41 protein-coding genes and 1 riboswitch are annotated in these 57671 nt (G+C 74.0%); of the genes, 20 read left to right on the top strand and 21 right to left on the bottom strand.

The features are described from left to right. The first annotated feature begins 58 nt into the window (after positions 1-58). Positions 59-3169: a M14 family zinc carboxypeptidase gene (locus ABZ452_RS25855; RefSeq protein WP_357947887.1), complete on the top strand. Its 3111-nt coding sequence runs from the start codon at positions 59-61 to the stop codon at positions 3167-3169. A gap of 91 nt (positions 3170-3260) precedes the next feature. Continuing rightward, the gene (locus ABZ452_RS25850; RefSeq protein ID WP_357947884.1) at positions 3261-4184 is read left to right on the top strand and encodes an NAD(+)/NADH kinase; all 924 of its coding nucleotides are present in this window, start codon (positions 3261-3263) and stop codon (positions 4182-4184) included. Positions 4185-4193: 9 nt separating this feature from the next. Here ABZ452_RS25850 and pgm read toward each other — a convergent pair whose 3' ends face one another. Beyond that, the gene (gene pgm, locus ABZ452_RS25845) at positions 4194-5837 is read right to left on the bottom strand and encodes a phosphoglucomutase (alpha-D-glucose-1,6-bisphosphate-dependent) (RefSeq protein ID WP_357947881.1); all 1644 of its coding nucleotides are present in this window, start codon (positions 5835-5837) and stop codon (positions 4194-4196) included. 30 nt (positions 5838-5867) lie between these two features. After that, positions 5868-7100, bottom strand: a complete 1233-nt coding sequence (gene glgC / locus ABZ452_RS25840) for a glucose-1-phosphate adenylyltransferase (protein WP_262283665.1) — start codon at positions 7098-7100, stop codon at positions 5868-5870. 95 nt (positions 7101-7195) lie between these two features. Here glgC and glgA point away from each other — a divergent pair, with 95 nt between their 5' ends. The 4 genes from glgA to ABZ452_RS25820 all read left to right on the top strand — a co-directional run bounded on the left by glgA (position 7196) and on the right by ABZ452_RS25820 (position 14611). After that, on the top strand, positions 7196-8404 hold the full coding sequence (gene glgA / locus ABZ452_RS25835; RefSeq protein WP_357947878.1) for a glycogen synthase: 1209 nt from the start codon (positions 7196-7198) through the stop codon (positions 8402-8404). A gap of 38 nt (positions 8405-8442) precedes the next feature. Then, on the top strand, positions 8443-10542 hold the full coding sequence (locus tag ABZ452_RS25830) for a maltotransferase domain-containing protein (protein WP_357947875.1): 2100 nt from the start codon (positions 8443-8445) through the stop codon (positions 10540-10542). Next, positions 10530-12632 (top strand): 1,4-alpha-glucan branching protein GlgB, encoded by a 2103-nt coding sequence (gene glgB, locus ABZ452_RS25825; protein WP_357947872.1) that lies wholly within the window; start codon positions 10530-10532, stop codon positions 12630-12632. The genes ABZ452_RS25830 and glgB overlap by 13 nt, the downstream gene beginning before the upstream one ends. A gap of 254 nt (positions 12633-12886) precedes the next feature. After that, positions 12887-14611 carry a hypothetical protein gene (locus ABZ452_RS25820; protein WP_357947869.1) on the top strand — a complete coding sequence of 575 codons (1725 nt, stop codon included), beginning with the start codon at positions 12887-12889 and terminating at the stop codon, positions 14609-14611. 232 nt (positions 14612-14843) lie between these two features. Here ABZ452_RS25820 and ABZ452_RS25815 read toward each other — a convergent pair whose 3' ends face one another. Further along, on the bottom strand, positions 14844-15884 hold the full coding sequence (locus ABZ452_RS25815; protein WP_357947866.1) for a phosphatase domain-containing protein: 1041 nt from the start codon (positions 15882-15884) through the stop codon (positions 14844-14846). Between the two features lie 119 nt (positions 15885-16003). On the opposite strand from ABZ452_RS25815, the gene ABZ452_RS25810 reads away from it, so the two are divergent. The 4 genes from ABZ452_RS25810 to ABZ452_RS25795 all read left to right on the top strand — a co-directional run bounded on the left by ABZ452_RS25810 (position 16004) and on the right by ABZ452_RS25795 (position 20284). After that, positions 16004-17614 (top strand): hypothetical protein, encoded by a 1611-nt coding sequence (locus tag ABZ452_RS25810; protein ID WP_357947863.1) that lies wholly within the window; start codon positions 16004-16006, stop codon positions 17612-17614. Between the two features lie 22 nt (positions 17615-17636). Beyond that, complete coding sequence (gene yaaA / locus ABZ452_RS25805; RefSeq protein ID WP_357947860.1) at positions 17637-18434, top strand: peroxide stress protein YaaA; 798 nt, start codon at positions 17637-17639, stop codon at positions 18432-18434. Between the two features lie 107 nt (positions 18435-18541). Further along, complete coding sequence (locus ABZ452_RS25800) at positions 18542-19207, top strand: hypothetical protein (RefSeq protein WP_357947858.1); 666 nt, start codon at positions 18542-18544, stop codon at positions 19205-19207. A 123-nt stretch (positions 19208-19330) separates the two neighbouring features. Beyond that, complete coding sequence (locus ABZ452_RS25795; protein WP_357947855.1) at positions 19331-20284, top strand: TAXI family TRAP transporter solute-binding subunit; 954 nt, start codon at positions 19331-19333, stop codon at positions 20282-20284. Between the two features lie 7 nt (positions 20285-20291). Here ABZ452_RS25795 and ABZ452_RS25790 read toward each other — a convergent pair whose 3' ends face one another. Next, positions 20292-21746 carry a HAMP domain-containing sensor histidine kinase gene (locus tag ABZ452_RS25790; protein ID WP_357947852.1) on the bottom strand — a complete coding sequence of 485 codons (1455 nt, stop codon included), beginning with the start codon at positions 21744-21746 and terminating at the stop codon, positions 20292-20294. A 10-nt stretch (positions 21747-21756) separates the two neighbouring features. Continuing rightward, a complete protein-coding gene (locus ABZ452_RS25785) occupies positions 21757-22425 on the bottom strand; it encodes a response regulator transcription factor (RefSeq protein WP_357947850.1) in 669 nt (222 codons plus the stop codon). 79 nt (positions 22426-22504) lie between these two features. On the opposite strand from ABZ452_RS25785, the gene ABZ452_RS25780 reads away from it, so the two are divergent. Both ABZ452_RS25780 and ABZ452_RS25775 read left to right on the top strand, forming a co-directional pair. Beyond that, positions 22505-22843, top strand: a complete 339-nt coding sequence (locus ABZ452_RS25780) for a DUF952 domain-containing protein (protein ID WP_357947847.1) — start codon at positions 22505-22507, stop codon at positions 22841-22843. Between the two features lie 151 nt (positions 22844-22994). Continuing rightward, positions 22995-23537, top strand: coding sequence for an acyltransferase (locus ABZ452_RS25775; protein ID WP_357947844.1), 543 nt, complete (start codon positions 22995-22997; stop codon positions 23535-23537). A 55-nt stretch (positions 23538-23592) separates the two neighbouring features. On the opposite strand, the gene ABZ452_RS25770 is transcribed toward ABZ452_RS25775, so the two are convergent. The 4 genes from ABZ452_RS25770 to ABZ452_RS25755 form a co-directional block, all read right to left on the bottom strand. Continuing rightward, positions 23593-25341 (bottom strand): CDP-glycerol glycerophosphotransferase family protein, encoded by a 1749-nt coding sequence (locus ABZ452_RS25770; protein ID WP_357947841.1) that lies wholly within the window; start codon positions 25339-25341, stop codon positions 23593-23595. A gap of 159 nt (positions 25342-25500) precedes the next feature. After that, positions 25501-26784, bottom strand: coding sequence for a nucleotide sugar dehydrogenase (locus tag ABZ452_RS25765; protein ID WP_357947838.1), 1284 nt, complete (start codon positions 26782-26784; stop codon positions 25501-25503). Beyond that, positions 26781-28361, bottom strand: coding sequence for a glycosyltransferase (locus ABZ452_RS25760; protein ID WP_357947836.1), 1581 nt, complete (start codon positions 28359-28361; stop codon positions 26781-26783). The genes ABZ452_RS25765 and ABZ452_RS25760 overlap by 4 nt, the downstream gene beginning before the upstream one ends. Continuing rightward, positions 28358-29902, bottom strand: coding sequence for a glycosyltransferase family 4 protein (locus ABZ452_RS25755; RefSeq protein ID WP_357948155.1), 1545 nt, complete (start codon positions 29900-29902; stop codon positions 28358-28360). The genes ABZ452_RS25760 and ABZ452_RS25755 overlap by 4 nt, the downstream gene beginning before the upstream one ends. A gap of 302 nt (positions 29903-30204) precedes the next feature. On the opposite strand from ABZ452_RS25755, the gene ABZ452_RS25750 reads away from it, so the two are divergent. Then, the gene (locus ABZ452_RS25750) at positions 30205-31374 is read left to right on the top strand and encodes a hypothetical protein (RefSeq protein ID WP_357947833.1); all 1170 of its coding nucleotides are present in this window, start codon (positions 30205-30207) and stop codon (positions 31372-31374) included. Positions 31375-31408: 34 nt separating this feature from the next. Here ABZ452_RS25750 and ABZ452_RS25745 read toward each other — a convergent pair whose 3' ends face one another. The 4 genes from ABZ452_RS25745 to ABZ452_RS25730 form a co-directional block, all read right to left on the bottom strand. Then, on the bottom strand, positions 31409-33289 hold the full coding sequence (locus ABZ452_RS25745; RefSeq protein WP_357947831.1) for a hypothetical protein: 1881 nt from the start codon (positions 33287-33289) through the stop codon (positions 31409-31411). Positions 33290-33379: 90 nt separating this feature from the next. Further along, positions 33380-34636: a nucleotide sugar dehydrogenase gene (locus ABZ452_RS25740; RefSeq protein WP_357947828.1), complete on the bottom strand. Its 1257-nt coding sequence runs from the start codon at positions 34634-34636 to the stop codon at positions 33380-33382. A gap of 148 nt (positions 34637-34784) precedes the next feature. Beyond that, the gene (locus ABZ452_RS25735; protein ID WP_357947825.1) at positions 34785-36377 is read right to left on the bottom strand and encodes a glycosyltransferase family 4 protein; all 1593 of its coding nucleotides are present in this window, start codon (positions 36375-36377) and stop codon (positions 34785-34787) included. 98 nt (positions 36378-36475) lie between these two features. Continuing rightward, positions 36476-38161, bottom strand: a complete 1686-nt coding sequence (locus ABZ452_RS25730) for a glycosyltransferase (RefSeq protein WP_357947823.1) — start codon at positions 38159-38161, stop codon at positions 36476-36478. Between the two features lie 406 nt (positions 38162-38567). Between ABZ452_RS25730 and wecB the strand changes: the two genes are divergently transcribed. The 3 genes from wecB to ABZ452_RS25715 are packed head-to-tail and all read left to right on the top strand — an operon-like array spanning position 38568 to position 43246. Next, the gene (gene wecB / locus ABZ452_RS25725; protein WP_357947821.1) at positions 38568-39665 is read left to right on the top strand and encodes a UDP-N-acetylglucosamine 2-epimerase (non-hydrolyzing); all 1098 of its coding nucleotides are present in this window, start codon (positions 38568-38570) and stop codon (positions 39663-39665) included. A gap of 12 nt (positions 39666-39677) precedes the next feature. After that, on the top strand, positions 39678-41102 hold the full coding sequence (locus ABZ452_RS25720) for a glycosyltransferase (RefSeq protein ID WP_357947818.1): 1425 nt from the start codon (positions 39678-39680) through the stop codon (positions 41100-41102). Continuing rightward, positions 41099-43246, top strand: coding sequence for a glycosyltransferase (locus ABZ452_RS25715; protein ID WP_357947816.1), 2148 nt, complete (start codon positions 41099-41101; stop codon positions 43244-43246). Before ABZ452_RS25720 ends, ABZ452_RS25715 begins: the two co-directional genes overlap by 4 nt. A gap of 103 nt (positions 43247-43349) precedes the next feature. Here the strand turns inward: ABZ452_RS25715 and ABZ452_RS25710 are convergent, their stop codons facing one another. The 4 genes from ABZ452_RS25710 to ABZ452_RS25695 all read right to left on the bottom strand — a co-directional run bounded on the left by ABZ452_RS25710 (position 43350) and on the right by ABZ452_RS25695 (position 48003). Beyond that, positions 43350-44939 (bottom strand): glycosyltransferase family 4 protein, encoded by a 1590-nt coding sequence (locus ABZ452_RS25710; protein ID WP_357947814.1) that lies wholly within the window; start codon positions 44937-44939, stop codon positions 43350-43352. 123 nt (positions 44940-45062) lie between these two features. Continuing rightward, positions 45063-46106 carry a Gfo/Idh/MocA family oxidoreductase gene (locus ABZ452_RS25705; RefSeq protein WP_357947812.1) on the bottom strand — a complete coding sequence of 348 codons (1044 nt, stop codon included), beginning with the start codon at positions 46104-46106 and terminating at the stop codon, positions 45063-45065. Further along, complete coding sequence (locus ABZ452_RS25700; protein ID WP_357947809.1) at positions 46103-47212, bottom strand: DegT/DnrJ/EryC1/StrS family aminotransferase; 1110 nt, start codon at positions 47210-47212, stop codon at positions 46103-46105. The genes ABZ452_RS25705 and ABZ452_RS25700 overlap by 4 nt, the downstream gene beginning before the upstream one ends. Positions 47213-47370: 158 nt before the next feature. After that, positions 47371-48003 carry a TetR/AcrR family transcriptional regulator gene (locus ABZ452_RS25695; RefSeq protein ID WP_357947807.1) on the bottom strand — a complete coding sequence of 211 codons (633 nt, stop codon included), beginning with the start codon at positions 48001-48003 and terminating at the stop codon, positions 47371-47373. Positions 48004-48165: 162 nt separating this feature from the next. Between ABZ452_RS25695 and ABZ452_RS25690 the strand changes: the two genes are divergently transcribed. The 4 genes from ABZ452_RS25690 to ABZ452_RS25675 all read left to right on the top strand — a co-directional run bounded on the left by ABZ452_RS25690 (position 48166) and on the right by ABZ452_RS25675 (position 53233). Beyond that, entirely contained in the window at positions 48166-49071 is a 906-nt protein-coding gene (locus tag ABZ452_RS25690; protein ID WP_357947804.1) for an ABC transporter permease, read from the top strand. Further along, positions 49064-49864: an ABC transporter ATP-binding protein gene (locus ABZ452_RS25685; RefSeq protein WP_357947802.1), complete on the top strand. Its 801-nt coding sequence runs from the start codon at positions 49064-49066 to the stop codon at positions 49862-49864. Before ABZ452_RS25690 ends, ABZ452_RS25685 begins: the two co-directional genes overlap by 8 nt. A gap of 137 nt (positions 49865-50001) precedes the next feature. Then, a complete protein-coding gene (locus tag ABZ452_RS25680) occupies positions 50002-51513 on the top strand; it encodes a bifunctional cytidylyltransferase/SDR family oxidoreductase (protein WP_357947799.1) in 1512 nt (503 codons plus the stop codon). Between the two features lie 22 nt (positions 51514-51535). Further along, positions 51536-53233 carry a CDP-glycerol glycerophosphotransferase family protein gene (locus ABZ452_RS25675; protein ID WP_357947796.1) on the top strand — a complete coding sequence of 566 codons (1698 nt, stop codon included), beginning with the start codon at positions 51536-51538 and terminating at the stop codon, positions 53231-53233. Positions 53234-53241: 8 nt separating this feature from the next. Here ABZ452_RS25675 and ABZ452_RS25670 read toward each other — a convergent pair whose 3' ends face one another. From ABZ452_RS25670 to ABZ452_RS25655, 4 genes are all read right to left on the bottom strand, one after another. After that, positions 53242-53994, bottom strand: coding sequence for an alpha/beta fold hydrolase (locus ABZ452_RS25670; RefSeq protein WP_357947793.1), 753 nt, complete (start codon positions 53992-53994; stop codon positions 53242-53244). Positions 53995-54097: 103 nt separating this feature from the next. Beyond that, positions 54098-54940, bottom strand: a complete 843-nt coding sequence (locus tag ABZ452_RS25665; RefSeq protein WP_357947790.1) for a C39 family peptidase — start codon at positions 54938-54940, stop codon at positions 54098-54100. Positions 54941-55139: 199 nt separating this feature from the next. After that, positions 55140-55282: riboswitch (cyclic di-AMP (ydaO/yuaA leader) on the bottom strand. A gap of 978 nt (positions 55283-56260) precedes the next feature. Then, complete coding sequence (locus tag ABZ452_RS25660) at positions 56261-57037, bottom strand: hypothetical protein (protein ID WP_357947788.1); 777 nt, start codon at positions 57035-57037, stop codon at positions 56261-56263. A 161-nt stretch (positions 57038-57198) separates the two neighbouring features. After that, on the bottom strand, positions 57199-57531 hold the full coding sequence (locus ABZ452_RS25655) for a hypothetical protein (protein WP_357947785.1): 333 nt from the start codon (positions 57529-57531) through the stop codon (positions 57199-57201). Between the last annotated feature and the right edge of the window lie 140 nt (positions 57532-57671).

Raw genomic sequence — 57671 nt, 5'->3', positions numbered from 1 at the left:
CATGGATGCCGCTCCCGGCCAGGCTCGCGCCTGATGTCCTTCCACCGAAGGAGGCGCGATGAGACCGACACGGCTGGCGATCGCAGGCGTGTTCACCCTGGTCGGCGCGATGGCGCTGACCGCTCCGGCCAGTGCGCGGCCACCGTCCGACCCGGGCGGCCGTGACGGGCTGGAGGTCTACGTCGGCACGGTCGACGCCGGACAGCTGGAGAAGCTGCGGGCGGTCGGTGTCGACCTGGACGAGGACCACCGGTCCGCCGATCCGGCCGGTGCCACCACGATTGAGACCGTGCTCACCCGGCGGACGGCGGCCCGCCTGGCCAGCCAGGGCGTGCCGCTGACCGTCAAGAAGGTCCGCGGCAAGCCGGCCTCCCAGGCGCTGCGCGAGCAGGCCGCGGCCGGCTGGACGGCGTTCCGGTCGTACAGCGAGCCGGGCGGCATCCGGGACGAGCTGACCGCGACCGCGGCCCGGTACCCCGGGCTGGCGAAGGTGGAGACCGTCGGGCGCACGGTGCAGGGCCAGCCGATCCTCGCCGTGAAGGTCACCCGTGGCGCGCGCACGCTGCCGGACGGGAAGCGGCCGGCGGTGCTCTACGCGAGCACCCAGCACGCGCGCGAGTGGATCACGCCGGAGATGACCCGCCGGCTGCTGCACCACGTGCTGGACAACTACGGCGTCGACGCGGAGATCACCCGGCTGCTGAACACCACCGAGCTGTGGTTCCTGCCGGTGGCCAACCCGGACGGCTACGACCACACGTTCACCCCGGGCAACCGGCTGTGGCGCAAGAACCTGCGCGACAACGACGGCGACGGCCGGATCACCGGCGCGGACGGCGTCGACCTCAACCGCAACTTCGCCTACAAGTGGGGGTACGACGACGAGGGCTCGTCGCCGGAGCCGCCCAGCGACACCTACCGGGGCGCCAGCCCCAACTCGGAGCCGGAGACCAGGGCGTTGGACGGGTTGTTCCGCCGGGTCGGCTTCGAGTTCTTCGTCAACTACCACTCGGCCGCCCAGCTGCTGCTCTACGGCGTCGGCTGGCAGGTGAGCACCCCCACTCCGGACGACGTGATCTACGAGGCGATGGCCGGCGACGACGCCCACCCGGCGGTGCCCGGCTACGACCCGGACATCTCCGCCGAGCTGTACACGACCAACGGCGACACCGACGCGCACGCGCAGGTCCGCTACGGCGCGCTCGGCTTCACCCCGGAGATGTCGACCTGCCAGACGGCCGCCGCGTCCGACCCGGACGACCAGTGGCGCCCGGAGGACTGCGTCAGCGGTTTCGTCTTCCCCGACGACGAGAAGCTGATCTCGGCGGAGGTGGCGAAGAACCTGCCGTTCGCCCTGGCCGTGGCGAGGTCCGCGGCCGATCCGGACGACCCGGCCTCGGTGGTCGGCCGGAGCACCCCCGACTTCGTGGTGGACGCGTTCGACACCTCGTACGGGCGGACCCAGCAGGTCGCCTCGATCACCCGGCGGGCCCTGAAGGACGTGCGGATGCACTTCACCGTCAACGGCGGCCGGCCGAAGACGACCAAGGTCCGCGAGTGGCGCGGCGGCGAGCGGTACGGCGACACGAACGACCGCTACTACGCCGAGCTGCGCGGCACGGTCACCGGCACGAGGCCGGGCGACCGGGTGGAGGTCTGGTTCACCGGGGTGAAGCCGCGCAAGGGCCCGGTCGCCAGCGCGCACTTCACCTACCGCGTGCACCCGGACGTCGGCGGTGACGTGCTGGTCCTCGCGATGGAGGACGTGACGGGGATCAGCCCGGCGCAGGACGCCACCACCGCGAAATTTGCGGCCGGCATCGCCGCCGCGGTGCAGAAGGCCGGGCACCGGGCCGACGTGTACGACTTCGACGCGATGGGCCGCAAGGCGCCCCACCCGCTGGGCGTGCTGTCGCACTACCGGGCGGTCATCTGGGAGACCGGGGACGACGTGATCCTCCGCTCCCCCGGGCAGGCCGCCGGCACCACGGCCGAGGCGGCGCTCACCACCGAGCTGGCCGTCCGGGACTACTTGAACGAGGGCGGCAAGGTCCTGGTCAGCGGCAAGTACGCGCTGTTCGCGCAGGGCTCCGACGGCGGGTACGTCTACCGGCCGGGCGCTCCGCCGGAGTGCGTGGACCCCGACGACGTGGCCTGCCTGCCGGTGCTCAACGACTTCCAGCAGTACTGGCTGGGGGCGTACAACTACCTCGGTGACGGGGGCACCGACCCGGCCGGCGACCCGTACCCGGTGCGCGGCGCGGCCGGGGCGTTCAGCGGTTTCGCGGGGAGCCTCAACGCGCCCGGGTCGGCCGGCAACCAGGACCACACGGCCTCGTTCCTCAGCACGTCGAGCTTCCTGCCGCCGGACCGGTTCCCGCAGTTCGCCAGCTCGGCGGCCGTGGACTGGGACCGGCCGGGCGCCGCGCCGTACGACCCGCGCACCGGGGACTGGTACGTGTACAGCGGCCGGGCCGACGAGGCGTACAAGCGGCTGACCCGGACCGTCGACCTGACCGCGGCCACCACCGCGGAGCTGCGCTTCGCCACCTCGTACGACATCGAGGAGAACTGGGACTTCATGATCGTCGAGGCGCACGAGGTGGGCAGCGACGAGTGGACCACGCTGCCGGACGCCAACGGCCACACCCGCCAGGTCACCGGGGAGAGCTGCGCCTCGGGTTGGGTCGACGAGCTGCACCCGTTCCTCGCCCACTACCAGGGCGCGGACTGCTCCCCGGCGGGCACCACCGGCAGCTGGCACGCGGCCACCGGATCGTCCGGCGGTTGGCAGGAGTTCGCCGTGGACCTGTCCGGGTACGCCGGCCGGAAGGTCGAGATCGCCATCTCGTCCGTGTCGGACTGGGGCACCCAGGGCCTCGGTGTCTTCGTGGACGACGCCCGGGTGACCGTGAACGGGTCGGTGGTCTCGGAGACCTCGTTCGAGACGCCCGACCTGGGCGGCTGGACGGTGGCCGGTCCGCCGGCCGGCTCGGGACCCGCGGCGAACGACTGGACGCGGAGTGAGCAGGCGTTCGAGGAGGGCTCGGCGGTCGTCACGGCCGACAGCGTCTACCTCGGCTTCGGGTTGGAGGGGCTGGCCCCGGCGGCCCGGGACGACCTGGTCGCCCGGTCGCTGACCCACCTCACCGGCCGGCCGCGGCGCTGAGCCGGGGGCGGGCACGCCGGCGCTGGTCACCGCGTCGGCGTGCCTGCCCGTACGCCCCGCCCACCGCCCCCGGATGTGGTGAGCTGTACGGGTGGCGGGGCTGGGTCTGGTGCTGCACCCCACCCGGGACGTCTCCGAGGTGGTCGGGATCATCGAGCGGTGGGCGTCGCGCCACCGCAAGACGCTGCTGGTCCGGGCCGAGGACGAGCACCGGGTGCCGTCCTGCGTCGAGCCGGTCCCCGCCGACGAACTGGCCGTCCGCGCCGACGCCCTCATCAGCATCGGCGGTGACGGCACCATGCTGGGCGCGCTGCGCATGGCGGTGCGCGACCCGAAGCCGGTGCTCGGCGTGCACCTGGGGCGGCTCGGTTTCCTCGTGGAGGTCGAGCCCCCGGACCTGCCGGAGGCCCTGAGCCGGCTCGCGGCGAAGGACTTCACCGTCGAGTCGCACGCCTGCCTCGCCTGCGACGTGTGCGGCGACGACGTGGTGGCCTTCAACGACATCGCGCTGGTCCGCCAGCCCGGCTCCGGATTCGTCACCGCGACCCTGGCCGTCGACGGCCAGCGGTACGGCTACTACCGCTGCGACGCGCTGGTGGTCAGCACGCCGACCGGCTCGACCGCGTACAGCTACGCGGCGGGCGGGCCGCTGATCTCGCCGGCGGCGGACGCCGTGGTGGTGACCCCGTCGGCGCCCATGGCGGGCATCTCCCGGGCTGTGGTGCTCGCCCCGGAGGAGAGCATCCGCCTGGACCTCCGGGCGGACACGGCGGCGGTCGCTGTCGAGATGGACGGGCTGGTCATCAAGGAGGCGGCGACCGAGGGCGCGGTGCAGATCCGCTACCGCCGGAACGCGGGCCTGGTGGTCCGCTTCGACCCGCGGCGCTACCAGGAGCGCAACCAGTTGAAGCTGAGCCTGCTCGACCTGCCGTTCCTGCCCGACCAGCTCCGCGAGCTGCTGCCCGAGGAGCTGCGGCGGGACCGCGACCAGCGGGAGCTGGAACCGCCCTGCTGACCGGCCGGGTCAGGCCTGCTTGAGCACCTCGGAGACGAGCGCCCGCGCCTCCTCCTGGATCCGGGTGAGGTGCTCCGTGCCCTGGAACGACTCGGCGTAGATCTTGTAGACGTCCTCGGTGCCGGACGGCCGGGCGGCGAACCAGCCCGACGCCGTGGTCACCTTGAGCCCGCCGATCGGCGCCCCGTTGCCCGGCGCGGTGGTCAGGGTCGCGGTGATCGGCTCGCCGGCCAGCTCGGTCGCGGTCACCTGCTCGGGCGACAGCTTGGCCAGCACCGCCTTCTGCTCGCGGCTGGCCGGGGCGTCGATCCGGGCGTACGAGGGCGCGCCGAAGCGGTCGGCCAGCTCGGCCCAGTGCTCGCTCGGCGTCTTCCCGGTGGTGGCGACGATCTCCGAGGCGAGCAGGCAGAGCAGGATGCCGTCCTTGTCGGTGGTCCAGGTGCTGCCGTCGCGGCGCAGGAAGGACGCGCCGGCGCTCTCCTCGCCGCCGAAGCCGACCGCCCCGTCGAGCAGGCCGGGCACGAACCACTTGAAGCCGACCGGCACCTCCAGCAGCGGCCGGCTCAGATCGGCGGCGACCCGGTCGATCATCGAGGAGGAGACCAGGGTCTTGCCGACGGCCGCCGCCGGCCCCCACTGCTCCCGGGTGCGGAACAGGTGGCCGATGGCCACGGCCAGGTAGTGGTTGGGGTTCATGAGGCCGCCGTCGGGCGTGACGATGCCGTGCCGGTCGGCGTCGGCGTCGTTGCCCGTGGAGATCTGGAACCGGTCGCGGGCCGCGATGAGCGAGGCCATGGCGTTCGGCGAGGAGCAGTCCATCCGGATCTTGCCGTCGCCGTCGAGGGTCATGAACCGCCAGGTCGGGTCGACCGTCGGGTTGATCACCGTGAGGTCGAGCCGGTGCCGCTCGGCGATCTCGCCCCAGTACGCCACGCTCGCCCCGCCCATCGGGTCGGCGCCGATGCGCACCCCCGCGTCCCGGATCGCGGCGATGTCCAGCGCGGCGGGCAGGTCGTCGACGTAGCGGGCGAGGAAGTCGTACTCCCCGGTGGTGTCGGCGGCGCGCGCCCGCCCGTACGGGATGCGCTTCACCTCCTTGAGCCCGGCGGCGAGGATGGTGTTCGCGCGGTCCTGGATCCACTTCGTGACGTCGCTGTCGGCGGGCCCGCCGTGAGTGGGGTTGTACTTGAAGCCGCCGTCGTCCGGCGGGTTGTGCGACGGGGTGATCACGATGCCGTCGGCGAGCCCGGCGGTGCGGCCCCGGTTGTGGGTGAGGACGGCGTGCGACAGCGCCGGGGTGGGAGTGTAGCCGTCGCGGCTGTCCACCAGCACGGTGACGTCGTTGGCGGCGAGCACCTCCAGCGCGCTGGCCTCGGCCGGAGCGGAGAGCGCGTGGGTGTCGCGGGCCAGGAAGAGCGGGCCGTCCAGGCCCTGCTCCCGCCGGTAGTCGCAGAGCGCCTGGGTGACGGCGAGGATGTGGTCCTCGTTGAAGGCGTTGCGCAGGCTCGACCCGCGGTGCCCGGACGTGCCGAAGGAGACCTGCTGCGCCGGGTCGCTCGGATCCGGGTGCCCGGCGTAGTAGGCGGTGACCAGCCGGGGCACGTCGACCAGGTCGGCGGGCTCGGCGGGCTGGCCGGCACGTGGGTGGGCCACGGTGGAACCTCCTGAGCTGGTGCGGGTGGATCAGGCCTCGACGCGCTGGCCCTTGCCGATGACGACGATGCCGTTGTCGGAGACGGTGTACCGCTGGCGGTCCTTCTCCAGGTCGACGCCGATCTCGGCGCCCTCCGGAACGTAGACGTTCTTGTCCAGGATGGCCCGCCGGACCACCGCGTGCCGGCCGATCTCGACACCCTCCATGAGCACCGCGCCGTCGACGTGCGCCCAGGAGTGCACCTTCACCTTCGGCGAGACGATCGAGTTCTCCACCAGCGAGCCCGAGATCACCGACCCGGGCGACACCATCGAACTGACCGCGCGGCCGACCCGCTCGCCCCAGGCGTGCACGAACTTGGCCGGCGGGTACGGCGGCTGGTTGCTGTAGATCGGCCAGTCGAAGTTGTAGAGGTTGAACACCGGGTGCACGTTGATGAGGTCCATGTGCGCGTCGTAGAAGGAGTCGAGGGTCCCCACGTCCCGCCAGTAGCCGCGGTCCCGGTCGGTGCTGCCCGGCACCTCGTTGTCCTTGAAGTCGTAGACGTTGGCCTCGCCGCGCTCGACCAGCATCGGGATGATGCTGCCGCCCATGTCGTGCTTGCTGGTCTTGTCCTCGGCGTCGCGCTCGACCGCCTCGCAGAGCGCCTTCGTGCTGAAGACGTAGTTGCCCATCGAGGCGTAGATCTGGTCGGGCGCGTCGGGCAGCCCCACCGCGTCGGTGGGCTTCTCGCGGAACGCCCGGATCCGCCGGCCGTCCTCGCCGACCTCGATGACGCCGAACTGGTCGGCCATCGACAGGGGCTGCCGGATGCCGGCCACGGTGACCGCCGCGCCGGAGGCGATGTGGTCCTCGACCATCTGCCGGGGGTCCATCCGGTAGATGTGGTCGGCGCCGAAGACGATCACGTGGTCGGGCTGCTCGTCGTTGATGAGGTTGAAGCTCTGGTAGATGGCGTCGGCCGAACCGGCGAACCACCACGGGCCGCGGCGCTGCTGCGCCGGCACCGGGGTGACGTAGTTGCCGAGCATCGTCGACATCCGCCAGGTCTGGGTGATGTGACGGTCCAGCGAGTGGGACTTGTACTGGGTCAGCACGACGATCTTGAGATAGCCGGCGTTCGCCAGGTTGGAGAGGACGAAGTCGACCATGCGGTACATCCCGCCGAAGGGGACGGCGGGCTTCGCGCGGTCGGTGGTGAGGGGCATCAGGCGCTTGCCCTCCCCGCCGGCCAGGACGATCGCGAGCACCTTGGCAGCCATGCTCAGACGCTATCCATACCGCACCGAGTTCACCACTCGTACGGGCACGTTTCCGCACCCGGTGCGGGGCGGGAAAGCGCGCTAGGGTGCCGGTCATGAGCGATTCCGCACGGCTGCGCGTCGACCTGCTCACCCGGGAGTACCCGCCGGAGGTCTACGGTGGCGCCGGGGTGCACGTCGAGTACCTCGCGCGCGAGCTGCGCCGCCTCGCCGACGTGCGGGTGCACTGCTTCGGCGCGCCCCGCGACGAGCCGGGCGTCACCGCGTACGCCGAGCCGGCGGCGCTGGCCGGCGCGAACGCCGCGCTGCGCACCATGGGCGTCGACCTGGAGATGGCCGCCGGCACCGCCGGCACCGACGTGGTGCACAGCCACACCTGGTACGCCAACCTGGCCGGGCACACCGCGAAGCTGCTGCACGGGGTGCCGCACGTGGTGACCGCGCACAGCCTTGAGCCGCTGCGCCCGTGGAAGGCCGAGCAGCTCGGCGGCGGCTACGCGCTCTCGTCGTGGTGCGAGCGGGTCGCGTTCGAGGCCGCCGACACGGTCATCGCGGTGAGCGAGGGGATGCGGCGCGACGTGCTGACCGCGTACCCGGAGGTCAACCCGGACCGGGTGCGGGTCGTCTACAACGGCATCGACACGGCGCAGTACGCCCCGGACCCGGGCACCGACGTGGTGGACCGGCTCGGCATCGACCCGGCCCGCCCCAGCGTGGTCTACGTCGGGCGGATCACCCGGCAGAAGGGCCTGCCGTACCTGCTGCGGGCGGCCCGGGAGCTGCCCGCCGACACCCAGCTCGTGCTGCTGGCCGGCGCCCCCGACACCCCGGAGATCGCCGCCGAGGTGGAGGGCCTGGTCGCCGAGCTGCGGGCCGGCCGCTCGGGCGTGATCTGGATCGCCGAGATGCTGCCCAAGCACGAGGTGATCCAGGTGCTCACCCACGCCACGATCTTCGTCTGCCCGTCCGTCTACGAGCCGATGGGCATCGTCAACCTGGAGGCGATGGCCTGCGAGACGGCCGTGGTGGCCACCGCCACCGGCGGCATCCCCGAGGTGGTCGCCGACGGCGAGACCGGGCTGCTGGTCCCGATCGAGCAGGCCGGCGACGGCAGCGGCCGGCCGCTGGACCCGGAGCGCTTCGTGGCCGACCTGGCGGCGACCATCAACGACCTGCTGGCCGACGAGAAGCGCGCGCAGGAGTTCGGTCTCGCCGGCCGCCGCCGGGCCGTCGAACACTTCTCCTGGGACACCATCGCGCAGCGGACGCTGGAGGTGTACCGGTCGGTGGGCGCCGCCGGCTGACTTGAGCGCGAAGCGATCTCGGGCAGTAGGTTGAACCGGTGACTGGACGGTTCCCGATCGAAGACGTCTCCCCCGTCGTCGCCTGCGGTCGCTACCCGGCCAAGGCGGTGGTCGGCGAGATCGTGCCCGTGTCGGCCCGCGCCTACCGCGAGGGCCACGACGCGCTCGGGTGCAACGTGGTCTGGCTCGGCCCGGACGGCGCCGCCCGCCCGTTCACCCGGATGCGCCCCGGCGAGCCCGGCCAGGACCGCTGGCACGCCACCATCCGCCCCGACGCGGTCGGCACCTGGCGGTTTACCGTCGAGGCGTTCCAGGACCCGTACCTGACCTGGCAGAACGCCGTCACCAAGAAGCTGGCCGCCGGTCAGGGGCCGGCCGAGCTGGCCAACGACCTGGCCGAGGGCGCCCGCGTGCTGGAAGCCGCCCTCGACCTCGTGCCGTCCGCCGACCGGAAGCGGGTCCGGGCCGCGGTGACCGCCCTGCGCGACGAGGACGCGGAACTGCCCGGCCGGGTCGGCCCCGCGCTCGACCTGGCCCCGCTGCTCTGGGACCACCCGGTCCGCGAACTGGTCACCACCGGCGACGAGCACACCCTCTGGGTCGACCGGCCGCGGGCGCTCTTCTCCGCCTGGTACGAGTTCTTCCCCCGCTCCGAGGGCGCGATCCCCGCCACCGTGGACGCGCCCGCCCGGTCCGGCACCTTCGTCACCGCCCTGGAACGCCTGCCCGGCGTCGCCGCCATGGGCTTCGACGTGCTCTACCTGCCGCCGATCCACCCGATCGGCCGGGTCAACCGCAAGGGCCCCAACAACGCGCTCACCGCCGGGCCCGACGACGTCGGCTCGCCGTGGGCGATCGGCGCCGCCGAGGGCGGCCACGACGCCATCCACCCCGACCTGGGTACGCCGGAGGACTTCCGCGACTTCGTCGCCGCCGCCGCCGACCAGGGCCTCGAGGTGGCCATGGACCTGGCGTTGCAGTGCGCCCCCGACCACCCGTGGGTGACCGAGCACCCGGAGTGGTTCACCACCCGGGCCGACGGCAGCATCGCGTACGCGGAGAACCCGCCGAAGAAGTACCAGGACATCTACCCGCTGAACTTCGACAACGACCCGGAGGGCATCCGGGCGGAGATCCTGCGGGTGGTGCTGCACTGGGTCGGCGAGGGCATCCGGATCTTCCGGGTGGACAACCCGCACACCAAGCCGTTCGACTTCTGGCACTGGCTCATCTGGCAGGTCAAGAAGGTCGACCCGGACGTGCTCTTCCTCGCCGAGGCGTTCACCCGCCCGGCGATCATGCACGGCCTCGGGAAGATCGGCTTCACCCAGTCGTACACCTATTTCACCTGGCGCACGTCGGCGGCCGAAATGCGGGAGTACTGCGCCGAGCTGGTCGCGGCGGCCGACTACATGCGACCGAACTTCTGGCCCAACACCCCGGACATCCTGCACTCCTCGCTCCAGCACGGCGGCCCGCCGATGTTCAAGATCCGGGCGGTGCTGGCCGCGCTGCTCTCCCCCTCCTGGGGCATGTACGCCGGCTACGAGCTGTTCGAGCACGTCGCCCGCCCCGGCGCCGAGGAGTACCTGGACAACGAGAAGTACGAGCTGCGCCCCCGGGACTGGGCCGGCGCGCAGGAGCAGGGCCGCTCGCTCGCCCCGTTCATCACCGTGCTCAACCGGGTCCGCCGCGACAACCCGGCCCTGCACCGGCTGCGCAACCTGCGCTTCCACGACATCGACAACCCGGCGCTGCTCTGCTGGTCCAAACACGACCCGGACACCGGCAACACGGTGATCGTGGTCTGCTCGTTCGACTCCCGCGCCGTGCAGTGGGGCAACACCACGCTCGACATGCCGGCGCTCGGCTTCGACTGGCACGAACGGTTCACCGTGCACGACGAGCTGACCGGCGCCGACTACGACTGGGGGCAGCGCAACGCGGTGCGGCTCGACCCGTACCTGCAACCCGCGCACGTGTTCACGGTGCGGCGGCCCGCCGCGCCCGCCGAGCCCGAGGCCGTGCCGGCTCCCGCGGCGGCCGACCTGACCGTCGAAGACGTACCCGCCGACCTCTCCGGCGGCACCGCCCCGACCGCACCGGCCGCGAAGGACGACGCACGATGGAGCAGCTGATCGCCGGCCAGGCGCACGACCCCCACGCCGTGCTCGGCGCGCACCCCGCCGGCGGGCGCACCACCATCCGGACGCTGCGTCGGGGCGCGGCCGACGTCACCGTGCTCGCCGGCGACGAGCGGCACCCGATGAAGCGGGTCCACGACGCGGGCGTGTTCGAGGTTGTGCTGCCCGGCGAGGTGCTCGACTACCGGGTCGAGGTCGACGGCGCGGTGCACGACGACCCGTACCGCTACCCGCCCACCCTCGGCGAGCTGGACCTGCACCTCATCGGCGAGGGCCGGCACGAGCGGCTCTGGGAGGCGCTCGGCGCCCGGGTCTTCGACGAGGGCGTGGCGTTCACCGTCTGGGCGCCCAACGCCCGCGGCGTCCGCGTGGTCGGCGACTTCACCGGCTGGGGGCCGGACGACGGCTGGCCCATGCGCTCGCTCGGGTCCAGCGGGGTGTGGGAGGTCTTCGTGCCCGGCGCCACCGTCGGCAGCCGCTACAAGTACCGGATCCTCGGCGCCGACGGGCACTGGCGGGACAAGGCCGACCCCCTCGCGGCCCGCGCCGAGGTGCCGCCGGCCACCGCCTCCGTGGTGCACCACTCCCGGTACGCCTGGGGCGACGCCGACTGGCTCACCCGGCGCGCGCGGCGGCAGCCGCACCAGGAGCCCATGAGCGTGTACGAGGTCCACCTCGGCTCGTGGCGCCCCGGCCTCAGCTACCGGGAACTGGCCGAGCAGCTCACCGCGTACGTCACCGAGCTGGGCTTCACCCACGTCGAGTTCCTGCCCGTGATGGAGCACCCGTTCGGCGGCTCCTGGGGCTACCAGGTCACCGGCTACTACGCCCCCACGGCCCGGTTCGGTGACCCCGACGAGTTCCGCCACCTGGTCGACCGGCTGCACCAGGCCGGCATCGGCGTGATCCTCGACTGGGTGCCCGCGCACTTCCCCAAGGACGAGTGGGCCCTGGCCCGCTTCGACGGCACCCCGCTCTACGAGCACCCCGACCCGCGCCGCGGCGAGCACCCCGACTGGGGCACGTACGTCTTCGACTTCGGCCGCCGCGAGGTGCGCAACTTCCTGGTCGCCAACGCCCTCTACTGGCTCGACGAGTTCCACGTCGACGGGCTGCGGGTCGACGCGGTCGCCTCGATGCTCTACCTGGACTACTCCCGCCAGGAGGGCCAGTGGGCCCCCAACGTGCACGGCGGCCGGGAGAACCTGGAAGCCATCGCGTTCCTCCAGGAGGTCAACGCCACCGTCTACAAGCACCACGCCGGGGCGGTCATGGTCGCCGAGGAGTCCACCGCCTGGCCGGGCGTCACCCGCCCCACCGCCGAGGGCGGGCTGGGCTTCGGCTTCAAGTGGAACATGGGCTGGATGCACGACACCCTGCTCTACACCTCCAAGGACCCGATCTACCGGCAGCACCACCACCATCAGCTCACCTTCTCCCTGGCGTACGCCTGGAGCGAGAACTACGTGCTGCCGATCAGCCACGACGAGGTGGTGCACGGAAAGGGCTCCCTGACCGGCAAGATGCCCGGCGACACGTGGCAGCGGCTGGCCAACGTACGGGCGCTGCTCGCGTACATGTGGGCGCACCCCGGCAAGCAGTTGCTCTTCATGGGCTGCGAACTCGCCGACGACCGCGAGTGGAGCGAGGAGCGCGGCCTCGACTGGTACCTGCTGCACGACCCGGCGCGGGCCGGCGTGCAGCGCCTCGTCGGCGACCTGAACCGGGTCTACCGGGAGACCCCGGCGCTCTGGGCGCAGGACACCGACCCCGCCGGCTTCCGCTGGATCGCCGGGGACGACGTCGCCAACAACACCGTCTCGTTCATCCGGATCTCCCCCGACGGCCAGACCCTCGTCTGCGTGGCCAACTTCTCCGCGCAGCCGCTGGAGGGCTACCGGGTCGGCCTGCCCGCCGGCGGCACCTGGACCGAGCTGCTCAACACCGACGCCCACCACTACGGCGGGTCGGGGGTGGGCAACCTCGGGTCGGTGCGGGCGGAGAGCGTGCCGTGGCACGGGATGCCGGCGTCGGCGGCGCTGCGGGTGCCGCCCCTCGGCGTCCTCTGGCTCCGCCCGGCCTGAACCGCTGCACCGCGGCTGCACCCCGCCGCGCCCGCGCCCCTTCGATCTTGGAGAGTTCCCGTTCGACGCGGACGGTAACTCTGCAAGATCTCGGGACGCGACCGACGCGCGGACGGTGACCGTCAAGACCCTTCACGCCTACGTTCCGTCGACTTCTCGCTCCTACTCGCGGCCCGGCTGAACGGTGCGGCCAACCCTCCCGTACCGCTGAACGGATGCCGGACACCCGTGACGGACGAGGCGGAGGAGCTTCGATGGCGTGGAGCAGAGGCACAACCAGGCGGCGCGGGACGGCGAACTCGTCCCGGAACCGGAAGATCGCGGGCGGGGTCGCGCTGGCGATGACGGCCGGGGCGGCGTTCGCAGTCGCCACCGGCACCGGTCAGGCCGCTGAGAACTGCCAGGGCCTGGACGCCGCCCTGCGCAACAACCTGACCTTCATCGCCGGCCAGCGCCAGAACCCGGACGCCAACTCGGCCGCCCGGATCGCCAACCGGCAGGCCGTGGTCGACCTCATCCAGCAGCGCCGGGCCACGGCCGGCTGCACGGGCGCGGTCGAGGTGGCCGGCGCGGCCTGCCCGGAGGTGCCGTGGGAGCAGGCGATGGGCACCCAGCTCGACCGGGCCTGGGCGCTCACCGGGCAGATGCGGGGCGAGCGCTCCGGCCAGCTCGTCGACCCGCGGGTGACCGAGGCGCGGGTGAAGCGGCTCGCCGGTCTCTTCAGCGGAGTCCGCGGCATCGTGCAGGGCGCCCAGAAGGCACAGGCCGGCGGGGCCGAGGCGTCCGGGGCCGACGAGGCCGGGGCTGCTGCCGGTGCGGCCGGGGCCGGTGCGGCCGGGGCCGGTGCGGCCGGGGCCGGTGCGGCCGACGCCGGTCAGGCCGGCGCTGGTCAGGCCGGCGCTGGTCAGGCCGGGGCCGACGCTGGTCAGGCCGGTGAGGCCGGGGCCGACGCCGGTCAGGCCGGCGCTGGTCAGGCCGGCGCTGGTCAGGCCGGGGGCGACGCCGGTGAGGCCGGGGCCGACCCTGGTCAGGCTGGGGCCGGTCAGGCCGGCGCTGGGGCCGGCGCAGCGGCCGGTGGCGCTGAACGCGCCGCCGACATCATCAAGGCGATCGGCGGGGTGCTGCAGCAGATCGCCGCGATCATCCAGGCAGCCCAGCAGCAGGCGGACGGCGGCCAGCAGGCCGGCGACGCCCAGGACGACCAGCAGGCCGGCGGCGAGGACGGTGCCAGCGGCCAGGAAGGCGCGGACCAGCAGAACGGCGACGGCGGCGCGGCGGCCGATCAGCAGGACGCGGGCGGGCAGCAGGACGACCAGGCGGCCGGCGGGCAACAGGACGGCGGCCAGGCCGCCGACGGGGAGCAGGGCGCGGACGCACAGCAGGGCGCCGCCGGCCAGCAGGCCGGGGAGCGGGTCGCGGACCGGATTCAGCAGATCCGGGCCCGCATCCAGCAGCTCCGGGCGATAGTCAAGCAGATCCGTGCCGCCCGCCAGGCCGCACGCGGCCAGGGCCAGGCGGCGGGCCAAGGCCAGGCGGCGGGCCAAGGCCAGGCGGCGGGCCAAGGCCAGGGCGCCGACCAGGCGGGCCGCGGCCAGAAGGCCGGCAAGGGCATGAACGACCAGGCCAGCCAGGGCATGGACGACCAGGCCAGCCAGGGCATGAACGGCCAGCCGGGTCAAGGTATGAACGGCCAGGCCGGCCAGGGCATGGACCAGGCCGGCCAGGGTGGGGTCTACATGGTGGCCGACCCGAGCGTGCCGGGCTGCGCCCCGGGCGACGCGGGCCAGGGCGCGGCCAACGCCGGCGGGAAGCAGGACGGCGCGGCCGGCGCCGACCAGCAGAAGGGCGGGGCAGGCAGCAAGGAGGGCGCGGACCCCGCCGACCCGGCCGACGCCGGCACGGGCGCCGGTATGGAGGACGCCGACGCCGGCATGGCCGACGCGGATGCCAACGCCAAGGCCGGCACGAACGCCGGCTAGCCCCACCAGCTGGCGGACCCGCGGAACCGGCGGGCCCGCCAAGGCCGGCACGAACGCCGGCTAACCCCACCAGGCGGCGGACCCGCGGAACCCGGCGGGCCCCACGAGCCAGCGGCAGGAACGGCGACCCGGCCCGGCGAAGCCACGGCCGGGTCGCCGGCCGCCACAGCTACCACCCCTGCGGTGATCGACCGGGAAGCCGGACCGGGACGGCCGACACGGAGGGAGCAGGCTAGACCAGGCCGGCTTCGCGGAGGAGCTTCCAGAGGCCGGCGCCGTCCGGGGCGGCCAGCCACTTCTGGCCGACCGGGCCGGCGGCGGGGCGGCCCGCGGGGGTGGGCAGGCTGCCGGCGAGCACCGACTGGGTGGGCGAGAGCCGGCGGATGGCCACCCCGGCCACGTTGTCCGGGTGGGCGGCGGCGAACTCACGGTAGATCTCCTGGTCGTGCTGGCCGTCGTCGCCGATGAGCAGCCAGCGGACGTCCGGGAACTCCCGGGCCAGCCGGGCCAGGGTGGCGCGCTTGTGCTCCCGGCCGCTGCGGAACCAGCGGTCGGCGGTCGGCCCCCAGTCGGTGAGCAGCAGCGGCCCGGCCGGGTAGAGGTGCCGGGAGAGGAACCGGGTCAGCGTCGGCGCCACGTTCCAGGCGCCGGTGGAGAGGTAGAAGACCGGGGCGCCGGGGTGGGCGGTGACCAGGCGCTCGTACAGCACGGCCATGCCGGGGACGGCGGCCCGGGCGTGCTCGTCGAGGACGAAGGTGTTCCAGGCGGCGAGCAGCGGCCGGGGCAGCGCGGTCACCATGACCGTGTCGTCGATGTCGGAGAGGATGCCGAACCGGACCTCCGGGTCGAGGATGCGGACCAGCGCCTCGACGGGCTCGGCGTCGGCCACGCTGAGGCGTACGCAGCCCCAGCCCGGGGTGAAGTCGGCCTTGATGACGGTGTCCACGAAACCGCTGCGGTCCGCGGTCGCCTCGTGGCGTGCGCCGCCGGCCTCGATGGTGACCTTCGCGTACTTGGCGGGCAGGGTGGTGAAGCTGCGCCAGCCCCGGACCTTCTCCAGCCGGCCGCGCTGCCGGGTGTCGGGGCGGCCGAGCAGCACCCGGCAGAGCACCCGCGCCCAACCGGGGGCGCCGTACCCGGCGTACGCGACGATGTTGGCCTGCCACCCGGTGCGCCGTAGCCGGCGTTCCACGAGGCCGTGCAGGGCGTCCTCGATGCGTGCGGCCCGGTGCAGCTGCGGCACGGCCAGTTGGTCCGGTGGTGTGGGTGGCACGCTGTCACCCTGCCACAACCCACGCGGGCCGGCCACGCGAGTGGTCTGCGCCGATCCACCCCGCCGCCCGGCGTCCCCCGTGACAGACTGCGGTCGAGGCGACGACGGGGGCGTTGGTCGTGTCGGAACCAGAGCGGGACCCGGGACGGTGGCGTCCGGCGCTGGACCGGCCGGCGCTGGTGGCGCTGGTGCTCGGCGCGGCCGGGGTCGGCTACCGGCTGGTGCTGACCCTGCTCACCCTGCCCACCTCGAACAGCGACGAGGCGACGTTCGGGCTGGCGGCCCTGCACATCGCCACGGGCCACGAGCGGCCGGTCTTCCTCTACGGCCAGCGCTACATGGGTGTGCTGGAGTCCTACCTGGCGGCCCCGCTGGTGGGCTGGGCGGGGGCGAGCTGGCCGGTGCTGCGCCTGCCGTTGCTGGCGCTGTTCGCGGTGTTCCTGTGGCTGGCGTACCGGTTGAGCCGCCGGCTGTTCTCCCCCTGGCTGGCCACCTTCTTGGTGGGCCTGCTGGCGCTCGGCTCCGAACGCGTCGTCCGGGACCAGCTCACCGTGGTGGGCGGCCGGCCGGAGGTGAAGCCGGCGGTGCTGGCGATGCTGCTGATCGCGGTCGCCGCCGGCGAGCGCCGGGTCCGGCACCGCTGGCTGGCCACCGGCCTGTTCGGGCTGCTGGCGGGGCTGGCGGTCTGGTCGGACTGGCTGATCGTGCCCTACCTGGCGGTGGCCGGCCTGGTGCTGGTCTGGGCCGCGCCCCGGGACCTGGTGGGCTGGCCGGGGGTGCTGCTGGTGGTGGGCTTCCTGGTCGGGGTCGCGCCGGTGATCAAGGACAACGTGGTCGCCCCGGACGGGCAGGACTCGCTGTCGGTGTTCCGGGAGATCAGCACGAAGGACGGCGCGACCCCGTCGGTGTCGGAGCGGCTGCACGGCGGGCTGCTGGAGGGGGTGCCGCTGGCGTCCGGGCTCTGTCCGATGGACGGCTGCGCCCGCTGGGCCCAGTGGTTCGGGTTGCTCTACCCGGTGCTGCTGGTGGCTGCCGCCGTGCTGGGGCTGGTCGCGTTCCGCCGGGCCGCGGACTCCGCCGCGCGGGTCCGGGCCGTGGCGATCCTCGCCCTGGTCGTCGGTGCGGCGTTGACCCTGCTGGCGTACGTGCGCAGCCCGCTCGCCGCGACCGATCCGGTGGGCAACTCCCGCTACCTGTCGGTGCTGCAGATCTCGCTGCCGGCGGTGCTCTGGCCGCTCTGGCGGGCCGCCGCGCACGCGGTCCGGGCCACGGCGGGCGCGGCGGCCCGGACGGCCGGGGCGCTGGCCGGCCTGGTGCTGGCCGCGCTGGTGGCCGCCACGCTGGCCGGCACCGTGGCGTTCGTGGCCGACGCCCCGGCCCTGCGGACCGAGGAGCGGCAGGCCCGGCAGCTGGCCGACGCGGTGCGCCGGGCCGGCCTGCGCGAGGTGTACGGGGACTACTGGACCTGCAACCGGCTGATCTTCAACACCGGCGAGGCGGTGGTCTGCGCGGTGCTCGACGGCGACCTGAGCCCCGGGCAGAACCGCTACCCGGCGTACTGGAAGCGGGTGGGGCGGGCGGCCCGGCCCGGGTACGTGGTGGCCGCCGGCTCCTCGGCGGAGCGCGCGCTGCGCCGGCTGCTCGGTGACCGCGCCGACGCGGCGCTGGTGGCCGAGGTCGGCGGCTATCGGGTGTACCACCCGGAGACTGCCGTGCGGCCGTGGCGCTGAACCCGCGCCGTACGCTGTGCCGATGCTCATCCTGCTGCCCCCGTCGGAGGGGAAGGCCGAGGCCGGCACCGGCCGGCGGCTGGACCTGTCGAAGCTCTCCCTGCCGGAGCTGAACCCGGCGCGGGAGGAGGTGCTGGCCGCCCTGGTCGACCTCTGCGCCGGCCCGGACGAGACGGCGGCCCGCGACGCGCTGGGCCTGAGCGAGGGGCAGCGCGGGGAACTGCGGCGCAACGCGCGGCTGCGGGCGGCGGCCACCGCGCCGGCCGGACGGATCTACACGGGCGTGCTCTACGAGGCCCTCGACCTGACCACGCTGCCGCCGGCGGCGGAGCGGCTGGCCCGCCGTTCGGTGCTGGTCAGCTCGGGTCTCTGGGGCGCGGTCCGCCTCACCGACCGGATCCCGCCGTACCGCTGCCCGATCGGGGCGCGGCTGCCGGGGGTCGGGGCGCTGTCGGCGTACTGGCGCCGGGCGCTGGCGGAGGCCATGGCGGCGGCCGCTGGGACCGGCCCGGTGCTGGACCTGCGCTCCGGGGCGTACGCGGCCACCTGGGCGCCGCGCGGGAAGGTGGCCGAGCGCACCGTCACGGTGCGGGTGCTGCACGAGCGGGAGGTGGAGGGGGTGCCGGCCCGGTCGGTGGTCAGCCACTTCAACAAGGCCACCAAGGGCCGGCTGGTCCGCGACCTGCTCACCGCCGGCGCCCGCCCGCGCACCGCCGACGCGCTGGTCGGGGCGTTGCGCGAGCTGAAGTACGCGGTCGAGGAGCAGCCGCGGGCGGCCGGCCGGCCCCGCCAGCTCGACGTGGTCGTCACCGAACTCTGAGGCGGGTTGCCGCAAATTTTGCTCAAGGCTCGGTCGCAGCGGTTTCGCGGCGCGGACACCGGGGGTCACGGTTAGGGAACCCCGATGCCGACCAAGGAGCTGTTCCGATGGCCCCCGAGTCCACCACCCTGCTCGACCGGCCCCGCCGGTCGCCGCCCCCGCCACTGGACTGGCTCACCCTGGCCGACGCCTTCGAGGTCGCCTGCCTGGTGCGCTGCACCCCGCCCCCGGCCACCGACTCCCGCCGCGTCGACGCCGGCACGTACCGGGGCGGGATCGCCGAGTTCAACCGCCAGGACGCGGCGCACCGGATGCGGCAGCTGCTGCAGCGGCTGGACGTGCCGGTGGAGCACGAGCTGACCACGGGCGGCCTGCGCCGCCGGTACGAGCTGCACCGGCTGTCGGTGCCCCGGGAGCACCGGGCGGCGTACGCGGCCCTGCTGGAGGCCGGCTGGCGGCAGGGCCGCCGGGAGCTGCTCGGCGGTCCCGTCCCCGGTGCCTCCACGGCCCGGCGGGTGTGGCGGCCCCGGTTGGCCGCCGCGGCGTGGCGGGCGGCGCTGCTGGCCGGCGGGCGGCACGTGCGCCGGCACAGCCTCGGCATCCGGCTGGCCGACCGGGACCTGGCCGCCGTGCTGATCCGGAGCGCGGCGCTGCTGGAGGTCCCCGCGGTGCTCCGGCCCGGGTCGGGCTGCTTCCTGGTGAGCGTGGCCAACGGCGCGCACCGGGCGCGGATCACCGAGAGCGCGGCGCTGGCCCCGGCGGCGGCCTGCTGACCAGACCCGACCGCCACACCCCGGCCGATCCGCGGTCACCGCAGCACCGCGGGGGCGGCTCCGGGCGGGACGGTGCGCGGCCGGGCTTGCGCGGCGGGTGCTCCACGGCGCAGAGTGCTGCGCGTGAGCCGACACTGGTCTGTGCGCGGCCGGCGCCGGACCGCCGCCCCGCTGGCGCTCCTGCTGCTGCTCGTGGCCGCTCTGGCCGGCTGCCGGGACGAGCCCACCGAGCCGGTGCGGATCCGGATCGCCACGGGTAGCCCCACGGCCGTCTACCACGCCTTCGGCCAGTCGCTGGCCGCGCTGCTCAACCGCGAGCTGCCCGGCGTGCGGGCCAGCGTGGAGGTCACCGCGGCGTCCGCGCAGAACGTCCGGCTGGTCGGCTCCGGCGAGGCGGAGCTGGGCTTCACCCAGGCCGACGTGCTGCCGCCGCGCGCGCCGGAGCACCCCGCGGTGCTCGCCGTGGCCCGGGTCTACGACGACCTGCTGCACCTGGTCACCCCCGCCGGCGGCCCGGTCCGTACCCTCGCCGACCTGCGGGGCCGGCGGGTGTCGGTGGGCGCCGACGGCTCCGGCACCGAGGTGACCGCCAGCCGGCTGCTGGCCGTGGCCCAGCTCGGCGGCGGCCAGGTCCGCCAGGAGCGCCTCGGCCTGGACGACTCGGTGGCGGCGCTGCGCGCGGGCCGGATCGACGCCTTCTTCTTCTCCGGCGGCCTGCCGGTGCGCGGCGTCGCCGAGCTGGCCGCCAGCACCTCGGTGCGGATGGTCGACCTGGGCGAGTGGACCGAGCCGCTGCGCCGCGGGTACGGGCAGGTCTACGTGACCCGGGACATCCCCCGCTCGGTCTACGGGGCGGACCCGGTCAGCACGGTGGCGAACCCGAACTACCTGATCGCCCGCGCCGACCTCCCGGCGGCGCTGGTGCGCGAGGTGACCCGGCTGCTGATGGAGCGCCGGGAGGAGTTGGCCGCGGCGCATCCGGCGGCCGGCCGGATGAGTCCCCGGGCGGCGATCGTCACCACCCCGCTGCCGCTGCACCCCGGCGCGGCCGACTGGTACCGGGCCACCAAGCCCTGAGGCGGGCTCAGCGGCGCCCGCCCGGGGAGCCGACCGGTTGGACCGGGTCGTCGTCGAGCGCCGCAGCGGGTTCGTCGGGCTCGACGAGGTCGTCGTCCGGGGCCGGGAACCACACCTCGGCGACCAGCCCCCGTGGCTCGCCCTGCCGCATGGTCAGCCGGCCGTCGGAGGCGTCGACCAGGACCGCGACGATGGTCAGCCCGAGCCCGGCGCCGTCGACGTTCTGCACGTCCGGGGCGCGCCAGAACCGCTCGGTGGCCTGGTCGAGCTGGCTGGCCGTCATGCCGGGGCCGGTGTCGCGCACCTCCAGCGCGATCCCGCCGTCGGCCGGGCGTACGGTCACCGTCACCGCTCCCCCGTCGCCGCTGAACTTGACCGCGTTGTCGATCAGCGCGTCGAGCGCCTGGTCGATGGCGGTCGGCACGGTCCGGGCGTACGCGGGCGCTCCGGTGCCGTGGAACGCGAGGGTGACCGACCGGTGCCGGGCGAGCGGCAGCCAGGCCGCCACCCGGGAGGCGGCGATCCCGGCGGCGTCCACGGTGACCCGCTGGTTCTCCTCCCGCTCGGCGCGGGCCAGGGTGAGCAGCGCGTCGAGCACGGTGGCCAGCCGGTCGGTCTCCTCCAGCGCCAGCTGGTGCTCGGCCCGGCCGTCGGCGTCGGTGAGGCTCGGCCCCAGCTCCTCCACCCGCAGCCGCAGCGCGGTCAGCGGGTTGCGCAGCTGATGGCTGGCGTGCGCGACGAACGCCCGCTGCCGGTCCATCACGTCGGACACGGCGTCGGCCATGTGGTTGAAGCTGGTCGCCAGCCGGCGCAGCTCGGGCGGGCCGAGCCGGGGGCGCACCCGGGCGCGCCGGTGCCCCTCGGCGATCTCGTGGGTGACCGCGTCCAGCTCGGTGACCGGGCGCAGCACCCAGCCGGCCAGCCCGAACGCGGTGGAGACGCAGGCCAGCACCGCGAGCAGGCCGATCCCCGCGAGCGTCAGCCACCAGGCGGTGACGGTGCGGCGCACCTTGGCCGCCGGTGTCGTGGTGACCACGGCGCCGAGCACCTCACCGCCGTCGTTGATCGGGACCGCCACCACCAGCGGCCCGTCCACCCAGGGGCGGACCGCGTCCGGCCGGCTGAACTGCTGCCCGGACAGCGCGGTGTCCAGGGCCAGGTCGGTGCCCGCGCCGACCTCCCAGCGGGTCGAGGCGACAACGGTCCGGCGGTCCCGGTCCACCACGGCTGCCCCGATGCCGTAGAGGTCGTCGTAGGCGGCGAGTTCCGCGTCCAGCGGGCCGGGGGTGCCGCCGCGCAGCGCGGGGCCGGCCAGCGAGGCGAACCGGGTGGCGTCGGCGAGCCGGTCGGCGCGGACCCGTTCGGTCTCCCGGGTGGCCAGGGTGGCCGCGAGGGGGGTCTCCAGGGCGAGCAGCACCAGCACCATCAGCAGCAGGTAGCTGATCACCAGCCGGCGGCGCACGGCGGCCTCCTCACTCGCCGCGGAGCCGGTAGCCGACCCCGCGGACGGTCTCGACCAGCGTCGGGTCGCCGAGCTTGCCGCGCAGCGAGCCGACGTGCACCTCCACGGTGTGCCGGTCCGCCCAGGTGGTGCCCCAGACGTCGAGCAGGATCCGGTCCCGCGGCACGGCGACCCCGGGCTGGCGGGCCAGCGAGAGCAGGATGTCGAACTCCTTGCGGGTGAGCGCCACGGGCCGGCCGGCCACGGTCACGGTGCGGCCGCTCACGTCGATGCGTACGGCCCCGGCCTCGATCAGGGTGCGCTCCGGCGCGGTGTGCGCGGCCCGCCGCAGCACCGCCTCGATCCGCGCCTGCAGCTCCACCATCGAGAACGGCTTCACGACGTAGTCGTCGGCGCCCAGCCGCAGCCCGAGCACCCGGTCGCGTTCCTCGCCCCGGGCGGTCACCGCGATGATGCCGAGCTGGCTGCTGCGCCGGCGCAGCTCCCGGCACAGGTCGGTGCCGTCCCCGTCGGGCAGGGTCAGGTCGAGCAGCACCAGATCGCAGGGGGCGGCGGAGAGCGCGGCCCCGACGGTGGCGGCGTGCTCCACCTCGTATCCGCGCCGGGTGAGCGCCGACGACAGGGCGCCGGCCACCCGACGATCGTCCTCGACCAGGAGGATCCGCACCCGTGCCTCCATCCGCTCGACGTGCTGCCCTGCGAATGGTGGCAGACGATGCGGCCGGACGGGAGGGCCGGTGGGCTTCTAGGCTGCGGTGGTGATCTACAAGATTCTGGCCGACAGCGAGTGGGAGCAGGCACGGGCGGCCGGCCGGTTCACCGGCACCGCCTTGGACCGGCAGGACGGCTACATCCACCTGTCCGGGCCGGACCAGGTCGTGGAGACCGCCCGCCGGGTCTTCGCGGGGGCCACCGGCCTCACCGTCCTGGCGGTGGACGAGGCGCGGCTCGGCGACGCGCTGCGCTGGGAGGTGTCCCGGGGCGGCGCGCTCTTCCCGCACCTCTACGCGGCGCTGCCCGTGGACGCGGTGGTGGCCGCGCACCCCCTGCCCGCCGACCGGCCCGCCGCCGACGCGGTGGCCGAGCTGGTGGCCTGACGGCTCGCTATGCTGCGTCGAGCCCGCCCGCCGGCTCCGGGAGCCCGGCGCGGCCGGGTGGCCCTGGCCCGGCCGGGCGCGCGGTGGTCAGCCGGCGCGGCCGTCCGGCACCGACGGCGCGACGACGCGCCCTGCCACGATGCGAGTTGACATGACTGACACCAGCGACCGGTCCGCCTCCGTCTTCGTCCACCCGACGGCCGACGTGGAGGACGGCGCCAAGGTCGGCGACGGCACCAAGGTCTGGCACCTGGCCCACATCCGGTCGAGCGCGCAGGTCGGCGCCGGTTGCGTGATCGGCCGCAACGTGTACGTCGACGCGCAGGTCACCGTCGGCGACCGGGTGAAGATCCAGAACAACGTCTCGGTCTACCAGGGCGTGACCATCGAGGACGAGGTCTTCGTCGGCCCCTGCGCGGTGTTCACCAACGACTTCCGCCCGCGCGCCCAGAACCCGGACTGGACCATCACCCCGACCATGGTCCGCCGGGGCGCCTCGATCGGCGCCAACGCCACCCTGGTCTGTGGCATCGAGGTGGGCGAGTACGCGATGATCGCCGCCGGCTCGGTGGTCACCCGGGACGTCAAGCCGTACCAGCTGGTGGCCGGCAACCCGGCCCGGCCGAAGGGCTGGGTGGACGCCAAGGGCGAGGTCGTCTCCCGGGACGTCGACAACCCGCCGCACCAGGGCTGAGTGCGTGGCGGGGCGACGGCCGGACCGGTCGTCGCCCCCCGCGCCGCGCCGGGGCTCAGCCGCAGAGCCGGCCGATCTCGTCCCGGAACCGGTCCATCGGGTTCGACCCGGCCGGGCCGAGCAGGTACTCCTTCAGCTCCCGCCGCTCCCCGGTCATCGGGTCGTCCCCGGCCCGGGTGACGGCGAGGACCTTCGGCAGTTCACCGCAGTCCACCGAGAGCAGGTACGCCGCCCGAGCGGTGGGGAACGTACGGCGGAACTCGTCCTCCGGCAGGCCGGCCGGGTTGGCCACCACGTACGGGCGCTCGCTCTGCACGAAGTCGGAGACCACGCTGGACACGTCGCTGACCAGCAGGTCGGTGACGTTGAAGCAGTCGAACAGGGCGGGGGTCCGGCCGGTCACCACGAGGTGCGCGGTGCCGTCCAGCGAGGTCGGGTCGGTGCGGCCGCCCGCGGCGCGGACCCGGGCCGCGATCCGTTCGTGCGCCGCCCGGGCCTTCCGGGAGCGGGTGCCGGTCAGCGGGTGCGGCTTGTAGATCAGTCGCAGGTCGCCGGCGGCGAGCAGCCCGGACACGATGCGCTCCCCCATCAGCACCAGGGAGGTGTGGTAAGGGTCGTCGTCGAGCCAACCCTCCCAGGTGGGGGCGTAGAGCACGGTGAAGACGTGGTCGGCGGCGGCGGTGCCGAAGGTGTGCACCCCGCCCAGCTGCGGCCGCCCGATCTCCACGATGTCGCGGTCCAGCACGCCCACCCCGGCCCGGGCGTACCGCTCCCGGCCGGCCGGCCCGGCCACCCAGACCTCGTCGTAGACCTTGCTGTACGGGTTGACGCTGGCCTGCTTGTCGCTGTCGCCGTGGCCGACGAAGACGTGCTTCACGCCGGGCTCGCGCAGCAGGTGGATGTTGGCGCCGACGTTGGCGGCGTACAGGGCGACCCGGATCGAGCCGAGGTCGAGGTTCATGAAGTCCACCCCGGCCGGTACGCAGATCACCGGCAGCCGGGTGTCGGCCAGCTCGCGGAACGCGTCCGGGGCGCGCAGCAGCACCACCGCGCGGCGGCCGGTGGCCTCGACCGGGGCGAGCCACATGTTGGCCTGGTAGACGTCCTTGGCCGGGCCGGCGAAGTAGAGCGCCACCTCGGGCCGTTCCCGGGCCAACCAGTCGTGCACGGCGGGCAGCACGCCGGGGGCCGTCCCGCGCCCGCGCAGGGCGGCGAGCGCCAGCACCGCGGCGGTGACCACGCCGGCGGCCAGGGTGACGAGGGCGGTGACCACCACGGGGGCGATCCGGCCCGTCGCCGCGGCCACCACGGCGGCCGGCACCAGGAGCACGTTGAGCAGCGGCAGCCGCAGGCCGGCCAGATGTCGCGCCCAGGCCGGCGGCACCGGCAGCCGGCGCGCCGCGCCGAGGTCGAGGTTGCGGGTGAGCGCCGGGGTGGCGGCCCGCCCGTCGAGCACCCTGGTCAGCACGGTGCTGCCGACCGCCACGGTCCAGAGGCCGGCCGGCAGCAGCAGCACCGCCACGGTGCCGGCCACGCCGGGGCGGACCGTGCTCACCACCAGCAGCACCACGGACAGGTCGCGGACCAGGCGCCGGAAGACCAGCCCGAGGCCGGCCTTGCGGAGCAGCTCGCCGGTTTCGGCGTACCGGGTGGCCAGGGCCAGCTCACCGCTGATCACCACGAGCGCGGCGACCGCGTACGGGACCGGCAGACCGAGCACCCCGGAGAGGATCATGACGCCGTAGCCGAGCAGCGTCAGGCCGACCGCGGTGAGGCCCTGCTGGCTCCGCACTCTGCTGAACAACGGGCTGCTCCCTGTGTGCCCACCGGCCGACGTGATCCGATACCGGGCAGCCGCGTACCCCGAAAAGGGGCAGACCACACAAGTTGGGCGGGCGGGGGGCGCGACGCGAGCGGGCCCCGGCCGTCACACGGCCGGGGCCCGGAGCCTGCGGGCGGGCGGTCAGCCGCCGATGACCACCCGGCGGACGCCGGTCCAGCGCGCCGGGTCGGTGACCCGGCGGCCGTCGACCAGCACCGTCACGCCCGGCAGGTCCGCCGGGGTGAGGTTGCGGTACTCGGCGTGGTCGGCCTGGATGACCGCGGCGCCGACCGGCTCGCCCTCGTAGCCGGGGAGGCCGTGCGCGGCCAGTTCCTCGTTGGTGTACATCGGGTCGGCGACGTACGGGACGGCGCCCCGCGCGCGCAGCGCCTCGACGGTCGGGAAGACGCCGGAGAACGCGGTCTCCTTGACGCCGCCCCGGTAGGCCGCGCCGAGCACCAGCACGCCCACCCCGGTCAGGTCCCCGTACGCGGCGGCGAGCAGGTCGACGGCGTAGTCCGGCATGGCGGCGTTGGCCTCGCGGGCCGAGCGGACCACGGTGGCCGACGGGTCGTTCCACAGGTACATCCGCGGGTAGATCGGGATGCAGTGGCCGCCGACGGCGATGCCCGGCGAGTGGATGTGGCTGTACGGCTGGGTGTTGCAGGCCTCGATGACCTTGGTGACGTCGACGCCCACCGTGTCGGCGAAGCGGGCGAACTGGTTCGCCAGGCCGATGTTGACGTCGCGGTAGGTCGTCTCGGCGAGCTTGGCCAGCTCGGACGCCTCGGCCGAGCCGAGGTCCCAGACGCCGTTCGGGCGGTCGAGGTCGGCCCGCTCGTCGAAGTCCAGCACCGCCTCGTAGAAGCGCACGCCGTGCTCGGCCGACGCCTCGTCGATGCCTCCGACCAGCTTCGGGTAGCGGCGCAGGTCGGCGAAGACCCGGCCGGTGAGCACCCGCTCCGGGCTGAACACCAGGTGGAAGTCCCGGCCGGCGGTCAGGCCGGAGCCCTCCTCCAGCATGGGGGCCCAGCGGTTGCGGGTGGTGCCGACCGGCAGGGTGGTCTCGTAGCTGACCAGCGTGCCGGGCTTGAGCCCGCGGGCGATGGCCCGGGTGGCGTCGTCCATCCAGCCGAAGTCCGGCACGCCCTCGGCGTCCACGAAGAGCGGCACGACCACGACGACGGCCTCGGACTCGGCGACCGCGGCGGCGGTGTCGGTGGTGGCCGACAGCAGCCCGGCGGCCACCGCCTCCTTCAGCTTGACGTCCAGGTCGGCCTCGCCGGGGAACGGCACGGCACCGTCGTTGACCAGCTGGACGACCCGCTCCGAGACGTCGGCACCGAGCACCCGGTGCCCCTTCGAGGCGAACTGCACGGCGAGCGGCAGACCGATCTTGCCGAGCGCGACGACGCAGATGTTCATGGCTGTTTCTTTCCTCCTAGCGGGAGCCTGCGTCGCAGGCCGGACATCATGCGGCGCAGTGTCACCGGGAAGACGACCAGCATCAGGTCGCCCTTGCGGTTCGTGCTGCTGGTGATCACGAACAGTTGGCCGCCCTCCCGGTGGAACGACCGTTGCACCATCGAAGGCTGCGGGCCGCGCACCGGGGTCGAACCCTTGTCGCCGTCCCGGGTGATCGTCACCTTGACCACCCGGCGCTCCCCGCCGGGCTTCAGCCCGGTGAGCAGGTCCCGGGCCCGGAACGACATGTTGACCGTGGCACCGAGCGGGTCGGCCTCGATCGAATCTACCGTGCCGGCCGTCCGCCCCGCCGAGACGGTGATCGCGCCGCCGGCCATCTCGGCCAGGTCGGGCCGGGGGCCTCGGGCGGTCACCCGCACCGTCCGCTCCCCCGAACCGTCCACGGCCCACCGTACGGCCACCGCCTCCAGCCGGGCCAACCAGCGGGAGATCGGCGTGGTGATCTCGTACCAGTCGTCGGACAGCCCGCACCGGCCGTCGCCGAAGCCGCGGTAGCGGGCGAACCAGCCGTCGTCGCGCAGGACCGTCTGCGGCAACCCGTGCCGCACGTCCTGGCGGAGCACGGCCACCAGGTCCGCCAGCGTGCCGTACGCGGCCACGCCGATCCGGACCCGGGCGGTCACGGGCAGCTTGCCCCTGATCCCCTCGGTGAGGTGCTCCCGGGCGAGCCGCCCGACGCCCTCGCGCACCTGCTCCTGGGTCTTCCGGTCGAGGGAGAGGAAGTCATCCTGGACCAGCTTGGCGATCTCCCAGGTGAAGTGGCGGAGCAGGACGGCGTCGCGCCGCTCGCCCGGCTCGATGTGCTCGGCGACGAAGGCGACGATCCGTTCCACGCAGCCGAGCCGCGCCAGGTGCGTGCTGCGGTAGGTGATGTTGCCGGAGTTGGCGCGCTTCACCGCGTAGTAGTAGTCGTAGTCGGCGAGCACCGAGATCCGGCCGGCCCGCAGGCACGCCTCCAGCGTGAACGGCTGGTCACTGCCGACCGGCATGTCCTCCGGGAAGCGCAGGCCGTATTTCTCCACCAGCTCCCGGCGGAAGAGCTTCGTGTTGGACAGCGCGAACGGCAGCGCCGAGGCGAAGAGGTCGACCTCGGGTTGGGTGCTGGCGAAGATGGCCTGGTGGACGTACCGCTTGTTCACCCCGACGAGCCGCCCGAGCAGCACGTCCGAGCCCCACCGGTCGGCCGCGGCCACCATGCGCTCCAGCGCCTCCGGGCCCAGGTGGTCGTCGGAGCCGATGAAGAAGACGTAGCGGCCGGTGGCGTGCTCCAGCCCGCGGTTGCTCGGCGCGGCCGGACCGCCCGAGTTGGGCTGGTGCAGCACCTTCACGGTGCCGGGGTAGCGCGCCGCGAAGCGGTCCAGTTCCTCCGCGCTGCCGTCGGTCGAGCCGTCGTCCACCGCGACGACCTCCAGCCGGTCCAGCCCGATGGTCTGCTCGACCAGCGAGGTGAGGCAGGTGGTGAGGTCCGGCATGGTGTTGTAGACGGCGGTCACCACGGTGACGTCCGGTTGGGTCACCTGCCGACCCCGGCGGGGAGCAGCGGCGCCGACGGCGTCCCGCCGACGCTGCGCGGCGGGCGCTCCGGCAGCAGCCGGGAGTACACCCCGTCGAGGATCTTCGCCTGGGCCGCCCAGGTCCAGTCGGCCAGCAGCCCCGGCCGGTCGTACGCGGCGCGGTAACGGTCCCGGTCCGCCAGCACCGACCGGACCGCCCGGACGTAGTCGGTCACGTCCTCGGCCGTGAACACCTCGCCCTGGCCGGTCGAGCGCACGGTCTCCGCCATCGTCCGGACGTCGGAGACGACCAGCGGCAGTCGGGCGTGGGAGTACTCGAAGAACTTGGTGATCAGCGCGATCTCGTGGTTCGGCCAGTGCTGGATCGGGATCACGCCGACCTGGGCGCCGGAGAGGAAGGGCACCACCTGGTCGTGCGGCACGTAGGGCAGCACGTGCAACCGGTCGCCGGCCCCCAGCTCCTGAGCCCGGGTCACGAGCCCGCGCACGTAGTCGGAGCCGGGCTTGTTGACCACGAGGGCGACGTGCGCCCCGGCCAGCTCGGGCAGCGCCTCGACCATCACCGAGAGCCCGCGTTTGGGAGCGGCGACCCCGCTGTAGACCAGCAGCGGGACGTCCGGGCCGATGCCGCACAGGGCGCGGATGTCGGGCGACCCGGCCGGGTCGGCGGTCACCTCGTCCACGGCCGGCGCGTTGAGCACCACCGCCGGCCGTTCGGCCAGCCCGTGCTCGGCCTGAAGCAGATCGGCCAGGCCGCCGGAGACGGTGATCGTCGCGTCGGCGTACGGCACGAACTCGCGTTCGTGGGCCATGTTGCCGGGCAGCCAGCGCGCGTTGTCGCGCCAGGGCTGCACGCCGGGCAGGTATTCGTGGGCGTCCCAGACCAGGGCGATGTGCCGCCCCTCCGCGGCGGCGCGGATCTTGGCGCGGGCGCCGACCCCCAGCATGCGGAAGTCGTTCGCGTGGATGAGGTCGGGCTTGAGCTCGTCGATGACCGGGCCGTAGCCCAGCTCGTAGTCCCACAGGCCCGGCTCCAGCCGCCGCCACGCCCCGCCGCCCTGCACCCGCTGCCAGAACAGCGTGAAGGCGCGGTCCCACGGCCCGTCGAGCTTGCGCCCCTGACGGGCCCGGGTGAGTTCCCGCTGGCGGAGCGACACCCAGCGGCGGACCAGACCGGAGAAGCGCTCCTCGGTCCGCAGCAGCTGCCAGCGCAGCGCGGGACGCCGGTCGGCGGCGGTCAGCTCGGCGCGGCGGACCCGCAGGTCGGCACGCCAGGCCCGGACCGCCTGCGCGCGGTGGGCGGCGATGCCGGTCGGCGGGTACGCCAGGGGCGCCCGCAGCCACGACCGGCGGAACTCGTGCGGCCGCTTGGCCATGGGCAGCGGCACCTTGAGCAGGCGGACCTCGGCCGCACCGAGGCGCCAGGTCTGCGGCGTGCCGCCGGGAGCCCGACCGAGCAGGATGACCTCCCAGCCGGCGTCGGCGGCGGAACGGGCGGCCTTCTGTACCCGCGAGTCACCGTTCACACCGTTGTCGACCAGCATGACGACGCGTCCCCGGGTGCGCTCCGTCATGTCTGCGCCCTCAGCTCCCATACCGCCCATCTCCGTCCCCTCGGCCCCGCGGCCCGAGGACACCGGCGAGTCTACGACAACGCGACAGGGCGCAACGGGCCCGCCGCCGCCGTGTCTCCCGTACCGAATGACCGCTTGCTAACCTGCATCCCTGGCCGGCGGCGGCCGGGGCATGCCCCACCCCGACGGACGTCCCGGCCTCCCCCTGGGCGCACCGTCGGCGGGCAGCGGCCGGCCCGCCCAGCCTCCCTGCGGACAGGACGAAAATGGACATGGCGACGACCAGAGAACGCCGGCCGTCAGCGCCGGACCCGGCCGACCCGCCGGCGCCGGACGGGCCCGCCGCGCGGCTCCGCGCCGCCGTCCGGTACGCCCTGCCCGCCCTCGCCGCCTGGACCGCGGTACGGCTGCTCGGCCTGCTGAGCGTCTGGCTCTGGGCCCGCAGCACCGGTCGCAGCACGGTCGGCGAGCTGACCCGCTCCGACGGCAGTTGGTACCTGGGCATCGCCCGCAACGGCTACGACGCCGCCGAGCAGTTGCACAGCAACATGGCGTTCTTCCCGCTGTACCCGGGCCTGACCGCCGCGCTGGACACGATCACGCCGTTCGACCTGCGGCACACCGCCCTGCTGGTGTCGTGGTTGGGCGGATTCGCCGCCGCGTGGGGGCTGTTCGCCGTCGGCGCCCACGTGTACGACCGCCGCGTCGGGGTGGTCCTCGCCGTGCTGTGGGGCGTGCTGCCCCACTCGGTGGTGCAGCTCATGTCGTACAGCGAGGGGCTGTTCACGGCGCTGGCGGCCTGGTCGCTGTACGCGCTGCTGCGGGGGCGCTGGCTGACCGCCGGCGTGCTCTGCCTGCTCGCCGGCCTCACCCGGCCGACCGGCTCCTCGCTCATCGGGGTGGTCGGCCTGGCCGCGCTGATCGCGGTGATACGCCGTCGGGACGGGTGGCGACCGTGGGCGGCCATGCTGCTCGCCCCCGCCGGGTGGCTGGCCTACCTGGCGTGGGTGGGCTGGCGCGTCGGCCGGCCCGACGGCTGGTTCCGGATCCAGGGCGAGGGTTGGGGATCGTCCTTCGATCTCGGCGTGAACACGTTCGAGCGCGGCCGGGAGGTGCTCAGCAGGCCCTCGGAGGTGGAGTTCTACGTCGTGACGCTGGTGGCGGTGCTGGCCATCATGCTGTTCGTGCTCAGCCTGCTCGACCGGCAGCCGTGGCAGCTGCTGCTCTACAGCGGGCTGCTGCTGCTGACCACGCTGGGCGCCGCCGGCTTCTACCACTCGAAGGCGCGGTTCCTGCTGCCCGCGTTCCCGCTGCTGCTGCCCGCCGCCGTGGCGCTGGCGCGGGCCGGTCGGGCCAGGGCGGTGACCGTGCTGACCACGCTCGCGCTGGTGGCCGCCTACTTCGGCGGGTACCTGCTGCTGGTCTGGCGCTTTTCGCCGTGACGGGCGGGCGCGGGCACGGCGCCCGCGCCGCCGCTCAACGGGTGCGGGGACGGACGTCCCAGAGCCACACGTCGTCGACCTGACGGCCCGGCCCGTACAGGGCGTCGAGCACGGCACGCAGCTGTGCCGCACGGGGGTGCGCCGCCGGCAGCACCAGCGCGTCGGCCCGCCAGTGCCGCACGTCGGCGAGCGCCCGGTCCCGGTCGGCCGGGGCGACCACGGGGGCATGCCGCCCCTGGCCGACGGCGGTGAGCAGGACGGCCGTCGGCCGCGGCTCGACGCCCCACCGGCCGGTCCGGTCGGTCCTCGACACCGGGCCCAGGAAGTAGCCCTGTGGGACGGCGAAGCCGACGAGCGCGGCGGAACTCCAGTACAGCGACGTCATGTTGTCGACCGGTACGGGCACCAGGGTCCGTCCGGGCGTGACGTGGTCCCGCCAGGCGCCCGAGGTGACGAAGTCGGGCGCCGGCACCCGCGGCTGCGACGGCAGCGGCGTGGGCGCCACCGGCACCACCGCCGCCAGCAGCGCGGCGCCGCCGAGCGCGGCCACGAGCCGGTACGCCCGATCCGGCCGCCCGGCGAGCCCCGCCAGCCGGTCGACGGTGAGCGCCAGCAGCACGCCCACGGCAGCGGTGGTGATCAGCGCGAACCGGGCGACCACCAGCGAGTCGAACACCGGGAGGTCAGCGACCAGGGCGAAGGGCGCCGGCACGGAGGTGCGCCCGGCGCCCCAGGTCCAGGTGGTGCCGAGGGAGAGGACGGCGGCCACCGCCGCGACCAGGGCGAGCACCCGGACCAGCGCCTGCCGGCGCAGCCAGAGCACCGCGCCGAGGACCAGGACCGCCAACGGCCAGCCGTAGAAGCTCGCCTCCTCGGTGGTGTTGGCGACCAGGCCCTTCGCGCTGTGCCGGCCGCCGCCCGCCGACTCGGTGGCGTACGCGACGTACGAGCGCAACGTCAGGGCGTACTGGTCCGGCGAGCCCGGGTGACCCACCCGGTGCTGCGGGCCGGCGAACTGCATCCACAGCGGGTACGCGCCGACCACCAGCACCAGCAGCCCGGCGACGGCGATCCCGCCGGCCAGCGGCCGGGCGGCGGCCACCACCTCCCGGGGCCGGACCAGCAGCCAGCCGAGCAGCCCCGCCAGGCAGCCCAGGGCGGTCAGGAAGAGGACCTCCAGGCCGATGAAGAACTGCGCCGCGATCAGCAGGCCGAGCACCAGCCCGTCGCGGAGCACCCGGCCGTCCCGGGCGAGGCGGACCACCTGCCAGAGCATGAACGGCACCAGCCACTGGGCGGTGACGTGCGGGTGGCCGTTGCTGTGCGACACCAGCGCCGGGGCGAACGCGCAGAACAGCCCGCCGGCGACGGCGGCGACGCGGTACCGCACCAGGTGCCGGGAGAGCACGTGGTACCAGGCGTAGGCGGTGCCGGCCAGGTTGAGGGTGACGAACACGAGGTACGCCGCCGGCGGCCCGAACAGCACCGTCACCGGGGTGAGCACCAGGCCGGGTAGCTGCATCCCGACGTTGGTCATCAGGTTGACCCCGTCCGGGGCGTTCTGCAGCGTGGTGAAGAACGGGTTCTCCAGGTGCGTGACGGCGTGCGCCGCGTACGCCAGCATCCACTCGTTGAAGCCCTGGTCGGACGGCCGGCTGCCGAGCAGCCGGCCGTGCACGTCCAGCCAGCCCCGACCGGTCACCAGGACGGCGCCGGCCAGGTAGACCAGGGCCACCGACAGGTCGTGCCGGCGGCGCCGCTCCCGGGCCGGCCGCGCCGCCCCGGCCGCGACCGTGGTGTCCGCGGGTCCGGCGGCCGGCGCGGGCCGGTCCACGACGAGCGCGGGCCCGTCGTCACCCGGCCCGGCGAGAGCGGGGCCGTGCGGACCCCGGGCGTCGGGCGGGTTACCAGCCATGACGCCCGATCCTACGAGCGACTCCGTTGATCGCAGAGTAACCGGAGCATCACGGAGTGTCGCGGATCGCCCGGGGCGGACCCGGGCGGGTCAGAGCCGGTGTGCGGTGTCGCCCGTCGTCACGCCGCGGGTGTCGAAGAAGCGCTTGGCCCGGGCGGCGAGCGCGTCCACGTCGTACGACCGGTGGTTCTGCACCAGGATGACCAGATCCGCCGCGGCGACGGCGGCCTCCAGATCCTCGGCGCGCGGCACGCTGCCGCCGAGGGCCTGCCAGGTCTCCACGTTCGGGTCGTGGTAGCTGAGCTTGGCGCCGAGGCCGTGCAGCAACCGGGCAAGCGGCACGGCCGGCGACTCGCGCTGGTCGGCGATGTCCGGCTTGTACGTCACGCCCAGCAGCAGCACCGAGGAGCCGTTGGCCGCCAGGCCGGCGTCGTTGAGGATGTCCTGCGCCCGGCGGACCACGTACGACGGCATCGTCGCGTTGATCTCCTGGGCCAGCTCCACGAACCGGAAGGGGTAGCCCAACTTGGCCCGGACGTTGTGGCTGAGGTAGTTGGGGTCGATCGGGATGCAGTGACCGCCGACGCCCGGACCTGGGTAGAACGCCTGGAAACCGAACGGCTTGCTGCTCGCCGCGTTGATCACGTCCCAGAGGTCGATGTCGAGCTGGTGGCAGAACCGCGCCATCTCGTTGACCAGCGCGATGTTGACGTGCCGGTAGGTGTTCTCCAGCAGCTTCGCCGTCTCCGCCTCGCGGGTGCCCTTGGTGCGCACCACCGTGTCGACGAAGCGCCCGTAGAAGGCGGCCGCCCGGTCGCCGCAGGCCGGGGTGTGCCCGCCGACCACCTTGGGGGTGTTGCGCGGGCCGAAGCGGGCGTTGCCCGGGTCGATGCGCTCCGGGGAGAACGCCAGGTGGAAGTCGGTCCCGGCGCGCAGGCCGGACTCCTCCAGGATCGGCCGGACGATCTCGTCGGTCGTCCCCGGGTAGGTGGTCGACTCCAGCACCACGAGCATGCCCGCGCGGAGGTTGCGGGCCACCGCGCGGGTGGCCGCCTCGACGGCGGCCAGATCCGGCCCACCGTCCTCGGACAGCGGCGTCGGCACGCAGATCACCGCCGCGTCCGCGCTGGCGATCTCGGTCTCGTCGGTGGTCGCCCGGAAGCCGGCGCCCAGCATCTCGGCGATGTCGTCGTCGGAGAGATCGTCGACGTGGGAGCGGCCGGCGTTGAGGGCGTCGACGACGCTGGTCTTGACGTCGAACCCGAGCACCGAGGCGCCGGCGCGGACGGCCTCCCGGGCCAGCGGGAGCCCGACGTAGCCCAGGCCGAGAATCACCACATCTGTCATTTCATGTCCCTTGCGCGTCGGTGGTCCGGCGGAGGAGGGTCGAGCGGCCTCCGCCCTCGACAGCCGTGGGGATGGTACCTGGTGCCGGCCGGGCGACCCCGGCCTCGCGGTGGTCCGGGGCGACGCTCCCGCCGCCCCGGACCGGCCGTCACAACCGGGTCAGCTCGTCCGTGACGGGCAGGCCGCCCGACTCCGGCAGGGCCGGACGCCGGCCCTGCGGCGCCAGCCGGTGGTAGAGGCCGTTCTGCACCTTGGCCTGCTCCTCCCACGTCCACGCGGCGAGATCCATCGACTCGTACGCCTTGCGGTAGCGCTGCGGGTCCGCCACCACCGCCTCGATCGCCCGGACGTACTCGTCCACGTCGTCGACGCGGAAGACCTCGCCCTGCCCGGTCTGCCGGACCGTGGCGGCCATCGTCTCCACGTCGCTGACCACGATCGGCAACCGCGCGTGCGAGTACTCGAAGAACTTGGTGATCAGCTGGATCTCGTGGTTGAGCCAGTGGTGGATCGGGATGACCCCGACGGTGGCGGTGGAGAGGAAACCGACCACCTCGGCCGGCGTCACGTACGGCAGCACGTGCAGCCGGTCGGCCGCCCCCAGCTCGGCGGCCCGCTTCTTCAGGCTGGTCAGATAGGGGCCGGTCGGCGCGTTCACCACGAACGCGACGTGCACCCCGGGCAGCCGGGGCAGGGCCTCCACCATCACGCCCATCCCGCGGTGCGCGGCCGCGGCTCCGCTGTACACCACCAGCGGCACGTCCGGGCCGAGACCGCAGGCGGTGCGGATGTCCGGCCCGTCGCCGGTGGCCGCGCCGAGCGCGTCGGCCGCGTGCGGGGTGTTCAGCACCACCGAGGGCAGCTCGGGCAGGTGGTGGTCCCGCTTGAGGAACTCGGCGAGCCGCTCGGAGACCGTGATGACGGCGTCGGCGTGCCGCGCGTACTCGTGCTCGTGGGCACGGTTGGCCACCATCCACCGGGCGTTGTCGGCGCGCGGCTTCACGCCGGGCAGGTACTCGTGGACGTCCCAGATCAGCTTGATCGTGCGGCCCTTGGCCGCCGCGCGGATCTTGGCGCGGGCGCCGACCCCGATCATCCGGAAGTCGTTGGCGTAGATGATGTCCGGCTTGAGCTCGTCGACCGTGCGGCCGAAGGCCAGCTCGTAGTCCCAGAGCGCGGGCTCCAGCTTGCGCCAGGCCCGGTCGCCCCGCAGCCGCAGCTGCAGCCAGGTGTAGGCCCGGTCCGACGGGGTGCTCAGCGTCTTGCGCTTGGTCTGGCCCCGGGTCAGCTGCCAGTGCCGGAAGGAGATCCACTTCCGGGTCACCTTGGCGGCCAGCTCCTGCGCCCGCAGGCCCTGCCGGGCCAGCGTCGAGCCACCGCCGCCGGCCAACGCCGCCCGGCGCACCCGCAGGTCAGCCTGCCAGGCCCGCACCTCCTGCTGGCGGTACGCCGCGACACCGGTCGGCGGGTACGCCAGCGGCCCCGTCAACCAGCGCCGGCGGAACTCGTGCCGGCGCTGCTTCAGCGGACTCGGCATCCGCACGAGCTGCACCTTCGCCGCCCCCAACTGCCAGCTCTGCGGCTGCCCGTTCGGTGAGCGACCGAGCAGGATCACGTCCCAGCCGGCGTCGGCGGCGGACTTCGCGGTCTTCTGCACACGCGAGTCGCCGTTCACGCCGTTGTCGACGAGTATCACGATCCGGGCGGGCGCCGGCGGCGCACCTTCCCCCGTCGCGGCCATTGCCTTTTCTCCTCTGTCTCGAGGCCCATGCGGCGCCGGCGTCGCCGGTGCGCGCGGGTGCCCAACAGCTCTCGACCGGGCGACGCCTGCCGCGTCGCTCAGCTGCCACCCGCCGTACGGACGGTCGTACCCGCCACGACCTGGTCGAACTGGTGCTTGACCTGCTCCCAGTCCCAGGTCGCGACCACGTGCTCGGCGGCTGCCTCACTCGCCTTGCGCCAGGCATCCTCGGTCGCCGTGACGGCGAGGATCCGCTGGGCGGCGTCCGCCGGACTGTCGACCACCCAGTCCACCGGGAAGAGGCTGCGGGCCGAGGACGGCCGGCCGGCGAAGAACGGCCAGTCCCGGACCACCGGAACCGCACCGCTCGCGGCGCCCTCCACCAGACCGCAGTGGAAACTCTCCCGCACCGAGCTGCTCAGGATGACGCCGACCGGGGTCAGCGCCGCCGGCACGTCGTCGACCTGCCCGACCCGGACCACCGCCCCGCTCGGTTCGAGCTCGGCGATGTCGGCCAGGAAGGCGTCCCAGTAGCGCCGGCTGTCCGGGCTCGCGTCCGCGTCCAGGTCGCGGCCGAACAGCAGCAGCCGGTACCGCTCGTCGTGGGCCCGCAGGTGGCGCAGCACCTCGACCGCCCACCGGGGATCCTTGGCGACCGCCTTGATGCCGACCAGGCCGAGGGTGAAGCGGGCCTCCGGCTCCTTGGGCCGCTCGAAGGCGCGCAGGTCCATGGCGTTGCTGATCACGTGCAGGCGGGTGCCGGCCGCGGTCACCGCCGGCACGGCGGCGACGGTGAGGTCGCGCAGGTGGTCGGAGACGAAGATCAGGTCGTCCACCCGGGAGAAGTCCACCAGGTGCGGCCACGCGGCGAAGGCCTCGAAGCTGTGCAGCCGGACGATCACCCGGGTCGACCCCGGATCGATCATCGAGAACAGCACCGCCAGCGCGGCGCACCAGTCCACGAAGACCACGTCGGCCCACTCGACCTGCGGGGCGAGCCACTCGGTGACCTTGTCCCCGTACGTCGTGTCGCCGGCGAGGACGTGCTGCATCATCGCGCGCCGGTTGTTCAGCAGCGGCACGTGGGTGCCGTCCTCGCCCGGGTCCAGGAACCGCAGCTCGACGTCCGGTCGCTGGTCGAAGTGCCGCCGGATGAGATCGAGGAAACCGTGGTTGCCGTAGGTGACCATCAGCAGCCGCAGCGGCCGGTCGGTCGGCGCCGGAGCGGGCGAACCCTGCCGGCCACGAGGCGCGGAGAGGGCCCGGACGGCGGCGCTGGCATGCCAGGGCGCCAGGAAGTCCCCGGCGTCCTCGGCGAGCGGCGACGTCAGACGATCGAAGTGCAGCCGCCGGTCGAACAGCTGCCGCTGGGCGGCCTCGAGGAAGCGGACGGCGCCCGCGACGTCGCCCCGGCCGAGCCGGTCGTCGGCGAGGGCCAGCTGAGCGGCGACAGCGGCCGGAAGAGTGGGCGGCGTGCCGGCGTCGAGCTCGGCGACCGCCTGCCGGGTCAGGATCTCGGCGCGCAGCCGGGAGCTTCCGACCCGGCGCAGCGCCGTGGCGGACACCCGGGCCGCCCGCTCCGGCTGCCCCGCGGCCAGCAGCCGGGTGTGCAGCAGGTCGGCGAGCTTGCCGCGGGTCCGGTCCGACAGGCCGGGAGCGGTGACCGCCGCGTTCCACAGCCCGGCGACCGCACGGGAGCGCATGGCGGACGGCGAGGTCGTCACCCGCACGGCGAACCTGGCGGCCCGGCGGGCCGACCGCTTGGCGGCGCGCGGAAGACTCATCCCAGGACCCCCGGGCGAGCCGTCGGGTCGCGAGGCACATCGAAAGCCATCGGGCGCGGGCCCCCTGCTGCCGGAACGGTCGCCAGAGCGGTGACGGACGGTTGGTCGCGCACGAGTCTGCCACAGCGCTCGACACACCGCCAAACCGCTGGTCGCTCCCGGAAGAGCCCTTCATCATCTGGCATCATGTGGCACAGGCAGGGCCGAACGGTGCGAAAGGTGACCGGTCGGCCGACCGGCCGAGGGGGCACCGACACACGCGGGCGCACGTGGTCCGGACACCGCCGGTGGCTAGACTTCTGAGGCCGGCCCCCGGCCCGGCCGCCCATCCCGACAGCGCCCCGCACCGACATCCGCATGCCCCGAGTCCAGGTGGAGCACCCGAAGTGAAGGTCGTGAACGCGTAGTGAAGGTTGTCAGCATCGTCGGAGCCCGGCCGCAGCTGGTGAAGCTGGCACCCATCGCCGCCGCCTTCGCGGAAACCGCGCACCACCACGTGATCGTGCACACCGGGCAGCACTACGACGCCGACCTGTCCGACGTGTTCTTCTCCGGCCTCGGCATCCCCCAGCCCGACGTGCACCTCGGCATCGGTTCGGGCAGCCACGGTGAGCAGACCGGCCGGATCCTCGCCGCGCTGGACCCGGTCTTCGCCGCCGAGCGGCCCGACTGGGTGCTGGTCTACGGCGACACCAACTCCACCCTGGCGGGCGCGGTCGCCGCCGTGAAGATGCACCTGCCGGTGGCGCACCTGGAAGCCGGCCTGCGCTCGTTCAACCGCCGGATGCCGGAGGAGCACAACCGCGTGCTCACCGACCACGCGGCGGACCTGCTGCTCGCCCCCACCGAGGAGGCCATGGGGCACCTGCGCGCCGAGGGGCTGGGGTCCCGGGCGACGCTGGTCGGCGACGTGATGGTGGACGTCTGCCAGCGCGTACGCGACACGGTGCTCGCCGACGGCGCGCCCCCCGCCGGCCTGCCGGAGGGTGTCGACCCCCGCTCCCCGTACCTGCTCTGCACCCTGCACCGGGCGGAGAACACCGACGACCCGCAGCGCCTGGCCTCGCTGGTCGCGGCGCTGGCCGCCCTGCCGGTCCCGGTGGCGCTGCTCGCCCACCCCCGGCTGGTGGGACGCGCCGCCGAGCAGGGCCTGAAGCTGGAGCAGGGCGCGATCCGGGTGGGCCGGCCGCTGCCGTACGCCGAGATGGTGCGGGCGGTCCTCGGCTCCGTCGGGGTCGTCACCGACTCCGGCGGGTTGCAGAAGGAGGCCTACCTCCTCGGCCGGCCCTGCACCACGCTGCGCTCCGAGACCGAGTGGGTCGAGACGCTGCACGACGGCTGGAACCGGCTGGTGGCCGACCCGGCGTCGCTGGGCGCCGGACCCTGGGCGGAGACGGCCACCCGCACCGCCCCGACCGCGCCGCAGGGCACGCCGTACGGTGACGGTCGCGCCGCCCGCCGGGTGGTGAGCGTCCTGACCGGCTCCGAATCGACGAAAGAGTAGTTGTAGGCAACGATGCGCCAATCCCTCCCCTCCGCGTTGGCCCGCCTGACCCGTGTCACTCGCCCCCGTTCCCGGTCCGGCGCCCGGCCCCATGTCATCTACCTCGCCATCGGCTTCCCACCGGCGGCGAAGAGCTCCGCCTACCGGCTGCGCGAGACCGCCAACCAGTTCGCCGCGCTCGACTGGGACGTCACCGTCGTCACGATCTGCGAGGAGGCGTGGGAGCGCGAGTACGGGCTGGACCACAGCCTCTCCGCCGGCGTCGACCCGCGGATCCGGGTGGTCGAGCTGCCCCTGGCCCGTAAGGACCTGGAAACGGACATCCGCAACTTCTCCGAGGCCCGCTCGCTGCGCCCCCGGGAGTGGATCGAGCAGCAGCGCAAGCGGGACCTGACCGTCTTCCCGGAGCCGGTCTTCGGTGGTTGGCGCTTCGCGCTCGAGAAGGCCGTGCTCCGGATCCACCGCGAACACCCGGCCGACCTGCTGGTGGCCAGCTGCGCGCCGTACGTCAACCTGGCGCCCACCTGGCGGCTGTGGGAGGAGCACCGGGTGCCCTACGTGGTGGACTTCCGCGACGGCTGGTCGCTGGACGTCATCACCGGCGAGGCGGCGTTCCCGGAGAAGTCACCCGCCGGGCGGTGGGAGAAGAAGGTCCTGGAGCAGGCGGGCGCCATCTGGTGCGTCAACGACCCGATCGCCCGCTTCTACCAGGAGCGCTACCCGTCCGTCGCGGACCGGGTGCGGGTGGTGCGCAACGGCTTCGACGAGGACGGCGTGCCCACGGTGGAGCACCGGGTCGACCCGGAGGCGGGCCTCACCTTCGGTTACCTGGGATCGATCAACTTCTCGCCGGTCCTGCTGGACGAGGTCCTCACCGGCTGGCGGATGGCGCGGCGCGACGATCCCCTGATCGCCCGCAGCACGTTCGAGGTGCGGGGCCACATCGGCGCGGGCGCGCTGCGTGAGGCGAACGCCCACATGGAGCTGCTGCGCGCCGCCGAGCCGGACGGCGTCGTGTTCGGCGGTCCGGTCGCCAAGGCCGACGTGGCCGGCACGTACGCGCGCTGGGACGCGCTGGTCCTGATGCTGGTGGGCGGCGCCTACGTCACCTCCGGCAAGGTGTACGAGTACGCGGCCAGCGGGCTGCCGGTGATGTCGGCCCACGAGGTCGACCACGACGCGGCGCGGGTGCTGGCCGGGCACCCGCTGTGGACCGGGGCGGTGGGTCTGGAGCCGGTCCGGCTGGCGGAGAGCTTCCGCGAGGCCGGAAAGCTGGCGGTCGGCGCGACCGAGGCGGACCGGGCGGCGGCGCGGGCGCACGCCCACCGGTACACCCGGGGCGCGCAGTTGAGGCCCGCCGTCCGCGCGGCGACGGAACTGGCAGCGGCGCCGAACCCGTCGACCGAGGCGGTCGCAACCGGAGGTGGACGGTCATGATCGAGATGCTGATCATCGCGGGTGCGGCGCCACGGCAGGAAGCCGTGCTGTCCGAGGCGCTCGCCCGGTTCCGCGCGCAGGGCGTCCGGGTCCGGCTGGTGTGCGCGTTTCCGCTGGAGCTGACGTCGCTCGACACGTCGTCCGCCGAGGTGTACGCCCTGCCCAAGGCCGAGGCGAAGGCCCGGGTGAAGCGGCTGGCCGGTGGGGCGGAGCCCAGCCGGGCGCTGTGGCTGGGGATCCGTCGGGACCGGGTCGTCCGGGGGTGGGCGCGCACCGCCGACATCCTGGTGTCCCTCGACGCGGTGTCCGTGCACACGGTCTGGGAGCTGGCGCAGCGGAACCTGCGGGCCGACGCCTGCCAGGGGCTCGGACCGGCGGGCCGCGCCGTGCAGGCCAGGCTGGACGGCAGGGCCCGGCGCAGGGGCACGGTGGGCGCCGCGACGTCCGCCCGGGCCGGCATCGTCGTGCGGGAGACCCGACAGCGGGCGGCCGCGGCGGCCAAGCGCTCGGTCCGGGCGACGATGGCGCCCGCGGTCATGCGCAGCGCCCCGGGTGCCAGGTTCTGGCGTACGGTCGTCGCCGCCCCCGCCCTGCCGGACCGGGTCCGCGGCGGGCTCGCCTACCAGGTGCACCTGCGACTGCTCAACGCCGACCGCGCGGACCAGGCGGTGGCCGCCTCCGCCGCCGCCGTACGGCGGATGCACGACCGCCGGGCCCGGGTCGACCTGCTGACCCGGGAGGCCAAGAAGGAACTGGGCATGGGCCTGATCCCGGTCTGCCTGCGCGAGACGGTGACCGCACAGCTCACGCTGGCCGACGAGCTGCTCGCCAAGAAGAACGCGCACAAGGCGGCCCAGGCGGTTCATCAGGCGTTGCAGCTGCTCTACCACCGGGTGCCGCAGCTCGAGCAGTCCGGCTCGCCGCTGGTCGCCGACGCCGACGCTTATCTGGCCCCGTTGCTGGGCAGCACCGCCGGGCAGGCCCTGCTGCGGCAGCGCGGTCGGGCGGTACCGGCCGCGCCCACGCCGACCGGCCGGCCGCGACGGCTGCTCGTCCTCACCCGGGACGCGAGCCGGGACCACTACCTCGACCAGCTCCGCCAGCGGTACGAGCTCGCGCCGGACGTGGAGCTGCGGTACGTGCGGCTCGACGACGACCCGGTCAGCGACAAGTTCGCTCGGGAGCGGGGCGCGGTCGTCGAGCACCTCCTCGCCGGCGGCGCGGCCACGCCCTTCAGCAAGCGCGTGCTGGCGTGGCTCCAGCCGCACCTGGACTGGGCGGACACGGTGTTCGTCGACTCGTGCACGGCCGGCGCCCTGGTGACTTTGAACGATCCGGGTGACACCCGGATCGTCCTGCGGCTGCACAACTTCGATCTGACCGGCATCTGGGCGCAGCTGATCGACCTGTCCCGGGTGGACGACCTGGTCTACGTCTCGGACCACCTGCGGGACCTGGCGCACGCGGCGCTGCCGCAGCTGCGTGCGGGCCGGCGCCCGGCCGAGCACGTGCTTCCCCCGGGGTTGGATCTGCGCGCGCACGCGCTTCCGAAGCCGCCCGAGGCCCGCTTCACGCTCGCCGTGGTGGGAGCGGACACCGCCGCGAAGGACGCGCGCTGGGCCGTCGCCGTGCTGCGCCTGCTCCGCGCGGAGGACCGGCGCTACCGGCTCCTCCTGGTGGGTGACGGCCCGGACTCGGTGACCGGCACCAACAACAAGCGGTACCAGGCGGAGCTGGTGAACGACCTGGCGGAACTCGCCTCCGCGGTCACCTACCTGGACGAGGTGACCGACGTGGCCCAGGTGCTCACCGGGGTCGGGGTGATCCTCAGCAGCTCCACCCGGGAGGCGTTCCACTGCGCGCTGGTGGAGGGCGCGGCCAGCGGCGCGGTGCCGGTCGTCCGGGACTGGCCCTTCCTCGCCGACCTGCCGCACGGGCCCCGCACGCTCTTCCCGGCGGACTGGGTGATCGCCACGCCGGACGACGCGGCGAAGCGGATCCTGACCGCCACGTCGAGCGACGACACGTGGCGGGCCGACGGCGCGGCGGCGTCCGCCCATGCCCTGTCGACCTGGGACTGGACGGTGGTCCGCCGCGGTTACGACGAGTTGTTCGGGGTGCCGGCCACCGACCCGGCGGGCTGACCTCACCCGGCCAACGCGAACGAAAAGGCCCACCCCGGCGGACCGGGGTGGGCCTTTTCGTTCCATGCCGGCGGATCCGCCGGCCGGGCAGGTGCGGGGCGGGTCAGCGCAGCACCGGATCCGCCGGCTGACGGACCGGCGGCGCGACGTCCGGCCGCAGTCGGCGGTAGACGCCGTCGAGCACGGCCGCCTGCGCCTCCCAGGTCCAGCCGTCCAGCAGCCCCGGCCGGTCGTACGCCCGACGGTAACGCTGCGGATCCGCCAGCACGGCCTGCACGGCCCGCACGTAGTCGGGCACGTCCTCGGCCCGGAACACCTCGCCCTGGCCCGTGGAGCGGACCGTCTCGGCCATCGTCCGCACATCGCTGACCACGATCGGCAGCCGGGCGTGCGAGTATTCCAGGAACTTCGTGATCAGGGCGAGCTCGTGGTTCGGCTTGTGGTGGATCGGGATGATCCCGGCGTCGGCCGGCGCGAGGAACGCCGACACCTGCCAGTGCGGCACGTACGGCAGCAGGTGCACCCGGTCCCCCACTCCGGCCTCCACGGCGCGTTCCCGCACCTCCTCGGACGGGGTGTTGTTGCCGGTCGGGTGCAGGGTGACCAGGGCGATGTGCACGCCCGGCAGCCGCGGCAGGGCGTCCACCATGGTCTCCAGCCCCCGGGACGGGTTCACGCCACCGCAGTAGACCAGCAGCGGGGTGTCCGGACCGACACCGCACAGGGCGCGCAGGTCCGGCACGGGCTCGGCGAGCCGGGCGTCGTCGACGACCCGGTCCGGCGCGTTCAGGACGACGTCCGGCAGCTCCGGCAGGCTGTGCACCTCGCGCAGCAGCTCGGCCAGCGTCGAGGAGACGGTCACCACGGCGTCGGCCCGCGGGGCGTGCTCCGCCGTGTAGGCGATCTGCGCGGGCAGCCAGCGCGGGTTGTCCTCCCGGCCGAGCACGCCGGCGACGTACTCGTGGGCGTCCCAGACCACCCGGGTGGGCCGGCCGAGCGCCCGGGCCCGCTCGGCGGCGCGTACGCCCACGCCGGCCATCCGGAAGTCGTTGGCGTGGATGATGTCGGGCTCAAGCTCGTCGATCACCGGGCCGAAGGCGATCTCGTAGTCCCACAGGCCCGGGTCGAGCCGCCGCCACGACCGCGGCCCCATCACCTTCTGCCAGAACTGGATCGACAGCCTGGTCAGCAGCAGGTTCTCGTTCTGCTGGTTGCTGCGCAGCCGCTTCAGCTCGCCGGCGCGCAGCCGGGCCCACTGGGTGCGGACCTTGGTGGTGGCGCGGGGAGGCAGCAGCAGCAGCTTGCCGATCAGGTAGCTGCCCCCCGCCCCGTCCCGGCGGGCCTCGTCCAGCCGCACCTGGCGCTGCTCCAGGTCCAGCCGTCGGGCCTTCAGCGCGTTCAACCGTTGGGTGGCGTACCGGCCGGGCCGGTACGCCAAGGGGCGGCGCAGCGACCGGCGCAGGTTCAGCGGGTGCTGGGCCAGCGGGCGCGGCACCTTGATCAGGCGCACCTGCGCGTCGCCGATCATCCAGCTGTCCTCGGGTGACGTCTTGCCCAGGATGCCGAGCAGGATCACCTCCCAGCCGGCCTCGGCGGCGGAGCGCGCCGTCTTCTGCACCCGGGAGTCGCCGTGCACCCCGTTGTCCACCAACATGACGACCCGCCCCCGTGGGCGGGTGCTGTCCGGGTCCATCCCTGTCCTTTCGAGGGGTCGGCTGGGGCCGCCCGGCCGGCGGGTGCCGACCGCCGGGCGACCCGGAGGGGTGACTGCGCAGCGGCGGCGGGATGTCGCCGCCGCTGCGGAAGCGAGCTGCCGCTAGACGGCGCTCCCGGCGGACTGCCGGGGCTCGGGGGCGCCGCGGGACGGCAGGACCGAGACGACCTTGCCGTCCGCGGCGGACTCCAGCAGGCCCGCGGCGACCTGGACGGTCCGCAGCCCCTGCCGCAGGGTGACGATGTCGCTCTGCTTGCCCTCGACGGCGTCGCGGAAGCGCTCGTGCTCGACCAGCAGCGGCTCCCGCTTCGGGATCGCGTACCGGACCATGTCGCCCTCGGCCACGCCGCGGAACGCGCGCAGCGCCTCCCACTCGGTGTCGATGGCGGCGTTGGCGTAGAAGGTCAGGTCGGCGGTGAGCGTGTCGGCGACGAAGCAGCCCTTGTCGCCGGTGACCACGGTGGACCGCTCCTTGAGCGGGCTCAGCCAGTTGACCAGGTGGTTGACCATCGTGCCGTCGGAGAGCTGGCCGACCACGGCGACCATGTCCTCGTGCAGGCGGCCGCTGCGGGAGACGGTCCGGGCCGCCACCGAGGTGTATTCGCGGCCGGTCACCCAGGCGGTCAGGTCGATGTCGTGGGTGGCCAGGTCCATCACCACGCCGACGTCGGCGATCCGGTGCGGGAACGGGCCCTGGCGCCGGGTGACGACCTGGAAGACCTCGCCCAGCTCGCCGGCCTCCAGCCGGGTGCGCAGGCTCTGCAGCGCCGGGTTGTAGCGCTCGATGTGGCCGACGCCGGCGACCAGGCCGGCGGACTCGAACGCCTCCACCAGCTTGGTGGCGGCCTCGACGGACTGGGCCAGCGGCTTCTCGATGAGCGCGGAGACACCGTTGGCGGCCAGCTCCAGGCCGATCTGCTCGTGCAGGGCGGTCGGGCAGGCGACGACCGCGTAGTCGACGCCCAGGGCCAGCAGGTCACCCAGCGTGGGGACCACCGGCGCGCGGAGCGTGCCGGTCACGTCGCCGGCCGGGTCGACCACGCCGACCAGCTCGACGCCGTCGAGGTTGGACAGCACGCGGGCGTGGTTGCGCCCCATGGCGCCCAGGCCGATCAGGCCGGCGCGCAGCTTGCGGGCCCCACTCATCGGGCACCCCCGGCGAGGTTCGCGCCCTCGGCGATCCGCTCCAGGTCGGCCGGGCTCAGCGACGGGTGCACCGGCAGCGAGACCACCTCGGCGGCGGCCCGCTCGGTCTCCGGCAGGTCCCACGGGCCCGGCTTGCCGTCGGCGTCGAGGTAGGGCTTGAGCCGGTGGATCGGGGTCGGGTAGTAGACGGCGTTGCCGATGCCCAGCTCGGTGAGGCGGGCCATGGCCGCGCCCCGGTTGCCCTCCACCCGCACGGTGTACTGGTGGTAGACGTGCTTGGCGGCGTCCGCCACGGGCGGGGTGACCATCCCGGTGATCTTCGAGTCGAGGAACTTGGCGTTGGCGCGGCGCTGCTCGGTCCACTCGCCGAGCTGGGTCAGCTGCACCCGGCCGATCGCGGCCGCCACGTCCGTCATCCGCATGTTGGCGCCGACGATCTCGTTGGCGTACCGCTGCTCCATGCCCTGGTTGCGCAGCAGCCGCAGCGTGCGGGCCAGCTCGGCGTCGGCGGTGGTGACCATGCCGCCCTCCAGGGCGTGCATGTTCTTCGTCGGGTAGAAGCTGAAGCAGCCGGCGGTGCCGAAGGCGCCGACCGGGGTGCCGTGCAGGGTGGCCCCGTGCGCCTGGGCGGCGTCCTCCACCACGGCGAGGCCGTGCCGCTCGGCGACGGCCATGATCCGGTCCATGGCCGCCGGGTGGCCGTAGAGGTGCACCGGCATGATGGCGACGGTGCGCGGCGTGACGGCGGCGGCGACGGCCTCCGGGTCGACGCAGAAGCTGCCCGGCTCGATGTCCACGAAGACCGGCTCGGCGCCGACCAGCCGGACCGCGTTGGCGCTGGCGGCGAAGGAGAACGAGGGCACGATGACCTCGTCGCCCGGGCCGACGTTGAGCGCCATCAGGGTCAGCTGGAGCGCGGAGGTGCCGGAGTTGACGGCCACGCAGTGCCGGCCGGCGACCAGGTCGCCGAACTCCTCCTCGAACGCCGCGACCTCGGGGCCCTGAACGACCCGGCCGCTCCGCAGCACCCGGACAGCCGCCTCGATCTCGGCCTCACCGATGATCGGTCGTGCTGGGGGAATGAACTCTGGATGCGGCCCGACCATGGGGCTTCCTCCTGTCGACAGGGTTCTCATGTGGGGGACAGTTTCGGGGGGGATGGTAACGGTTGGTGCTGGAAACAACCCGGTCGCACCCATTGTCCGACCAGATGTGTCCTGGTGTTCATGATCGACTGAGGGCCGCGGACGGGGGGACCCGGGGGTCACACTTCCACCTCGCCGCGGACAGGCCCCAAGCATGCTACCCGGAGGGCCGCCACGATCGCGGAGGCCAGGCGGGGCACCTCGTCGAGGTCCAGCGGCGCCCGGGAGATGGCCATCCGCCAGTAGAGCGGACCGACGATCAGGTCCACGGCGGCACGCCGGTCGGTGTCCGGGGAGAGCTCGCCCCGCTCGACCGCGCGGCCGATCAGGATCCGGCCGACGGTCTGCTGGTAGTCGTCCAGCGCCGCCTGGAGCTTCTCCGCGATCTGCGGGTTGCGGGCCGCCTCGGCCAGCAGGTCCGGGATGATCTGCGAGGCCAGGCGGTGACGCAGCGCACGGGCCATCACGTGGAGCAGGATCTCCAGGTCGCCCAGGAGACTCCCGGTGTCCAGCAGCGGCAGGTTGCGGCCCGCCGCCGCGGAGACCATGTCCAGCACGAGGTCGAGCTTCGAACGCCAGCGGCGGTAGATCGCGGTCTTGCTGACCCCGGCCCGGCGGGCCACCGCCTCGATGGAGAGGCGGCCGTAGCCGACCTCGGCCAACTCCTGCATCACGGCGGCGCGGATGGCACTGGTGATCTCCCCGCGCAGCACCGCCGCGCCGGCCGGGGCACGCCTCTTCTCGGTCGTCACGTGGGACAATGTAGCGCAACGACGGTACGGTTGCGTCCCGACGTGTTTTGGACTACCTTCCACGCATCAGCGAGGCACCTCCCCGCCCGGCCACGCTAGATTTTCACGCCGCGACACACATCTCCTGCTCCCCATCGGCACGAAAGATCGGAGCGCCTCACCATGGCCAACACCGCGGTGGCCGACCCCGAATCCGGGCTGACCCGGGCCCAGCTCGCCCAGCGGTACGGGCTGCGGGTCGCGGGGGAACGCCCGCCTCTGGCCGAGTACGCCCGCCGGCTGTGGGCGTACCGGCACTTCATGACCGCGTACTCGCGGGCGAAGGTCGCCTCCTCGTTCAGCAACACCCAGCTCGGCCAGCTCTGGCAGGTGCTGACCCCGCTCACCAACGCGGCGGTCTACTACCTGATCTTCGGCGTGATCATTTCGCAGAACAAGCACGTGCCGAACTTCATCGCGTACCTCTGCACCGGCGTGTTCGTGTTCCTGTTCACGCAGACCGCGGTGCAGAACGGCACCAGCGCGATCACCGGCAACCTGGGCCTGATCCGGGCCCTCCAGTTCCCCCGGGCCGCGCTGCCGATCACCGTCACGCTGGTGCAGCTCCAGCAGCTGCTCATGTCGATGGTGGTGCTGGCGTGCATCGTGCTGGCGACCGGCGAGCCGCTGACCTTCCGCTGGCTGTTCCTCGCGCCGATGCTGGTGCTCCAGACGATCTTCAACATCGGGCTGACCATGGTGATGGCCCGGCTCGGCTCGAAGATCACCGACCTCAAGCAGGTCATGCCCTTCGTGATGCGCACCTGGCTGTACGCGTCCGGCGTGCTCTACAGCGTCACGCTCTTCGCGGAGCGGCTCCCCGGCTGGGCCGCGAACATCCTCGAGTGCAACCCGATCCTGGTCTACATCGAGCTGGCCCGGTACGCGCTGCTCGACTCGGCCCACCCCGAGCACATCGCGTCCTCGCCGCTGCGGCTGTGGTCGCTGGCCGTCGCCTGGGCGGTGGTCGCCGGGATCGGTGGGTTCGTCTACTTCTGGCGCGGAGAAGAGGAGTACGGCCGTGGCTGACCTCACGCAGCCGGCGGGCAGCACCGCCGTGGTGGACTCGGGGCGCATCCCCACCGTGGTGGTGGACGACGTGCACGTGATCTACCGGATCCACAAGGGCGCCACCGGTGGCACCACCCCGGTCTCCGCGCTCAAGCGGATCGTGTCCCGGACCAACGCGCCGAACATCCGCGAGGTGCACGCGGTCAAGGGCGTGAGCTTCACCGCCTACCAGGGCGAGGCGATCGGCCTGATCGGCAGCAACGGCTCCGGCAAGTCGACCCTGCTGCGGACCATCGCCGGCCTCCTCCCGCCGGCCCGGGGCGCGGTCTACACGCAGGGCCAGCCGTCCCTGCTCGGCGTGAACGCGGCCCTGCTCAACGACCTCTCCGGCGAGCGCAACGTGGTGCTCGGCTGCCTGGCCATGGGCATGCCGCCGGAAGAGGTCAAGCGGCTGGCTCCGGAGATCATCGAGTTCTCCGGGATCAACGAGCGCGGCGACTTCGCCTCGCTGCCGATGCGCACCTACTCCTCCGGCATGGGCGCGCGGCTGCGCTTCGCCATCGCCGCCGCGAAGAAGCACGACGTGCTGCTCATCGACGAGGCGCTGGCCACCGGTGACCGCAAGTTCCGGGCCCGCAGCGAGCAGCGGGTGCGGGAGCTGCGGGAGAGCGCCGGCACCGTCTTCCTGGTCAGCCACTCCATCGGCTCGATCCGGGACACCTGCGAGCGCACCATCTGGCTGGAGAGCGGCGTCCTGAAGATGGACGGCCCCACCAAGGAGGTCTGCGACGCCTACGAGAACCAGAAGTAGCCGTCCGGAGCGCACCGGTTCCGGGCTCGCCCGGGTCGGTGCGCTCCGTCGTACGCGTTAAGGTTTCCCTCGGCGCCGACCAAAATTCACCACTTGGTCACCGAACCACAAACCCCCCGCAGAAGTGAGGAACGGCAATGACGCAGGACCGCACCCCCGCACCGGACGCCGCGCCGGCGAGCCCGGCTCCCTGGCGCCCCTCGCGGACGGTGGCCGTCATCCTCGCCGGGGGGACCGGGACGCGTCTCGGGCTGGGCATCCCGAAGCAGCTGCTGAAGATCGCCGGCAAGCCGATCATCGAGCACACCCTGGCCGTGTTCGAGGCCGCGCCGGAGATCGACGAGATCATCGTGCTGATGGCCGCCGGCCACGTGCCCGACGCCGAGCGGATCGTCGCCAACGCGGGCTTCCGCAAGGTCAGCAAGGTGATCGAGGGCGGCGACACCCGCAACGACACCACCCGGATCGCACTGGACGCCGTCGGCGAGGGCGACGTCAACATCCTCTTCCACGACGCGGTGCGCCCCCTGGTCAGCGCCCGGATCGTGCGCGAGTGCGTGAACGCGCTCTGGGCCTACTCGGCCGTGGACGTGGCCATCCCGTCCGCCGACACGATCGTCCAGGTCGACCAGGACGAGTGCATCACCGACATTCCGGTCCGCGCCACCCTGCGCCGCGGCCAGACCCCGCAGGCGTTCCGCTCCGGCACCATCCGCGAGGCGTACCGGCGGGCCGAGGGCGACCCGGACTTCGCCGCCACCGACGACTGCGGCGTGGTCCTGCGCTACCTGCCCGGCACGCCGATCAAGGTGATCGACGGCTCGGACGAGAACATCAAGGTCACCCACCCGGTCGACGTGCACCTGGCGGACAAGCTCTTCCAGCTCGCCGCCGCCCAGGTGCCCAAGGTCAGCGACCACCGTGGCTACACCGAGGAGCTGACCGGCCGGACCATCGTCGTCTTCGGCGGCAGCTACGGCATCGGCCACGACCTCACCGAGCTGGCCCGCCGCTACGGCGCCCAGGTCTTCCCGTTCAGCCGCTCCACCACCGGCACGCACGTCGAGCGGGCCGAGGACGTCGCCGCCGCGCTGAAGACCGCCTTCGAGGCGACCGGCCGGATCGACCACGTGGTGGTCACCGCCGGGATCCTGGAGAAGGGCGCCCTCGCGGAGATGGACGAGGAGACGATGGACCGCCTCCTGCACGTCAACTTCGTCGGCCCGGTCACCATCGCCCGGCAGTCGCTGCCCTACCTCCAGCAGACCAAGGGCCAGCTGCTCCTCTACACCTCCAGCTCCTACACCCGGGGCCGGGCGCGCTACGCGCTCTACTCGGCGACCAAGGCCGCGCTGGTCAACCTGACCCAGGCCCTCGCCGACGAGTGGGCCGAGTTCGGCGTACGGGTCAACTGCGTCAACCCGGAGCGCACCGCCACCCCGATGCGCACCAAGGCGTTCGGTGAGGAGCCGGAGCACACCCTGCTCTCCGCCGAGGCCGTCGCCCAGGCCTCCCTGGACGTGCTGATCTCCGAGCTGACCGGCCAGGTCATCGACGTCCGCCGGGCGCCCGGCGAGCCGGTGGCCGCGGTGCCCGCCCAGCCCGGCGCGCACGCCACCGAGCAACTGCCCACCGGCATCGACGCCTGAGCCGCGGGACGGGACGAGCCAGATGCGCGGTGACCTGGTCCGGAAGCTGCTCGCCCGGGTGCTGACCACCGGGCTGGCGGTGCTGGCCTTCCTCGTCGTGGCGCTCACCGGGGCGACCGGTTGGGGCCTGACGGTCGCGGTCGCCGCGCTCGCCGCCGCCGCCTGGGAGCGCCGGGTCCGGCCGACCGCCGACGGCCTCGCCGAGTCGGTGCTGGTCGCCGCCGGCATCCTGGTCGGCTACGCCCGCCGGCTGGACGCCGGCTTCGACCCGGCGCTGGCGGCCACCGCGCTGGTCCTGCTCGGCCTGGTGCTGCTGGTCGGGCCGCTGCGCGACGCCGGCGCGCTGGAGATCCGGGCGGCCAACCTGCCGGTCCGGTCCTGGACCCCGCTGGTCGCCGCCCGGCTCGGCGACGCGCTGCTGGTGCTGCTCGCCCTGGTGGCGCTCGCCGCCGGCCTGGCGCTGCCCGCCTGGGTGGCCCTGATGGCCGCGCTGCTGGTCGGGGCGGGCTGCGGCGCGGTCGGCCTCGACCTGGCCCGGCGCCGGTTCCGGCCGCCGGCCGGCGGCGGCCCCGTGGGCCGGGCGCTGCGCCGGCACCAGCCCGAGTTCCTGCTCTACTTCTCCGCCCCGCCGGGCTCCGAGTACCAGGTCACCATGTGGCTGCCCTACCTGGAGCGGATCGGCCGGCCGTTCCTGGTGCTGGTGCGCGAGCCCGAGTTCCTGCCGACCGTGGCCGCCGCGACCCGCGCGCCGGTGGTCTTCTGCCCCACGCTGAAGACCATGGACGAGGCGCTGGTGCCGAGCCTCCGCGCGGCCTTCTACGTCAACCACGGCGCGAAGAACAGCCACTGCATCCGCTTCACCCAGCTCACCCACGTGCAGCTGCACCACGGGGACAGCGACAAGGCGCCCAGCGCCAACCCGGTCTCGGCGATCTTCGACAAGATCTTCGTGGCCGGGCAGGCCGCGATCGAGCGGTACGCCCGCGCCGGCGTGGAGATCCCCGCCGAGAAGTTCGTCGTGGTCGGCCGTCCCCAGGTGGAGGCCATCGAGGTACGCCGGGAGCCGGTCACCGGCCTCGCCCACCCGACCGTGCTCTACACGCCCACCTGGACGGGGCACCACGCCGACGCCGACTACTGCTCGCTGCCGGTGGCCGAGACGCTGATCCGCCGGCTGCTGGACCGGGGGGCGACGGTGATCCTGCGGGCGCACCCGTACACCACCCAGAACCCGGCCTCGGCCCGGCAGTTGGCCCGCCTCACCGAGCTGCTCGCCGCCGACCGGGCGAGGACCGGGCGCGCGCACCTGTGGGGTGCGGCGGCCGGCCGCGAGCTGACCCTGACCGAGTGCGTCAACCGGGCCGACGCGCTGGTCTCGGACGTCTCCGGGGTGATCTCCGACTGGCTCTACTCCGGCAAGCCGTACGCGGTCACCGACATGGGCGTCGACGGGGAGCACTTCGTCGAGCGGTTCCCCCTCGCCGGTTCCGGCTACGTGCTGCGCCGGGACATGTCCAACGTGGACGAGGTGCTGACCGGGCTCCTGGACACCGACCCGAAGGCGGCGGCGCGCTGGGCCACCCGCGCCCGCTACCTGGGCGACTTCCCGGCCGAGTCCTACGCCGAGGTGTTTCTCGACGCCGCCCGCCGGCAGCTCGCGCCGGCCGGGACCGCGCCCGCCCCGCGGGACGGTTCGCCGCTCCCCTCCCCCACCGCCTGAGCCGAGGCTCAGAGGTACGCGTCGAGCAGGGCGAGCACCGCCGCCGGGTCCTCGACGTGCGCGTTGTGGCCCAGGCCGGGCAGGGTGGCGACCGGGACGCCCAGTTCCTTGAGCTGCGCGTCGGTCACCATCGGGTCCTGCTCGCCACGGGCCAGCAGCACCGGGACGTCGACGGCGGCGAGCAGCGCCGGCAGCCGGGGCTCCCCCACCGCGAAGGCGGCCGGGTCCATGGCCAGCCGCCAGCGGCCGTCCTCCCGGCGCAGCCCCGCCTCCACCACGGGGTGGTCGGGGGCGAACAGCCCGGCCAGCCCGGAGACCCGCAGGTAGCGGCGGGCCGCCTCGTCCCGGGTGGCGAACCAGGTCACCGGACGGTCGGCCAGCTCGCGGGCCTTCTCCAGCTCGGCCGGGGACCAGACGGCCTTGATGCCCAGCCCGACCACCGCGTCGACGGGCAGGCGCCGCGACCGCGCGGCCAGCGCCAGCGCCACGACCCCGCCCAGCGAGTGGCCGAGCAGCACGAGCCGGTCGCGGGGGCCGAGCCGCTCGGCCACCGGACCGAGCCCCTCGACCACCCGCCGGGCCAGGGCCTCGAAGGAGTATTCCGGCAGCGGGGGCGACCAGCCGTGCCCGGCCAGGTCGGGTGCGAGCCACCGCCCCGCCCAGTGGCGCTCCAGCAGCGGCGCCCAGGGCAGCCACACCTCACCGGTGGCGCCCATGCCGTGCAGCAGCAGCAGATGGCGGGTACCCGTCGCGTCGCCCATAGGCCGCAGTGTGCCACCGGACGGACACGACGCGCGAGAGCAGCCGGCACGACGACGTCGGGCACCGGCTCGGTGGAGCCGGTGCCCGACGGGAGAGCTGCGATCAGGCGGAGTAGCCGCGCGTGGCCGCCCAGTTCGCCAGGTCGATGGTGCTGATCCAGTACGCGGGCAGCGCCGCGTTCGCCGAGTCGGCGATCCGGACCGTGCGGCCGTCGTTCTTGTAGCCGACCACCGCGATGTAGTGGCCGCCCGGGAACGAGTGCCAGCCGCCGTCGGTGTCGGTGGCGTCGCCGGCGATGTTGACCACCACTCCCCGGCCGTCGGTGATCGCCTTGACCACGTCAGCCTGGAGCTGGTCGATCTCCGCCGGGCTCGCCGAGCCGCCGAACATGTGCGTCCGGTACGGGTTGCCCTTGACCATCTGGTTCAGGCCCCGGGTGGTGTCCTCGGCGGAGTTGGTGCCGTTCTCGCCGGCGTTCAGCGGGGCGATCATCGCGTCCTGGGTGGTCTCGACGCCGCTCGCGCTGAGCGCGTTGCGCACCGCGGCCGGGCCGCAGTTCCAGTAGGCGGTCTGCGCCTCGTAGGTGTAGTCCAGCACCTTGGTCGACGGCGGCTTCGGCTTGGCCTTCCGGGTGGTGTCCGGGTCGGTGGTGGCCTTGGCCGCGGACTTCGCGGCCGACGGCGACGCGCTCGGCGAGGCGGACGGCGCCGGGACGGCCGCCCGGGCCTCGCCCCGGCTGGCGACCTCACCGAGCCGCGAGCCCAGCTCGGCGACCGCGGCGGTGTTCTCCTGCTGGACCGGGGCGTCGTCGGTGGCGTTCAGGGTGGCGCCGGCGCCGCCGGCGAGCACGAGCGCCGCGGCCGAGCCGGCGATGATCTGGTACGGGCGCTCGGTCACGAGACGCCGCAGCTGACGCTTCAGGTGATGCTTCACGGGTTCCTCCACGGGAGCGTGCGCGGCACACACCGGCCCACGCGCGGAGGAACTCACGCGCGCTGGCGGGGCGGGTCGCCGCGGAAGGGGAGCGCCCGGGGGGCCGGGCGTTCGGGGCGGTTGCCGGGTCCGGTCGCCGTCAGGCGAGCGCCGGCACCACGATGCCGTGGAGGCGGGGGGACGAGCGGGGGGAGGTGAGCACGAGGAATGGCACTCCTTCCGTGGCCGCCGACCGGGTTAGCTGACGGATTCGGGCGGGAAGTACGCCCTACCACAGGCCGTGGGCCCGCGGATTCACCCCGGTGTTGCTGTGGGTCCCCGGTTCGTAAGAACACGATTAGGCGGGTCGGCGCGGCGTCGCCACTTGCGATCGGAAACCGCTCCGGACGCGCCGACACTACCGGTGGGTATGCCGCCTGCCAAGCGCTCCCACCTGCTTAAACCTCGTGCATCGCTACGGATATCGGAACACTCCGTCACTGACTTCACTCAATGGGACAGGCAGTTACGGCGGCGCCGGCGGGCGAAAAGCGGACATCCGGTGGCGGCTGACCCGGAATTGCGGGGGCACTTCGCCCGGCCTGCGCCCGGTGACCGTTTCCGGGGTCCCGGTGACCGGGCTCACCGAATTCGGATAACAATTCGGCAGACTCGGCCCCGCGTGGGGAGTCGGGCTCACGTGACGCCATGGGAGTCGGCCCCCGCGTGACGCCGTGAGGTCGGACCGGCGTGACGCCGTGGGGTCGGACCAGCGTGACGCGCGGGGTCGGACCAGCGTGACGCGTGGGGTCGGGCCGGCCGTGACGCCGTGGGTCGAACCGGCGTGACGCCGTGGGGTCGAGTCGGCGCGACGCCGCGGGTCGGGCCGGCGGTGACGCAGGCCGGGCACGACGGCTCTCCAGCTACCGCTGCCACGGGCCACGGGCCACGGGCCACGGGCCACGGGGCACGGGCCACAGGCCACAGGGTTACCCAGCGGCCCCGCCAGCCGGCCCACCGGCGCCCAGGACATTCGCTCAAGACCGGCTACGAACTTGGTGTCCTGGCCAGCCGGCTCGCCGACCGCCAGGACATCCGCTCGGACCCGCTAGGAACTTGATGTCCTGAACGACTCACGCCCAACTTGCCGCCGGCCACGTCTGGTCGGTCACGACGGCAGCTCGACAGGCGTCCGGGAGGGCCGCGCGCCCGATCCGTTCACGTCATCAAGTTCCTAGCGGCCGGCACGACCACATCCGGCCACCGGCTCTCCGGCCGCACGCTCTCCGGCCGCACGCTCGCCGCCCTGCGGACGGTTGCCACCAGCTCTCCCGGAACGGGAGTGGACCACGTTCAGCCGGCCCGGACGGGACGCCAGCGCGCCCCGGGCACGGTGGCCGGGATCCGCACCGTCGCGTCGTTCCGCCCCTCCACGGTCGCCGTGGCGGCGTCGGCGGGACGGAGGGCGGTGGCCGCCGCGTAGGACTCGGCCGACAGGGCGCGGGCCGCCTCGGCGGCCAGTTCGGCGTCCCGCCACGCCCGCCGCTCCCGCTCGGCGGCCGTCGCCCAGGCCGCCCGGCGGCTCTCGCGTACGGCCCGGGCCAGGACGATCTCCTGCTCGGCCGGGTGCCGGCGCGGGTCCCACCCGTTGCGGTGGGCCAGCACGTCGGCGAGTTGCCGGGCGCTCAGGTCGCCCCGCCAGTGCGCGGTCATCGCGGCGTGGTGCAGCCAGCGCTCCCGGGCCGCGTACTCGGCCGGGGTGCGTGGGGTGTGCGGGGCGGGCAGGGCGGCGGCGCTGGCGAGGCGGCGGGCGGCGGCCTCGGCCTCGTCGTACGCCCGCCAGGCCCGATCGGCCTCGTCCTGGGCGGTGAGCCACTGCTCGCGGCGCCGCCGGGCGCTCTGCGCGGCGCCGGCGGCGGCCACCGCCACCTCGTCGGCGTAGCGGCGCAGGTCGGCCCGGCGAGCGGCTTCCTCGGCGGCCGGGTCGGGCGCCGGATCGGGCGCGCCGTCGCGCTCCGGGCGGGCGACCAGCACGGCGAGCAGGCCGAGGGCGAGCACGAGCAGGGCCGACCAGATCGCGGCGGCCTCGGGAACCTCGGTCAGGAAACGGTAGAGAACGGTTTGCGGCATGTCGGCACCTCACGGGAGAGAACGTGGTGGAGAGGTGTCCGCACGACCCGTGGATGCGGCGGGCGCGGCGGCAGCGGGTGCCGCGGGGCCGCCCGGCGGGCGGGTGCGGGGGTGAGGTTCGGTGCGTGCGGCGGGCGTGGGGCGCCGGCCCGCGGGCGGGGTCAGCGGGCGGGCGGGGCCCGGGAGCCGACGGTGGCCGGGACCAGCCCGGTCAGGACGAGCGGCCGGCCGGTCACGCCTGTCACGGCCGAGAGGGGCGCCACCGGCACGGACTCAACAGCGGGGACGGCCCGCGTGTCAGCGGCTGCGCCGCCGACGTCCTGCCCACCAGCGGTGACGGCGGTGATCCCGCCACCGAGGTCCTGCCCGGCGGCATTGACGGCGATGGTCCCGCCAGCGAGGTCCTGCCCGGCGGCGGTGACGGCGGTGATCCCGCCACCGACGTCCTGCCTGGCAGCGGTGGCGGCGGTGATCCCGCCACCGAGTCCGGTCATCGTTCCGGTGGCGGTCGGGGGGGGGGGGGCCCGGGGGGGGGGGGGGGGGGGGGGGGCCGGGGGGGGGGGGGGGGGGGGCCCCCCCCCCGGGGGCCCCCCCGGCCCCCCCCCCCCGGGGGGGGGGCCCCCCCCCGCGCGGG

It is taken from the genome of Micromonospora sp. NPDC005707 (genome assembly GCF_040631005.1).
GTDB lineage: Bacteria > Actinomycetota > Actinomycetes > Mycobacteriales > Micromonosporaceae > Micromonospora.
This window is presented reverse-complemented; position numbering and strand designations above follow the sequence as displayed.

Coding starts and splice junctions, on each gene's coding strand:
- ABZ452_RS25855 (WP_357947887.1), top strand. CDS start 59: ATGAGACCGACACGGCTGGCGATCGCAGGCGTGTTCACCCTGGTCGGC.
- glgC (WP_262283665.1), bottom strand. CDS start 7,100: ATGGCTGCCAAGGTGCTCGCGATCGTCCTGGCCGGCGGGGAGGGCAAG.
- glgA (WP_357947878.1), top strand. CDS start 7,196: ATGAGCGATTCCGCACGGCTGCGCGTCGACCTGCTCACCCGGGAGTAC.
- glgB (WP_357947872.1), top strand. CDS start 10,530: ATGGAGCAGCTGATCGCCGGCCAGGCGCACGACCCCCACGCCGTGCTC.
- ABZ452_RS25820 (WP_357947869.1), top strand. CDS start 12,887: ATGGCGTGGAGCAGAGGCACAACCAGGCGGCGCGGGACGGCGAACTCG.
- yaaA (WP_357947860.1), top strand. CDS start 17,637: ATGCTCATCCTGCTGCCCCCGTCGGAGGGGAAGGCCGAGGCCGGCACC.
- ABZ452_RS25800 (WP_357947858.1), top strand. CDS start 18,542: ATGGCCCCCGAGTCCACCACCCTGCTCGACCGGCCCCGCCGGTCGCCG.
- ABZ452_RS25785 (WP_357947850.1), bottom strand. CDS start 22,425: ATGGAGGCACGGGTGCGGATCCTCCTGGTCGAGGACGATCGTCGGGTG.
- ABZ452_RS25775 (WP_357947844.1), top strand. CDS start 22,995: ATGACTGACACCAGCGACCGGTCCGCCTCCGTCTTCGTCCACCCGACG.
- ABZ452_RS25765 (WP_357947838.1), bottom strand. CDS start 26,784: ATGAACATCTGCGTCGTCGCGCTCGGCAAGATCGGTCTGCCGCTCGCC.
- ABZ452_RS25755 (WP_357948155.1), bottom strand. CDS start 29,902: ATGCTGGTCGACAACGGTGTGAACGGTGACTCGCGGGTACAGAAGGCC.
- ABZ452_RS25750 (WP_357947833.1), top strand. CDS start 30,205: ATGGCGACGACCAGAGAACGCCGGCCGTCAGCGCCGGACCCGGCCGAC.
- ABZ452_RS25745 (WP_357947831.1), bottom strand. CDS start 33,289: ATGGCTGGTAACCCGCCCGACGCCCGGGGTCCGCACGGCCCCGCTCTC.
- ABZ452_RS25740 (WP_357947828.1), bottom strand. CDS start 34,636: ATGACAGATGTGGTGATTCTCGGCCTGGGCTACGTCGGGCTCCCGCTG.
- ABZ452_RS25735 (WP_357947825.1), bottom strand. CDS start 36,377: ATGGCCGCGACGGGGGAAGGTGCGCCGCCGGCGCCCGCCCGGATCGTG.
- ABZ452_RS25730 (WP_357947823.1), bottom strand. CDS start 38,161: ATGAGTCTTCCGCGCGCCGCCAAGCGGTCGGCCCGCCGGGCCGCCAGG.
- ABZ452_RS25720 (WP_357947818.1), top strand. CDS start 39,678: ATGCGCCAATCCCTCCCCTCCGCGTTGGCCCGCCTGACCCGTGTCACT.
- ABZ452_RS25715 (WP_357947816.1), top strand. CDS start 41,099: ATGATCGAGATGCTGATCATCGCGGGTGCGGCGCCACGGCAGGAAGCC.
- ABZ452_RS25710 (WP_357947814.1), bottom strand. CDS start 44,939: ATGGACCCGGACAGCACCCGCCCACGGGGGCGGGTCGTCATGTTGGTG.
- ABZ452_RS25705 (WP_357947812.1), bottom strand. CDS start 46,106: ATGAGTGGGGCCCGCAAGCTGCGCGCCGGCCTGATCGGCCTGGGCGCC.
- ABZ452_RS25700 (WP_357947809.1), bottom strand. CDS start 47,212: ATGGTCGGGCCGCATCCAGAGTTCATTCCCCCAGCACGACCGATCATC.
- ABZ452_RS25690 (WP_357947804.1), top strand. CDS start 48,166: ATGGCCAACACCGCGGTGGCCGACCCCGAATCCGGGCTGACCCGGGCC.
- ABZ452_RS25680 (WP_357947799.1), top strand. CDS start 50,002: ATGACGCAGGACCGCACCCCCGCACCGGACGCCGCGCCGGCGAGCCCG.
- ABZ452_RS25675 (WP_357947796.1), top strand. CDS start 51,536: ATGCGCGGTGACCTGGTCCGGAAGCTGCTCGCCCGGGTGCTGACCACC.
- ABZ452_RS25670 (WP_357947793.1), bottom strand. CDS start 53,994: ATGGGCGACGCGACGGGTACCCGCCATCTGCTGCTGCTGCACGGCATG.
- ABZ452_RS25660 (WP_357947788.1), bottom strand. CDS start 57,037: ATGCCGCAAACCGTTCTCTACCGTTTCCTGACCGAGGTTCCCGAGGCC.
- ABZ452_RS25655 (WP_357947785.1), bottom strand. CDS start 57,531: ATGACCGGACTCGGTGGCGGGATCACCGCCGCCACCGCTGCCAGGCAG.